Raw genomic sequence first — 56,797 nt, 5'->3', positions numbered from 1 at the left:
TTCGTGCTGTGGCCGTTGACGACCTATCGACCCGTTTTTGATGGGCTGTTTCTCTCGACGGATCGATGGCCGGTCGTCGTTGCTGCCGGCCTCGCGGCGTCGGCATGGTATCTGCGATATTATCGTGGTTCTCCCGACGCGTAGTGCGGTCAGTCGACCGGTTCGAAGCGTGCCTCGTCGGCCAACTGTTCGGTAACGATCCGCCGACCCTTCTCGACGTTGAGATCCCGGCCGCGGAGATGCCAGTAGGCGGTCAGCGCTGAGTACGCCGCTCGCTCGTGGTGGGCGGTCACGAGATAGCCATCGCCGTCCTCGCATTCGAAGACCGTCACGTGAGTCTGCCATGTTCGCAACTGGAGTTCGAGCACGCCGAGCAGCCCCGAACAGACCGGGCCGCCGACATCGACCCAGCTGCTGACCTCCCGCCGCCCATCGGGCAGCTCCTTGTGGGACGCCAACAGCCCGAAGTGATAGCCTTCCTCGCGGAGCGTCGCCTCAAGCTCGTCCAGCGAGCCATGCCAAACCCCGACGGCCTCGGCTTCCGGGCGGATCGTGTAGGTGGTGTAGAAGCCGCGATCGTTGGCCACGCTGTCAGCGTGTGGCAGCAGGCTTCGAACCCACCGAAAACAGTAGCTGTCGACGACGCTCTCTCCGGGTTTGAACACGGCTCCGATCGCGCCGAGCACGGCAACAACCGGCGCGAGGATCGTCACCGGCTCCTCGGGGTCGACGGTGTCGAGTGCGGTCGTCGTCACCACGATGTTGCGGGCTGAGGCGACCGCTGTGGCGACCGCCCGGAGGCTGACGGTCACCAAGGCACCGAAGATCATCCGGCGATCAGCGGCCGGCGGCGCGATGAGGCCGGGTCGCAGCCGGCGGGCGACGCGGCGCGGGCGAGCGTGTGCATACCCTATGTCGACTCGGGAATCAAATTAAGTGTTGTTCACTGTCCCGCCGCGGTCAGATCGACGATGGGACTCGCTGGCGGTCATCGACAGCGACAGGCTCGCCGCGATAGATCGCTTCCAGATCATCGATCGTCCGATCGACCGCGAACCGCTCGACGGCGGCCCGCGTCTGACGGTCGGTGGTGAGACAGTCCTCGATCGCTGCCTGCATCTTATCGAGCTCACCATACTCGAAGCGCGCGCCGTTGTCGGGGCCGATTGTCTCCCGGAACGGCTGGACGTTGGCGGCGGCCACAGGCGTTCCACAGGCGTTGGCTTCCAGCGTCGATAGCCCCAGCGTGTCACAGGTTGAGGCGGTCACGAAGACATCCAGCGAACTGTAGAAGGTCGGCAACTGCTCTCGGGGAGGAAGTCTCGGAACTCAACATTGTCCGGAGCCTGTTGTTCGAGCTGTGGTCGTGCCGGCCCCTCGCCGACCAACACGTAGCGGTAGTCAGGCGTTTCGGCGGCGACCCGAAGGATCTCGTCGATGTTTTTCTTTTCTGTCATCCGGCCGCTGTAGCCGATGATCGGCCGGGAATCGGTAAACAGCGATTCGGATTGCGGCGTAAACGTGTCCAACTCGATGCCGACCGGGAGCTTCTCGTGGTCGACATCGCGCCTGATCTTTGAGGTTGAGGCGGTGACACAGTCGAACGACCGGAGGAACCGGGTCTCGTAGGCAACGTACCCCTGGCCGACGACCTGTGCGAGCCCGTCGAACTTGAGCGCGCGGATCAGATACTCTTCGATCGGGGTGTGGTGAGTGTAGACGGAACGAAGATCGTGTTTTGCCGCATACCGACGGCCCAACAGCCCTGTCGTCGCCGGCCCGTGGCAGTGGACGACATCAAGATCGGGCAGCGTCGAGAGCCGCCGACCGATCGGCAGTCGGTAGGGGGCATAGAACGGGTTCGGCAGCGACGGCACCGGATACTCGTGTGGCCCCGGCTCGTGGCTGCTGTCGGGGTAGATGATCGAGACCTCGTGGCCGCGGGCCTCCAGCCGCTCGCGCCAGGTCTTGATCGTGTAGGTGACGCCATCGATCCCCGGAAAATAGCTGTCCGTAAAAAAGCCGATATGCATAGCGCGTTGTCGACTAATTAGTGTCATCCGGTTTCAATCTGCCGGCATTCGGCGGTATCCCCGCCGATCGACCGTGATAGACGGCGATCTGAGTTGGCGGTACCCGGAGAAAATCAGGCTCACGCCGCGTCGTCGACCCCGGCCAACACCGTGTCGACAAACGCGGGCGCACCGTTGTCGTAGTCGGGCGACACATCGCTGCCGACGTATTCCTCGACGCGGTCGATCACGCGGTCGACGGTCGTCGCCATCGAGATCCCGGTGAGATGCTTGGCCTCGGCGCGTTCCGCAAGGGCCTGTTGGAACGGCAGGAAGGGATAGATCACACACGGCGTGCCGGCGACGACTGTGTCGGCGATCGACGAAAAGCCGGTACAGACGACGACGTCGGCGGCGGCGGTGTACGGTGTCATCGTCGGTTTGGTCTCCCAGTCGTCGTCGCCGACGGTGCGAACGTCGTAGCCGTCTGCTTCCAGTCGGTCGCGGAGCGTTTCGAAGTTCTCGCCGTGACTCCCGGGGTTCAGCAACACGTCGTATGGCTCAACGGCTTCCTCGGGGTCGCCCTCCTGAGCCAGTGGGCCAACGCGGGTTGTCCCTTCGGGAGCGGGATCATCCGGCCACAGCGACGTGACGATGATCCCCTCGGCGAACCGAAGGGAGACCTGATTGTAAACCGCCAGTGGGATGCCCCAGACCGGCCCAAAGAGGTCGGTCGTCAGATGGTCGATCCGGTAGAAGTCGATATCGAGATGGGCTGCCGCCAGCCCCGCAAAGATGTCGTCGGTGATCACCACGTCGGGCTCCTCCTCGCGAAGCCACCCGGTGACCTCTCGGAGACGACGCACCGAGGATGGGGCGAGATCTAATAGCGTGTGTTCGAGGAACGCTCGTGGGCTGTTCCCTTCGACAGTAACGGTCGTGAGATCCGGCTGGTCGAAGCCGTTGAGATCGACGAACCGCTCGCCGGGGCCGCCGCCGCCGATCGCCACCTCGATCCCCCGCGACCGGAACTCCTTGGCGACCGGGATGCTCCGGGCCGCATGGCCCGCGCCGTCACACCAGTAGACGATTGCGACCTTCTCGATCATTCGCTGGCTGTGTCAATCCGCTCCGCCCATATAAGCCGCCCGTGAGAGCGATCGCCACGCGTCGTCGACGGTCGACCTCGGTGCCGCTGAGCCAGCAATCCGAGTTACTAATTACCCGCTGGCCATAGCCGGGCGTATGACCGAGATCACGGGGCCGAACAACGTCGTCTTCCTCGTGTTGGATTCCCTGCGAAAGGATCGGCTCTCCGTCTACAACGACGACATCGAGTTCACCGACAATCTCGGGGCCCTCGCCGACGACGCCGTCGTCTTCGATGACGCCGTCACCCAGGCCCCGTGGACGCTCCCCTCCCATGCCTCAATGTTCACCGGGCGCTACCCGTGGGAACACAGCACAACCCACGCCCGGAGCTACTTCGATGGAAGCCACGAGACGTTCATTTCGGAATTCGCCGACGCCGGCTACGACACCGCCGCGATCACCTCGAACATCTGGATCACCCCACATAAGGGGATGACCGACGACTTCGATTTCGTCGAAAACTTCCTCGGCACCGCCGACAACACCATCAGCCAGCGACTCTCAAAACTCTCGACGAAACTGTACGACTCGCTTGGGACGCTGCCGAAACGTGTGATCGGCCGGCAACTCGACCGCGCGTTCCGGCTGTTCGGCGTCGACGACTCCTGTAAATCCGAGGAGACGGTCGCCGCGGTTGAATCCTATCTTGACGCCCAACCCGCCGACGATCCCTTTTTCTGCTATGTCAATCTGATGGAGCCCCACGAACCGTACCACCCGCCAGCCGAGTATCTCGACACACACGGCGTGGGCGACACCGCTGACATTCCCCAGCGACAGAAGGATCTGTTCACGATGGACGACCCCGACTTCGATGCGCTCCGGCGGATCTACAATGCTTCTGTCGACTACACCGACGACCTGATTGGCCGAATCACCGACAGCCTTGCGGCCAATGGCGTTGCTGACGACACCGTCGTCGTCGTCCTCTCTGATCACGGCCAAGCCCTCGGCGAGGACGACGGCTTGTTCGGCCACCAGTTCACGACGATCGATCCCGTTATCGAGACGGTTCTCTTCGTCGACCATCCCGACCTTGCGGGCGCCCGTCACGACCAGCTGTTTGAACTCCGGCGGCTCAACGAGCTTGTGCCGTACTACGCCGGCCTTGCGCCGGAACCCGACGAGATATTCGCCGACACGGCTCGCGGCGGCTGTCAGTTCCCGGAGAATTTCACGGGCTTCATTCCAAGTGACGCGTGGGACGAATACTATCGAAAACACCGGTATCTCATCCGCGGTGGCATCACCGTCCGCAAATCGGTCAGCGAGCACGGCGACGTCCGGTATCAGGCCCTCGACCGCGAGACGGGTGCGGCCGTGGCGATCCCCGATACACTGCGGGCAGCTATCGACGACATCGACGCCGGAGCCGACACAGGAGCCGACAGCACAGCCGAGGGGAGCCCGCCTGATGACCCAGACTCTGAGGCCGACGAGGAGATCCAACAGCGACTCGAAGCCTTAGGCTATCGGTGATGTCCGTCTAATCTAAGTGGCTCCCCTGTGTTTGCCCAGCCACCGAATGCTTGCCACCGCCCTCCACACTGTGGTCGCCACGCCAACCCCTCTGGGGAGGTCGCCTGATCGATGTCGCTCCCGGGCCGTCCCGACTGGTCGTGGCAGGAACTCGGCTGGTATGCTGTCACCCTGCTGTTGTTTGCCGGGCTGTTGTATTTCGCTGACACCCGCGAGTTCCTACGCGCAATCGCTCGTGTCGACCGCTCGACCTTTGGGGTCGCTGTCGCGGTTGGCCTCTCGTCGCTGTTCGTCTGGGCGTGGGTCTGGCACCGATTTTTCGGCCAACTGGGGATCACCGCCACCGCCTCGAAAACGGTTCGGCTGTTTTTCAGCGGCCACTTCCTCAACTCGATTACGCCGCTGGGGCAGTTCGGCGGCGAGCCGGTGATGGCCTACATCATCGCCGATACGACCGACACGGAGTACGAGGGCGCGCTGGCGGCGGTCGTCTCCTCGGATATGGTGAACGCGGTGCCGTTTTTCACGTTCACCATCGGCGGGGTCGCCTACCTCTATCTGTTTGGCTCCCTGCATGGCTTTCTGTTCGATGTTGGCTGGATCGCCCTGCTGATTCTGCTGGTTGGCGGTGGTCTGGCCTACCTTCTGTGGTCGCCTGATGGGACACTCGGTCGGGCAGCGTTGGGCCTCCTTTCGGCGATCGAACGCCGGGTGAGTTGGGGCGAAGGCGTCTTGCAGTCGTTGCAGGATCGGGTGCGCCGAACCGAAGCGCTCTTCGAGCGGGCTGGCCGGGATTCCTCGTTTCTGTTGACGACGATCCTCGGCTCGCATCTTGCGATCGTCGCCCAGATCATCTCGCTGTATGTCGTCTTTCTCGCGATGGATCTTGAGCCAACCTTCGTCCCGCTGTATTTCATCGTCAACCTCTCGACGATCGCCACGCTGTCGCCGACGCCCGGCGGGAGCGGCACCTACGAGGCCGCCTTCTCGTGGCTCATGACGCTGTTTTACTCGGTTGACTTGGCGACGGCGTTGACGGCGGCGGTGTTGTTCCGGCTGACGACCTACTGGCCGGGACTGCTTGTCGGCTTTCTGACGCTGCTCACGCTCGATCGCGAGGGTGATGTCGAGCCACCACAGGACGCCGAGTTGTAGACTGGATTTCTCTGGTCGATTACAGCCATTCCGCAAACGAGTCGGTGCTGCGGCTTCGCCGGATGTACTCGTGTTGCATGCCTCCGATTGCGTTCTCGAAGCCATCGCCGTCTGCGAGTCGCTCCCGAACCTGCTGTTTCTTCCACGCACTCGGCGTCAGACCAGCATCCACCCGCGCTTCGATCGGCGCGAGGTAGTCGTCGATCGCCTCGCTGGATAGCCCGCTGATCTCCAAGCCGTGGCGGGCGTACTCGAACAGCTCCGCGAAAATTTCACCGCTGTCTGCGGTCTGCTCGCCGTCGGCGGTCACCCACGCCAACTCGGCGTCGATCCCGTCGGCCATCGCCGCATAGAAGCTCTCCTCGGCGGCCGCCCAGGGTAGTGTCGTCAGCGGGTGATCGGCGGCGACGAGGCCGCGAACCCCGCCGACGACAAGCGCCTGTAGCCCGACGATGTCGGTCACCGTCGGCTGGGTTGGGATCGGACGGTACTCGATCCGCAGCGAGTGGGTGTCGTTGGCGTCGTCGATGTGGTCGCCGCCGACCACACAGCGCAGCCACCGCCAGTAGGTACCGCGTTTGTGGGTGAACTCCCAGAGTCGATCCGCGAGCGTTTCGCGGTCGTCGTCGGCTAGCCACTCCCGGAGGAACGGTGCGTAGGGGTCGTCTGCCAGGACGCGGTCGACGATATCGGTTGTGGCGTCGATATCTTGCGGCACCCTGACTTTCGCGTGAGCGGTCTGATTGACCGACTGCTCGAAGACCGCGATCCGGAGTTCGTGTGGTGTCTCGTCGATGACGGCTGCCGGATCGCTCCCATCGTAGAACTCGGCCGGCAAAAACGGCGAGTTTGTCGACAACGCAAGCACCGGCCCGAGCGTTCGGATCGCGGTGTTGTAGTAGGCCGGGAACTCCTCGGCCGAGGGAATCTGCAGGTGTGGCTGGATCGAGGTTGCCAGCGATTCGAAGAGAATTGAGGGAAAGGTGGCCTCGACGCCGGGGGCCGAAAACGGGATCTCGCCGTCAGCGTGGGCGAGGGCATCGTTGTCGATGGCGACATAGCGGGGGTACTGCCGCATGTTGTCGGCAAACACGACGCTATCGCACTCCTCGGTCGCCGAGAGGTAGGCGGCAGCCCCTCCGCCGGCGGGATCGTCCACATCGCATCGAGAACGATCTCTTTCTTGTGGTCGTCTGCGGCCGCCCGCGCCGCTGCGGTTCGCTCGCGGATCTCATCGGCTTGGGCAGCGAGGCCGGCCTCGCTGAGTAGCGTTGGATCGGTGTTGATTTCGATATTATGGAGGCCGAGTTCTTTGTTGGCTGCTGGTTCCTCGAAGACGGTCGCCGGGAGGCGAGCAAGGTGCGGGTGGGTGGTGTCGCCGGCACCCACGTCATCGACGGCTGTGGGCTGTCCGCCGTCACTGACAGCGTCGTCGCCGGTCACCGCGTAGGCTTCCAGTTCAAGCCCGACCGCGAAGTCGGCGTTGTCAAACTGCCCGTCGTTGATGGCGGTGCGAAGCCACTCGGCTTGTTCCTCAAGTCGCTCGCGGAACGCTGCCGCTGTCTCCGGGCTGAGCGACTGAGTGACCAATTCGACGGTGCGTGCCTGCTTGTCGGTCATCGCATGCTGCTCCTCTTGAGGGTCGCCACGACGCAGGTGGCAGATGGTCGCTGTGAGACGTCCGTCATTGGCTACTATGGCAAGCGAACGGCAGGTCGTGGCATAATTCTTGCTGCATTGATGGTCGATCTCGTTCGGTTTCCCACCTGGTGGCGTTGTATCCGATGGCTGCGAACACCTGGTGTCGAGTCGTTTCACGCTGATCGAGACTGGTTGCACACCACCACGGTGTCGATATCGGCGCGATGACACGCTGTTTATGTAGGATCACCGATAGCACCCAGATATGAATGAGAAACGCGCCGTGGTCGCCGCCTTCGGGATCGGGGTGGCCGCGATCATCGGCTATCTCATCTCTCGGTTCATTGCCGCCTTCACGATCGCCGTGTTTCTGTACTACTCCTCGCGCGGGTTCTATCACAAGCTCAGTCGCGTACAGCTCTTGAATCGGTTCGGGATGCCGCGACAGCTTCGGGCGCTCACGACGATCTCACTGCTCGTTGTACCCTTCGTGTTGTTGATCAGTTATACGATCGTCCTGCTCGTCTTGGAGGTGCGGAACTTCGTCCAAACCTACCCCGTGATTGAATCGGTGCCCGACAGCGTGGCGTGGTTTGAGGGCGTCAACGAACTTCCTGCCCTGACGTTCAACGGGCTCATCAGTGCGTATCAAGCGGGGCAACTGGAGCCGTTCATCCAGTTCGGCGTCGACCACGCGTCGTTCGCGACGAGCCTCGTCAGCGGGCTGCTGTTGAACCTCTTTATCATCGCTGTCGTCACCTACTATCTGCTCATCGAGGGGTCGACGTTTCGGGCGTGGCTGCTCCGGTTCGATGACGACGATCTTGCCCGCGAGTTTTTCGAGGCCGCTGATGACGAGTTGGAGGCGGTGTTGTTCGGCAACCTGCTGAACGTGATCGTGATCTCGCTGATCGGGGCTATCGTCTTCATGGGATACAACGCCGTGGCACCCAGTGCGGTCGAGGTGCCCTACCCTGTCTTATCCGGCGCGCTGACGGGGATTGCGAGTCTGATTCCGGTGATTGGGATGAAGATCGTCTACATCCCGCTGACGCTCTTCGCGGCTGTCCCGGTTGTCCTCGATGGACAGTACCCGCTGTTGGCGTATCTCGTCGGCTTCCTCCTGCTTGCAGTCGTTGTCGTCGATACGATCCCGGATATCGTCCTCCGACCGTATCTGAGCGGCGACCGAACGCATGTCGGATTGCTCATGCTGGCGTATATCTTCGGCCCGGTCGTGTTGGGATTTTATGGCCTGTTTTTCGCCCCGATGGTGTTGGTGATCGCGCTCACGTTTGCCGATACGGCACTGCCGCGGCTGCTCGGTGCTGATCCAAGTTAACACGCGACCACCCCGTTTTGGTGTCGACGCCCCACTACGTGCTGTGGTGTCGACGCGAGGTTTTTGTTCCGCTCGCACCACCGTCACCTGTGGCACCGTTTGACGCGGTCTGCTTCGATCTTGACGGCACGCTGTGTCAGCACACACAGGATACCCATGCGATGTACGAGCAGGCCTTCGACCGGGCTGGCGAACCGCTCGTCGGCGAGCCAGCAGCCCTCTGGGCCGCACTATCCGGCCCGCCGGATCACGACGATCCGGTCGGCTACTTCGCGGCAGGGGTTGCTCGTGTGGCCGCCCAACACGGCCGTCCCGATCTCGACACGCTCGCTGTCGCCCGCGCGCTCCGCTCGGTGATCGACGACTGCGCCGTCGGGCTCCGCCCAGGTGCGACCGATGCACTCGATGCGGCATCGGCTGTTGGGCCGATCGGCGTTATCACCAATGGGCCGAAAGCTCGCCAGCAGACAAAACTCGATGCGTTGGGGATCGTCGATCGCTTCGAGACAGCCGTTTACGCGGCGGAGCTTGCTCGCTCGAAGCCCCACGCCGAGCCGTTTGAACAGGCTGTTTCCGACCTTGACGTTGCTGCGGAGCGAACGCTGTATGTCGGCAATTCGCTGGCCTACGATGTGGCTGGTGCCCAAAACGCCGGGCTGCCGGTCGCGTGGCTGTGCGGCGACGACGAGCGCGGCGACTACGACCCGGAGTATGTGATCGACTCGCTCGCGGAGTTGCCACCGATCCTGCGGGGTGAGTCGTGAGCGACCCGCTGGTGGCACAGGCGTTTGCCGATGACTCAGTTCGGGCCGCGGCCGAAGTCGCGCTCGGAGCACTCAGGGAGTCGCCGACAGCCCTCGAATTGATCACCCGTGGCAACCGCAAGGAGACGGCTGTCGCGCGATTTCCGACCCGCGGGCCGGTCGTCGTACAACTGTCGACAGAGCCGATGTGGCTCCGTACCGAGGCGGCACTACTCGAAGAGATCCGACAGCGTACGTTCGTGCCGGTGCCGCCCGTGTTGGCGGCGGGTAGCCACGAAGGGGTTGCCTATCTGCTCACCGCCTACGTTGCCGGCAGCGACCTCCACACGTCGTTTTCTGCGGTCGATTGTGCGACACGGCGCAGTCTCGCTCGCTGGTTCGGCCGCGCACTCGCCCGCCTGCATGAGGCCTTTCGATTCGATGCTTGCGGTCGGCTTGAACGCGGCGAGGCGGGGCTAACCGCGAGCCAGCAGGACTGTGCGGGGTGGGTTGCGGGCTACGGCAGCCGCGCTATCAGTCGGCTGCCGTCGGCGTTCGACGATCTCACCCCCGACCTTCGAGGGCTGCTTGCGTCATCGCCGTCGACCGACCGCACGCCCCTGCTGTTCCCGTGGGATTTTCGACCTGGCAACGCCTTAGTCGCCGACGGCTCAGTGACGGCTGTCGTCGACTGGGAGGCCCCACTGGCGGCCCCACCCGCGTTGTCGGTCGCCAAAGTTGAATACCTCGTCGCCGACTGGTACGTCGACGATCCCGAACCGCTGCGGGCGGCGTTCAGGGAGGGGTATGCGTCGGTTCGAGAGTACCCGTCGATTAGTCCCGCCCATCGCGCCGCCGCGATCGCCGCCAGTGCGGTCGACTCTAAGGGTCGGGTGACGAACCCACAGTATCCACCGGTTGACCGCGAGGCGGCGATCGCGTTCCACCGGGACGCGCTGCATTCGGTGTTGGCGACCGCCTAAGACGACGGTGAAAGCCGGATACAGGAGCGATTGTCTCCGGTGGATGTGGCCATCACCGCACCGTGTGGTTGCTGCGAGCAATCGGAAGACAGACTCAAGACTGGTCTCACCGTGGCTACTCTCCCACGATCGAAAACCCCCACGTCGCTGAGTCGTCGGCCTCGGCGTCGTCGCCGGTGAGCGAGATCGTCGTTTCGAAGCGGTGCTCACCGACCGGGAGACAGCCGTCGGCCTCGGTCGTCGCATACAGGTCGACGGGTCGGCTGCTCGAACCGCCGCCTGCGATCTCGATCGTGCGGTACTCGTCGGTCGTGGCGATCCCCTCGGTGAGCCGCCAGCAGTCGGCCTCGGCGGGGTAGCCGTCATCGCCCGCGGGTGGCAGGAGCGTCAGGAGCCCGCCGTCGGCGGTCACGTACTCGAAGTGGACGGCGCGGCCCTCGCCGACGCTGACAGCCGTATCGCTCGTGTTGGTGAGCGTCGTCCGGAGCCGCGGGGGATGGTCGGTCGTGGCAGCCTCGCGGACGACCGCGACGGCCGGCTGGATTGGGAGGTCGGGATCGTCGTCAGTCGCGCTGAGGGTGACCCCTGGCCCGCCCGTGCCTGTGGGACGGGTTTCGGTGCCGCCGTTGGTCGCGTTGTCCGGCCCGTCGTCGGGAACGGTGCCGACACAGCCAGCAAGCGAGGTGGGGATGGCGATCCCGCCGGTGTACTGGAGGTAGCGTCGTCGTGTCGTGGCCATAGGGTGACAGAGGCCGGCGAGCTATGTAACCGTATCTGCTGGCGTGGGGGTGACGACCGCGCGCGGCGAAACCGTTTAGCGTCCGTGTCGGCATGCAAAACCATGAACGATATTCCGGGGGACGCGCCCGCGCGGTGCCCGGCCTGTGGCCGCGCGTATGCGTCCGTGAGTGCCCACAGTGGTAGCCTGATGGTGAATCTGCTCGACAACGAGCGGTACCAGCGGGTCTGTTTCGAACCAACATCACAAGACGGCGATCCGTGTGTGTACTTTTATCACCACACCCACGAGCAGGCGACACTGTCGGAGAGCACCGAAACGGCGACGACGGGGTGAGCTGGTCGCTACCCACCTTTTCAACAGGAACTCCGTGAGTACGACGCGCTGTGCGTTTTATTTGATATAAGATAGAGCAACCCAAATCGCCCACCGTGCAGTGGCGGCGAGTGGTTTCAAGTTGCCACAGACGTAGGAGCGACCAATGGCCCTCCAAGACCGCTACGACATCAGTGGCATCGCGCTTGCGGACGACACCTACACCGTCATCCAGGGCGTGTTCCGGAACAAGTACAAAGCCGTCGACGCCGCCGGACAGACGGTTCTGCGCGGGAAACAGGAACTGTTCAAGCTGAAAGAGAAGTTTCCGTTTGTCGACGGCGACGGCACGGAGGTGTTCACCGTCACCGCCAGCGGCATCATCGACATCGCCGGCGACTACGTCCTCTCGGATGCTGCCACCGACGAGCCGGTTGTGATCCTCGACAACGATTTCTCGCTGCTCCAAGATACGTGGACGATCCGCGATCCCGACACGCGGGAGGCGTTAGCCGAGATCGACTCCCGCGGTGCAGGGGTGACGCTGGCCCGGAATCTGCTCCCGTTTGGTGAGTTGATCCCACACAAATACGAGATCACCGATCCACAGGGCGGTCACGTCGGCTCGATCGACGGCCAGTTCACGCTCCTCAAAGACACCTACGAGGTGACCATCGACGATGCCAGCCGCGTGCCGAAGGAGCCGATCCTCGCGGCGGCGATGGTGATCGACGCGATTCAGGGCAACTGACCACGATCACAGCACGACCGTCTCGATACCGTCGATCCCATCGATACCGCCAAAATCCGGATCACCGGTGTAGAGGGCGTCACAGTCATCGTGAACGATCGCGGTGGCGAGGTGGATCGCATCCGCGTACGACAGCTCTCGCTCGCCGGGATCGTAATACTCTGCCCGGAGCTCGGCGGCGTACTCCGCGATCTCGTCGACCAGCGGCAGACTTTCGATATACTCGAAATCGTGGATCGCCTGGACGGTCTCCGTGGCGGTTGCGTTGTCCTCGACGCGTCGAACACGATATGAGACCTCTGTGATGACCGTCGGGGCAATGAGCCCGCCGGTATCGGCCGTGTTCGCCCGCTGGATGACGGCTTCCGCCGCCTCGGTTTTCTCACCACTGAAGACGTATTCAAGCCAGACCCACGAATCCAGAAAGATCACGACTCCTCCTCGGTGAGCTGTGACTCCCAGGCCTGTTTCGATTCTCGGCGCAGCTGATCGATGTCGATCTCGTGAGTCGACAGCTGGTCTTGAATCGCACGCAACCGCTCCATCGGCGGCTCCTTCGGTTGGACGCGGAGTGACCCGTCGTCATCGAGGATGAACTCGACTTCTGTCCCCGCTTCAAGGCCGAGCTTTTCTCGAATCCGCTTTGGGATCGTCACCTGTCCTTTGCTCGTGAGGGTGGCGTTCTCTGAAACACTCATCTTACTGAATATATTGTCCTTACACACATAAATTTACATTACTCACGGGTGTGGATCAGCCCAATCCTTGTCGGCTCTCGACGATTCCGGCGACGACGAATCGTAGACGGCGGCGACCCGCGTTCGGGAAACAGTTGAACTCCTCCACACGAAGCGCACGCAGGATCGTGTGAAACAGTCGATTTCGGCGTTTTTAGAGCCTTACACAGAGTTCTCTATTCGGCTTGAAATCGAGTGAAAAAGGTATGGGCCGACACGGATTTGAACCGTGCACCTCCCGGTTATCAGCCGAGCGCTCAACCTGACTGAGCTATCGGCCCCAACGCAACTGCTCGTAGCGGGGGACTCTGTTTAACAGTTTCCTTTCGCCACCGCGGCTCCGTCAGTCGGTTTCGGAGAACACAGTTTGCGTCTCGGTGCGGGTCGGCTACGACTCTCGGCTGTTGTCGTCGTTGACCTCAAAGTCGACATCGACGTACTCCTCGTCGTCTGTCGCCGACCCGCTGGCACCCAGTGGATCGTCGCTACCGGTGTCACCTGCGTCGCCCGCTCCGGGGCCGGAGCCACCAACGTCGAACCCGCCGGAGCCGAACGGGTCGCTGTCACCGTCGCCGTCCGGAAAGCCGAACGTCCAGACGTTGCCGGTGGCGAAGCCGTCGGTCTTGTTGTCGATGTAGGGGACGACCACCCAGCGTTTGAGCGCGATCCGGATCGGGTACCGTGTCGGCGGCAACACGAGCAGAAACCCAATGAGGTCGGTGACCAGCCCCGGCGTGAGCAAAAACGCGCCTGCCGCGATCAACAGCCCGCCGTCGAGCAGTTCGTCGGTCGGTGCCGACCCGGCGGCGGCCTTCTGTTGGAACCGCACCAGCGTGTTGCGGCCCTCCGCGCGAACGAGGATCATGCCGATCAGCCCCGTCAGGACGACTAACGCGACCGTTTGGAGCGGCGTGAGCCACCCTGAGCCGACGATGGCGACGAGGACGAAGGCGTCGACCAGCGGGATCAACAGCAACAGCGCGAGCAGGGAGCGCGTGCGCATACCTCCAGTTGCGGGCCATCGGTGATAACGTCTTTCGTCGCGGACGAAGGCCTTAGGCAGCGGCCCACCCGAACACTGGTATGCATGATTCGACGGCGGCCGCGGCAGCCGCGGAGTCTACACGGGTTGAGTGGCGAGCGTGGGGTGCCGACGCGTTTGCCGAGGCGGACGCAACCGAGACCCCGATCCTGCTGTCGTTGTCGGCGACATGGTGTGGGGCTTGCCACGAGATGGACGCCCGCACCTACAGCGAGCCACGGATCGCCGCCAACATCAACGATAGCTTCGTGCCGATTCGGGTCGATGTCGACCGCAATCCACGCGTCCGGGAACGCTACAACATGGGCGGTTTCCCGACGACCGCCTTTCTCACCCCAACCGGCGAGCTCCTGACGGGCGCGACCTATCTCGGGCCCGATGGGATGCGGAGCATCGTCGACCGCATCCGCCAGGTGTGGGACGAGAAAGGCGCCGACGCGGGTCGGGTGCCGCGCGCCGTCGCCGACGAGCCGACACCAGCCGACGACCTCGATACCCGAATTGAGGAACATATCGCCGGCCAACTCACCGAACAGTTCGATCCACACCACGGCGGCTGGGGCACCGACGCCAAGTTTCCGCTCCCCGAACCATCGAGTTCGCACTCAAACGCGAACCCCAACAGGCTCGCCAGACCCTCGACGCTATCGCCCAACATCTCTATGACACCGTTGATGGCGGCTTCTTTCGGTTTGCCACCGAACGCGACTGGTCGGACGTTCGCCACGAGAAAGTCCTTGAGACAAACGCCGCCCTCATCCGGGCCTTCGCCAACGGCTATCTGTACACCGGCGAGGACGCCTACCGTGAACCCGCCGGGGCCACAATCGACTATCTCACCGATACGCTGTGGACGGGCGTCGCTGTCGGCGGCAGCCAAGGCCCCGGCCAAGGCGCAAGCTACTACAGCGCCGACGCCGACGAGCGTGCCGATCAGCCGGGCCCCCGAACCGACCTGACAGTCTTCGCTGGCGGCAACGCACTCGCCGCCGACGCCCTGCTGACCTACGCCGCCTACACCGATGACGACCACGCCCGCGAGTACGCCGAGCGTATTCTTGCCGCCGTTGAGTCCGATCTTATCGACACTGACAGCGGTGTCGTCACCCATTACCGCACCGATGATGCGGTCGGCGACACCGACCTGCTTGAGGATGCTGCTCGCGTTGTCACGGCGTGGAGCACCGCCCGGCAGGTGCTCGGTGACGACGACTACACCGCGGTCGCAACGGCTGTCGCCGACAACGCTCTCGAAACACTGGGTGACGGCGCGGCGTTCCGCGATGGCCCCGCCAGTGGCCACGGGCTCTGTGCCCGCCCGCTGCGACCCATCGACACGGGCATGGAGTTCGCCGAGGGGTTGTTGGATCTCGCGGCGATCACCGGCGAGGATCGCTACCGCGAGGCCGCAACCGACGCCGTTGAGGCCTTCGCCGGCGCGTGGGATCGCATCGGCGTGCAGGTTGCTCACTACGGTAGTGTCGCCGCCCGCCTCACCGGCGGCGATCTCGTTGTCGACGTTGGCGATCCAGCCGGCTCGGAGCTCCACCGTGCGGCGCTCCGGATCGCCGACCACGAAGCGGTGGTTGTCCCTGACGCTGCGGACGTAGAGCCCGGAACCGCACGTGTCCGCGGCAGCGACACGGCGGCGTCGACCCCCGAGGAACTGATGACACAGGTCAGCGAGTCCATCGAGCCGCCGGCAACATAGCCGCTTGGCTCCTGTCACGATACCGAAACCACCGAGCTGTATAGCGGTATATATCCTACATAGACAATCATTACTTTTATCCGAAAACCGTCGTGACTCTTTCCTATGGGAGTGGGTCACGACAGCACTCCCATGAGAGAACCTATGACTGACAACCACAACCGACGCACGTTTCTGAAGGTTGCGGGAGGGACAGGCGCACTGGGGCTCACTGGACTGGCCGGCTGTGCCGGCAACAGTTCTAACGGCGATGGTGGTGGCGACAGCGGCGGCAGCGGTGACACCATCACCCTCGGCGGCTCGATGAGCCTCACGGGCGACAACGCCGACCTCGGTCGGCTGTATAAGGACGCCTATCAGGAGACGATCGATCGGATCAACGAAAGCGGTGGCGTTGAAGCCGGCGACGGCAACACCTACGAACTTGAGATGGTGCTTCGGGACGACGGCACCGATGCCTCCACGTCGCGGAGCATCTATCAGGAGTTGATCGACCGCGAGGGGATCGACTACCTGCTTGGGCCGTACTCCAGTTCGGTGACGCTGCCGGCGAGTGCGGTGGCCGCCGAAAACGAGAAGCCGATGGTCGAGGGTGGCGGTGCGAGCCCCGAGATTTTCAGTCAGGGCAACGAGTGGATCTTCGGGCTGTTGCCGACGGCAAACAAGTACGCCAAGAGCTACATCGATATGGCGCTCGCCCAGAGCCCGACACCGGAGTCGATCGCAATCCTCGCTGAGGATGGCACCTTCAGCCAGTCGACCGCCGAGGGCGCGCGCAACAAGATCGAGCAGACAGATCTGGAGCTCGTCGTCGACCAGACGTTCCCCTCGGGAACCTCAGATCTCTCGACGAACCTCGGTCGCGTCCGCGATCAGGGTGCCGATGTGTTGCTGCTGTGTGCCCACCAAAAACACAACATCATCCTTGCCAACCAGATGGAGTCCCAAGGCGTCAATGTTGACGCCGCGATGGGGACGGTCGGCAGCCTCAACGACTCGTTCAAAGGCGAGGTCGGCGGTAACGGCGATTACATCTACGGGCCGACCTCCTGGGACATTAACGCCGACTTCGAGGATCCGGTCTACGGCGGCACACAGGACTTCGTGGCGGCCATCGAGGACAACTACGATTATACGCCGGACTACCACAGCGCGGCCGGTGAGGCGGTCATTCTGACGTTCGTCAACGCCTTCGAGTCGGTTGACGAACTCACCCCGACCGCCGTCCGCAACGCGATCCGGGATAGTGACCCGTTCTCGACGGTGTATGGCGACGTGAGCTTCGACGACAGCGGCGTCATCGCCAAGAACATGCTGATCCGGCAATGGCAGCCTGAGCCGGGCCTCCAGACGGTCTATCCGTCCTCGGTCGCACAGTCCGATCCCCTCTACCCGATGCCGGACTGGAGCGAGCGATAAGACAGATGGCCATCGCGCAGTTCGTGGTCAACGGCCTGCTCGTCGGCGCGTTGTTTGCGGCCGTAGCTGTCGGCTTCGCGCTCATCTGGGGCGTTGTCGACATCATCAATCTCGCACACGGCGAGATGGTGATGCTCGGCGGCTACACCGCCTACTGGTTGTTGAGCATCGCCACCGGCACCGCCGAGGGGTCGGTGCTGCTGTTTTTGGCGACGATCCCGGTTGTCGTCGGCGTCCTGTTTGTCGTCGGCTACGTGCTGCAGCGAACGCTGGTCTCGCGTGTGATCGGTACCGATATCTTCCTGACGCTGTTGGTCACCTTCGGGATCAGTATCGCTATCCAACAGCTGGCGATTCAGGCGTGGACGGCCAACCCCCGATCGATCCAGGTCGCCTTCGCCGATCCGTCGATGGTCGTCGGCGGACTCGTCGTCCCGAAGATGAAGGTTGTCGCCTTCGCTGGCGCGATCGTCCTGACGGCGATCCTGTACCTGTTCCTGCAGCGAACCAGAACCGGGCGGGCGATCCGCGCGGTCTCACAGAATCCCGAGGCCGCCGCGCTTGTCGGGATCGATGTCGAGCACACGCGTGCGGTGACGTTCGGTATCTCCTCGGCAGTTGCCGGCGGCGCCGGGGCGTTCATCGCGACGATCCTCAATATTCAGCCGCAGATGGGATTGATCTACACGCTGAAGAGCTTCGTCATCGTCGTCTTCGGCGGTGTCGGCTCGATCCCTGGCGCGCTTACTGGCGGGCTACTGCTCGGTGTCGTCGAAGAGTTGACCGCCGGGTTGGTCTCTTCGCAGTGGACGCTCGCGGTGAGCTTCACGCTGCTGATCGTCCTGCTTGTCGTCAAACCAAAGGGGCTGTTCGGCACGGGGGCTGACAATGAGCACTGATCCCGATACCAGCGGCCTGCTGCGGTCGATCCTGCCACCCAAGCGACTTGATCGCCTGTTCGATCTCTGCGGGGCCCACGGCTGGAAGCTTATCGGCGCCGGCGCGGTTGTCGGCGCGTTGCCGCCGGTGTTTGGGCTGCGCGAAGGCTATATGATGACCGTCCTCTCGGAGATGTTCCTGTTTGCGATCCTCGCGCTGTCGTGGGATATCGTCGGTGGACAAACCGGCTACCCCAGCTTCGGGAACATGGCCTTCTTCGGGATCGGCGGCTACGCGACGGCGATCTTGGTCAAGGATGCCGCCGTCTCGTTCCCGATCGCGATGGTCGGCGCCGTTGTGGCCGTTCTCGTCTTTGCGGCGATCAACGGGCTCATCGTGCTGCGACTGCGCGGCCACTACTTTGCGATCGCCACCCTCGGGATTCTGCTGGCGATCCAGCAGGTCACCCGCAATCTTGAGATCACCGGCGGTGCCAGCGGGAAGATCCTCTTCGACGTGCCGCCGGGGATCGTGTTCTACTACTTCTTCCTCGCCGTCCTCGTGGTGGAGATGGCGGTCGTCTACTATCTCACCCAGACCCGGTTTGGCTTCATCCTCAATGCGATCCGCGACGATGAGGGGAAGGCAACCGCGATGGGGTTCAACACCACCTACTACAAGACGGCGGCGTGGATGCTGGCCGCGCTGTTCACCGGCCTTGCCGGTGGTGCCTACGGGCTGTTCAACACGTTCCTTGATCCACAGACCGCCTACAACGGCGCGTGGAATGTCGAGTTGATCGCGATGGCGCTGATGGGTGGCACCGGCACCGTTGCCGGCCCGGTCATCGGGGCCTTCGGGCTGCATACGATCATCGAGTACGTCGAATCCAGCTTTGTCGGCTGGCAACTCGTCTTGCTCGGTGTCGCGATCATCGTGACTGTGATCCGCTTCCCGAAAGGGGTCGTTGGCACCCTCCGAGCGTATGCGAATGAGATGGACTACTACGAACGCGGCGGGATGGCCGCCACTGACGACGAGGAGGTGGCGACCGATGAGTAACACACCTGAGACCGACGACCACGCGGCGACAGCCACCGCTGACGACACTGTCCTCCGAACTGAGGGGATCACCAAGCGGTTCGGCGGCCTCACCGCTGTCAACGAGGTCAATGTTGAGGTACACGAAGGCGAGATCGTCGGACTCATCGGCCCCAACGGGGCCGGAAAATCGACGCTGTTCAACTGCATCACCGGCACGCTTACCGCTGATGAGGGTCGGGTCACCCTGCAGGGCGAGGATGTCACCGACTGGCCGGAGTACAAGATCGCTCGGGCCGGCCTCGGCCGGATGTTCCAGGAGACCCGGATCTTCGGCGGGATGAGCGTCCGGAAGAACCTGCTGTTGGCCGCCCAAGAGGGCGGCGCCGACATCGGCGGGCTCCTCCGGCGACCGGACGATTCGCTGATGGAGCGAACGAACGAACTGCTTGAGTACGTCGATCTCGCCGGGCTCGCTGACACACGGGCCGGTCGGTTGAGCTTCGGCCAACAGAAACTCATCGAGTTCGCCATGGAGTTGATGGCTGAACCCGATCTGTTGTTGATGGACGAGCCAGCCGGCGGGATCAACCCGACGATGCTGGAGAATCTCATCGACTACATCCGAACCGCCAACGACGAGGAGGAGGCGACGATCTTCCTCATCGAGCACAACATGGATTTCGTCATGGAGATCGCCGATCGGATCTACGTGTTGGCTCACGGCGAGCGGATCGCCACCGGCACACCGGACGAGATCCAAAATAACCAACACGTCATCGACGCCTATCTTGGGAGGGAATAAGCATGGCCGAACCCATCCTCGAAATGGAACACGTCGTTGCCGGCTACGGCAACACGACTGTCCTCCACGATGTCAACATCGAGATCGAGGACGGCCAGATCGCCTGTCTCATCGGCCCCAACGGGTCTGGGAAGTCGACGCTGATGAAGAGCATCTACGGCTTCGCCGACGTAATGGATGGGACAATCACGCTCCGTGATCGAGAGATCACCGGGCGATCCCCCCAGGAGAATCTCGCCAACGGAATGAGCTACGTCCTCCAGGACGCCAGCGTCTTCCCGGGATGAGTGTCCACGAAAACATGCTCATGGGTGGCTACGTTTTCGAGGACGACGACCGCGCGCTCGCCCGCGCCGAGGAGCTCTACGATGAGTTCCCGATCCTCGGCGACATCCGCGACCAGCAGGCGGGGACGCTGTCGGGTGGGCAGCGCCGACTTCTCGAACTCGCCCGGGCGTTGATGGTCGACCCCGAGGTCATGCTGCTTGATGAGCCATCGATTGGGCTCGAACCGAAGTTCATCGACGATGTCTTCGAGCGGATCGAACAGCTCAACGAGTTGGGCACGACGATCCTGCTGGTCGAACAGAACGCCCAAAAGGGGCTGTCGGTCGCTGATCGTGGCTTTGTGTTGGCCAGCGGTGAGATCAAATACACCGGCTCCGGCGAGGAACTGCTCAACGATGAGGAGGTCGGCCGACTCTACCTCGGCGGCTGACCTTCCATCTGCTCCGCACGACCCAAATAAACCGCCGGTGCGTTTTTATCACCACGCAACGACACCGATGTATGGCGAGTCTCCGCGATCTCGGGCTGTCGGAGTATGAAGCCCGAGCGTATCGTGCGCTGCTCCGGAGTGGCCCGACAACCGCAAAGGAGTTGTCACGCAAAAGCGAGGTGCCGATGGGCCGGATCTACGACGTGCTCAACGGGCTCGAACAGCACCGGTTGGTCAGAAGTCAGGACGCCAGCCGGCCGAAGAAGTACGTCGCCGTCGAACCCGAGGTCGGGCTGGATCGCTTACTTGAGGCCAAACAGCGCGAACTCGACGAACAGGCCGAACAGTACGCCGACACCGTCGACACGCTGATGGACGATCTCGAAGCCGCCGCGCCGGTCAACGGTCAGTTCTGGACCGCGGCGGTCGGCCCCGAGGAGACGATGGAGCTCATCTTAGAACGGATCGACGCCGCCGACGAGGAGTTGATTTTCGTCGGCGGTTCACCCGGCGTTGGGTTGGATCTCAAAACAGCCACTGGCCGCGTCGTTGAGCGTCTCGAATCAGCCCTCGAACGCGGTGTCGAGGTGGAACTGTTGCTCACTCCCGAAGTCCTCTGTGGTCTCCCGGAGGAAGTGAACGTCGAGTACAACGAGCGACTGAATAAATACGACAACTACAGCGTTCGTACCCACGAGGCCGTCGAGGGAACGTTCAACCTGATCGACGGTGTCGAAGTCTGTCTTGAGGTGCCGAACCCGCTGGACCCCGAGCAGGCGTTTGCGATGATTGATCTCAAGGATCGCAACTTTGCGGCCGACGTGCGGGAGGTTTTCCAGCCCCGGTGGGAGGACGCCGACCCGCTCAAACTACCGCAGCACCACTGAACCTATTGATCGCTTGTGCCGCTGAGCTCCGCCCGCAGCTGTCCGATTGTGACCTCGCGTTCGGCGTGGGCGTTGTGTTGGTGGATCGATTCATCGTTCGACTGGCGGATGTAGACGACAGCGTCGTCAGAGAGCTGGTCGAACTGCTCGACGGCGCCCTCCGCTAAGGAACGGACACAGTCTTCGACGAACTTGGCATCGGAGTGAGCGGCGAAGGTCATATGATCCTCGTCGGGCCGTTTCGCCATGTTGTAGATCCGCGCGCTCATCGCATCGCGGGCGATGTCGATGATGTCGCCGAGGTCGACGTCGGGGCTGCCCTCGCTGGTGATCGTCAGCGTCGCGTGGCCGCGCTGTGAGTGGCCGGGCTGGGGAACGGTATCGAGGAACTCGTCGATAACCTCGCGTTCGACATCGAGCTCTTGGAGCTTCTCGCGGGCGCGTGATTCGGACATCCCCTGTGAGCAGGGACAGACGGTCATCCCCGTAACCTCTGCGCCGATCTCCTCGTGTGTGCCGTCGTCGGTGGCGGTCGCACTGGCGATGATCGTCGCGGTGTTTTGGGTCGGTTTCCCGCTGGCCGGCGTTTCCTCTTTTGTCACGAGGTCGGCGGTCATCTCAACGGTCGCCGTCGAGGTGTAGTCGTGTTTCGACAGCAGGCGTTCGGCGGCCTCCCCACAGACATCCTCGACGCGGTAGGCCTCGGTTTCGGTTGTCTCCTCTAAGATCTCGTCGACGACCTCCATGTTGCGGCTCATATCGATTCCTTTGCGGCCGCCTGGCAGATCGACAAAGACCTCGAACTCGGCCATGAGGACGATCGGCCGTTTGTCCTCGCGTGCAAGTTTGACCAGTTTTTCGACACCTGTTACGCCAACCTGACTGAGCCCGACGGCCACATCCGGCTGGGTGGCCTGGACATCGGGCAGCTGGTGACTCATTAACCCTGATAGGCGTGTCGCCTGATTAGGACTTTCGGTGCCCTGAATGGGTCGGACACAACCGTCAGCGACGACCACAGTGTGCCGCCCACCGCCTACGTCGCCGCAACGAGGTTGATGACGCCGATGGTTTCGGCGATCACCCACACGACAAAGAGCCCATAGGCGACAAGCAGTGCGTACGCCTCCGGCGTTGTCAACGAGAGATCGGTGCGAAGGAATCCAAACAATAGCACGGTCGCCAGCGTGAGCACGCCAAACATCGGGACGGCGACGGCGAAGTTGATCGAGACGGTGCCGATGAGCAACACGCCGATCGGGATCGCCACCAGGAGATCAAACGTGTTTGAGCCCAAGACGTTGCCGAGGCTGGTCAGCCCTCTCCCCTCGCGGGCGGCCCGCACGCTGACCAGCGTATCCGGTAGGCTTGTCACCGCGGCGATGATCGTCACGCCGGCGAGAAACTCCGGGATCCCGAAGGTATGCGTAAGGATCTCAACAGCACTCACAAGCTGTTCGACGCCGACCAGAATCAACAGCAACCCACCGGCCAGCGTCGCCCACTGCCGACCGATCGCATCGCTGAGCTCGACGTCGCCGGTGTATTCGCTGACATCCTGCCACTGGATGAAGAGATACAGCCCATACAGCAACAGCGGCAGCATCGCCAGCGGGCGGGTGATCTGCCCGACAAGCGGCGGTGTCTCGGGGGCCGGAATGTAGATCACGCCAAGCGCAAAGGTGATCACCAACGCCGAGACGGCGATCATGTAGAATTGGGCCTCCTTGTAGACGAGTTCGCGGTTTGTTTCGAGGTTTCCGGTCGCCGCCAGTCCGGCTAACGCGGGGATCACAAGAATGTTGAAGATGGCCGAGCCGACGATCCCGCCGACGCCCATATCGAACACGCCAGCGAGTGCGGTGAAGACGACACTGGAGAGCTCCGGAAAGCTTGAACCGACGGCGACGACGATCGACCCCTGGATGACCGGCGGCAGCCCGTAGTGCGCCGACAGCTGTTCGGCGGATGATTCCAGCCAGCCGCTGCCGACCCAGATGACCGCGGTTGTGACGACGATCATCCCGACGGCGACGGCCGGCGACGCGGGCAACAGGCCACCGAGCATTACCCTCGGCTTCCGTGTCGGGGGTGTTAATACTGTTTACTCAGCGGGTGCGCCGCGTGCTGGATGGCTCCCTATACCCCAGTCGGGCGTGTTCCAAGTTCGATCTGCACGGTTTGTTCACGGCCATCCCGCAACACCGTCACATCGACCGTCTCACCGGGGTTGGTCTCCAAGGCGAGATAGCTCCCTAACGCCTCGCTCGTTTCGATTGTGGTGTCGTCGACCGCGCGGATCACGTCGCCGCCGACGGGGACACGCTCGCCGTCGACGATCGATATCTCGCTGCTTGGTTGCAGTCGACCGTCGCTTGGGCCGCCGGGTGCGACGCCAACGACGAGTAGCCCACGAGAGGCTGGCAGATCGTTGACCCGGGCGACCGTTGGCGTCACGTCCTCGAAGGAGACGCCCATGTAGGCGTGCTCGTAGTCGCCGGTGGTGAGCAACTCGGGGATGACACGCTGGGTGAGCGCGGCCGAGATGCCGAAGCCGATGTTGTCGCCGCCACCGGAGTTGATGACGGCGACGACATCGCCGTCGAGATTGACCAGCGGGCCGCCGCTGTTGCCCGGATTGACCGGGGCGTCGGTTTGGATCGCATCCGGGATGTCGAAGCCGGCCGGCGAGGGGATCGAGCGGTCGATCCCGCTGATAATCCCGCTTGTCATCGTCCCGTTGAGGTTGTATGGGTTGCCGATCGCCAGCACCCGTTGGCCCACCTCGGGGTCATCGTCGGCAAACGACAGCGGGCTTGCTGCCTCGGGCACATCGTCGACAGCGAGAACCGCAAGATCGCTGTGGGGGTCGCTGCCGACGACTCTGGCGGTGCTCCACCGGCCTTCAGTAAATCTAACCCTCGCCGACTGTGCGGTGCCGACGACGTGGGCGTTGGTGATGACGTGCTGGTCGTCGTACATGAACCCGGTTCCCTGCCCGTCGGTCTCAACGAGAACAACCGAGTCGATCGTCGCCTCATAGATTTCGGTGTAGTCATCGGGCTGTGCGTCCGGTTGTGTCCCGTCGCTGTCGTCCGTCTCTGGTTCCGGTGATGACGTTGACAGTGGTGAGCTACAGCCAGCGAGCCCGACGAGCGCTGCGGTTCCGCCCGTGAGAATGATCTCTCTCCGGGTTGGCTGAGAACTCATACTGGATTGAAATCGGCTGGTGGTATGTGAATATCTTCTGGTCGTGCCGATCGGCTGCCCGTTGCTGTCGACCGTTAGGGCCAGTCGTCTCGCGTCTCGCCCTCGAAGTGATCCTCGTCAGCTGACTCCGCGGCGAGTTCCCACTCGGCGGCCTCGGCGGCCTCCTCTAAGGGCAGGTACTCCCAGCCAGCCTCCTCGGCGATGGCTGCGTCGTCTTCGTCTGTCCCGACGAAGACGTGCCGAGGGGTCTCGAACTGCTCGGCGACGTTTTCAAGACTTTCACCGACACCGCGGGGCCCCGAAAAGAAGTCCTGTCGTACCCGGTGTTTCCGGGTAAAATTCGTCACGACGTAGGTCGGCTTCTCGCTGACGACGCCGACGTACTCTGTCCACTGTCGGGCATCAGTCACCACAACCCCTGGATCCGCCAGCGATTGTAGGGCCGCAAGCTCGAATGCGAGGGTCATCTCGCCGCTGCCTCCGTCCATACCTGCGGTAACCTACGGGTGCCGAAAACCGCTTCGTTTCACTGACTGTCGCTGCTGGCCCGGCCTCGCCGGCGCGGTCGCTACTGCTGTTGTTCCTGTACCGGCGCGATGTCGTCGGCCTCGAACTCCTCGTTGAGCAGCGTTTCCGTCTGGTCGCCGACCGGGATCTCCTCGCGCATGAGCTCCTTGTAGCCGCTCTGGGGGCGAGATCGCCGATCAACACGCCGCCGACGACCTTGCCGTCCTTGATGGCGACGCGCCGCCACTCATTGTCGCCGTAGGACTGCGACACATACTCGTCGCCGATCGTCGGGTGGCCAAACGAGAGGAAGGGGAAATCGAAGTGTGTGATCGAATACGAGGACACCCAGCGGAAGGCGTCGCTTTCGGGCTCGATCATGTTTTTCGCGGCGATGGTGCCCTGCTCCTTGGCCGACCCCCACGAGCCATTCTGTGCGTACTCGCCGAGGATCGTATCGTAGTACCGTGTCAGGTCGCCAGCGGCGAACACGTCGTCGAGACTGGTGCGCATATACTCGTCGACGACGACACCGTCGTCCTGTTCGATATCAAGATCCTGCAACAGCTCGATGTTGAAGTTCAGCCCGATGGCGATGCCGACGAAATCGGAGTCGAACCGCTCGCCGTTGGGGTCGATCGTCGCCTCGACGTGGCCGTCATCGTCGGTTTCGAAGTGATCGACGCCGCTCTGGAAGACGGGTGTGACGCCGCGTTCCCGCATCGCGTCGTGCATGATCTCCGCGCCCTCCTCGGTGAGGGCGTACCGCCACCAACAGTCACCGCGCATGAGGTAGTTGGCTTCGACCTCCTGTTCGCCACAGATCGCCGCAAGGTCGACGCCGAGCAGCCCCGCACCGACGATGGTCGCCGAGTCGGCGTCCTCGATATGCTCACGGATGTTCCGGGCGTCTTGGAACGTCCAGAAGTGATGAATCCCGTCGGCGTCGCTGTTGTCGACCGGGAGTTGGGTTGGGGTGCCGCCGGTGGCGACCAGCAGCTTGTCATAGTCGATCGTCTCGCCCTCGTGGGTCGAGACGGTGTGGCCGTCGGGATCGATGTTGGTGACGACGGTGTTGAGCCGGAGGTCGATATCGCGGTCGACATACCAGCTCTCGTCGTGGATCGAAATGGGGGCCTCGGGGAGTTTGCCCTTGGCGTACTCCTTGATGAGGATCCGGTTGTAGAGGGCCTCGCCCTCTTCGGTGATGACGGTGATCTCGGCGTCCGGGGCCTCTTCCCGGAGTGTCTCCGCGGCGGAGCTGCCCGCGATCCCGTCACCGATAACGACGTACGATGCTGTCATATCCCCGCGTTCGTGATCCGGGGTAAAGGAGGTTGCTATCGACGCGGAACCGTTGACAACCGTCCATACCGGGGGCTGCGACCGGACAAACCCGTGTTTTTCGTCGCTCCTGTCGGTGGGTTTTCGCCCGATTTTATCCAATCGTCGTCGCCGTCGATCGGCGTTCACTGTCGACGCTGACGGAGTTCCGGTGTCGACACTGACGATTTTCCCGCCGTGCCGTGGCCTTCAAACCTATCCATCCCCAACAAAGCGTACGATGAAAATCCGCCAAAACCTCCGTCACTGGGCCGCAAAAAACGCCCTGACCGCACCCGTGATCGGCGATATCGCCAACGACAAGCTCGTCGATATGCACACGGACATCTTCCTCGGAAAAGCCGACGAAGCGGCCCGCGAGGCCCGCCGTGACCACCTCGATGGCTTCTTTGATGCGACGATGGACACCTACGTCGCCGCGCTCGAAGCCGGGCTCTCGGAGGCCAAGGCCCGTGAGATCACCCACATTCAGGCCAACTTCGATTTCTTCAACCACGGCTGGACGGAGATGATGGAGATCCCCGCCGAGGAGTTTGAACAGCACTTCCGGCGGTACGAGGAGTTTTTCAAACGCTACGGGATCAGCGTCGACGACCCACTCGGTGAGTTCCGGCCAGCCGGCGGGATTCCCGACGCCCCTGAAACGCCAGAGAAACGCGACCAGCCGGCCTACGAGAACGCCATCGCCGGCTTCGCCGACGACGTATACGTCGAGGACGGTGACGGCGAACTCCACGTCGGCCATGGCACCGCTGAGCCTGCCGACGCCGATCCGAGCAACGCCCCCGGACTGAGCGACGCTGTCGACGACGCCGAGCGCGCCGACAGCTAAGGCGATCAGTCGATAACACGGGATTTAATCACTCCTCACCCGAACACCATCCATGGCTACCCCACGCGTCCCGGGCGACCGCGGCGAGCAGCTCGACCTCCCCTGCGGTGAGTCGGTTGCCGTCACCGATCTCGATCTCGGGATGCGCGAGTACGACTGTGACTGTGGCGCAACCCATGCTGTGGTGATGGACGTTCATCCGCCGGATCGGTTCCTCCCGGAGTTTCTGGTCGCGGTACTCCAGGAGGCGATCGAAACCACCAGCGAGGAGATGCCGGAGTTTGGAACCCCACACCTGCTTGGGATTGTCCTTGAGGAGTTCCCCGAACAGGTCGTCTCCTACGACGCCACCGAGGAGCCGGATGTCGGCTTCGCGCTGCTGTGGATCACCGACTTTGACTCCCGAACCCTCCATGAACGCATCGTCGAACTCGTCATCGAGTTGATGGAGCATGCGGTCAGCCACGCCGACGACACCAGCGCGCTCACCGAGTTTGAGGCGAAGATGCACGAGTTTGACGTGGCCGAGTTTGTCGAGCAGTACCGCGAGGAACGAAACCTCGAAGAGGAGACGTTCACCCCGTAGTCGCTCGCTCGACGGTCACACGTCGCCTATTGGTTTGTTCCTTGTCACGAACTTATTTCGTCGAAACAGCCAGCTTGGCGCTCTTATCGGCCATCCAGCCGGATGTCTGACAGTCGTCACACACAGATTGAAACCGATCGCGCTGCAAGTGTGTGTATGCAGACCACACCGAGCGATTTCGACCGTGTTGAAGGTGTGCTTGCGGCCGCCGATGAGCCGTTGACGGCGCGTGAGATTCTTGCGGCCCTCGAAGCTGATGACGGTGAGACAACGTTTGAGAGCCCACACCAGCTGGCGACAGTGCTTGGCCGCCGGGCGAAAACCGGTGAAGTCACGGTGATCGCTCAACAGCCCTACCGGTATACGATCAGCGAGGACTGACCGCTGGCTCCGCGAACGGGTCAGTTTCGTGGGACAGCGATGTTTCTGACGGTTGCCCCACAGGTTGGACACCGTCGGCTGCCGTCCGTTTCTTCGAGCCGCGTGCCGCAGTCTGTGCATTCAAATCGGCTCCCGGTATCTGCTGCCGAGTGGAGCGTGGGGAAGTGGAGTGCCATACAGTCACAATGGCGATTGTGTATATAACACTCACGGCGGGTTTGTGGGGATGACTAGCCATACTTTAGGGTATATTAATTCTATTTTGTCTGATTTTAACCCAATAAATTTGAATATCTCATTTCTTATTTGAGCATTTACACCGATAGCCGGCTGGAGACTCGCTGTCGACGTGGCTGTCGCCGACTGAGAAAGCGTTAACTCGGTGGACGACTCCCCGTTAGGTATGTCGATTAGTCTCCGCCACCCCACGGAGCGCGTTTGTGAACGGTGTGGGCGGACAGAACAGTGGGATGCCGACACCGAATCGTGGCAGGTCGCCACCGACAGCGTCGGGAGCATCTACTGCATCCACGAATGGGACATCAACGGCTCGTTTGTCCCGTTTGCGGAGTCAGAGTAATCACGCGCTGCCGCCACCCTGTGTGCCGCGGTCGGACGCGACCAGCCTACGCCTCTGCTTGAAGCGACTCAAGGACGCCAAGCGTTCCGTCGAAGTATTCGCTGTCGATCACCGTCTCGGCGGCCCCTTTCGCGCGCTTGTCGGCGTTGCCAACCGCATAGGAGTCGCCGGCGGCCCCAAACAGCGAGACATCGTTTTCGCTGTCGCCGATCGCCACGAACGACCCGGCGTCCAGCCCGAGTATATCGGCGACAGCAGCCAAGCCATCGCCTTTCTCAACTCCTGGCGTCTTCAGATGATAGGCGTAGCCGGTATCGACGACCTCCAGCCCAAACTCCTCGGCGACCGCCCGGAGCAACTCCTCGTCGGCGTCGATGTGGGCGGCGAGTTCGCTCTCCCGCCACCGGTTTGTTGTATCAGCGGCGTCCCAGCCAAGGTCGCCGCCGCGGTCTCGAAACGCGTCGATCGCCTGTTCGGCGCGGTCGCGGTCGCCCTGAAACGAGACCTGCCCGTCGGCACACACAACGCCGCCGTTTTCGGCGACGACTTGTTCCGGAATCCCCAAAAAGTGACAGAGTGCAACCGGGTAGGGAAATGATTTGCCGGTTGCCACCACGATCGGTGCCTCCCACGCCGGCAACACCTCAAAGACCCGTGGGTCGATCTGGTCGTGACGCGTCGTCAGTGTGCCGTCGATATCGAGTGCCAGCGGCGGTACCATACCGCCTCTCGGCGACCCGGATAAAAAACCGCTCCGCCGTCCCCGTTTTACCTGCGTGGGCTCACATTCGCTCACGCGGTGGCATCGCCGGCAAGATCGGATTCACCCGCTGGCGTCGTGATAACGTTTTCCAGCGCGTCGAGTGCGGGTTCGGCCTCCGGCCCTTCGGCGTGCAGCGTTACGTCGTCGCCGCGGCGGACGCCAAGCCCGGTGACACCGAGAATACTGTCGGCGGCGACGGGTGGTCGGGTGTCAGCGGCCGCTTCGACCGTGATCTCGGCGTCGAAGTTGCCTGCGGCTTCGACGAACGTGGTTGCCGGTCGTGCGTGCAGTCCATCCTCCGGGACAACCGTTACTGTTCGTTCCATACGTTTCCTGCGGCTGCCTGTGGCTTAGTAGTGGGTGGTCGCCGCCGTTACCGACCTTGCTCGGCGGCGTAGTTTGCAAGCTGTTGTTCGACCGTATTGCTGAGGGTGGCGAGCTCTTCTTCGGTATCGCCGTTCTTGATATCCTCGTAGGCCTCGGCGACAAGCGTCCGCACCGTATCGAACGGCCCGATCCGCGCGCCGTTGGTCGCTGGCGTGTCGGGGCTGCCGAGCAGCTCTTGGATCCCGACCTCGTGGCCCGGATTCTCGCGGAACCAGCCGTCGTTGCGCAGCTTCTCGACGCCCTGCTCGTGTACCGGCAAGTAGCCGGTTTCCTGGTGCCAGCGTGCCTGCTGTTCCGGCGCGGTCATCCACGCAAGGAATTCGCCGGCGGCCTCCTGTTGGTCGCGGGTTGCATCCTCGGAGACCCACAGCGACGCGCCGCCAACGATGAGCCCGACGCGCTCGCCCGCGGCGGGCATTCCGCTGACATTCGTCTCGAACTCCGCGCCCTCGATGATCGAGCCACACGACGAGGAGGAACCAACCAACATCGCCGCGGTGCCATCATGGAAGGCCTCCTTGGCCTTTCCGCGGGCCTCGATTCCGGGGTTATGATAGAGCCCACGCTCGTCGAGGCCTGTCCACCAGTCGTAGAGTTCGACGCCGGCCTCGCTGTCGTAGAAGGCTGTATCAGGCGTCCCCGCGCGGCCGTTCTGTTTGTTGACGATCTCTTGGCCCGCGCTGGCAAACCACTGCTCGACGAACCAGCCGTAGTTGGCGAAGGTGATCCCGGTGTCGGTGACGCCGGCGTTGACCAGTTCCTCGGCGGCCGCGGTGACCTCCGCGAAGGTTTCGGGTGGGTTGTTCGGGTCGAGTCCGGCGGCCTCGAAGGCATCTTGATTGATCGCCAAGATCGGTACCGAGGAGTTGAACGGCATCGAGTACAGTGTGCCGTCGGTGCGGTAGTAGCTCAAGACCGGATCGAGGTAGTTGCGGAGCTGTGTTCGGCTTGGCAACACGTTTTCGACCGGCTCGAAGGCACCGCTGTCGACGGCTTTTGCGGTGCCGATCTCGTAGATCTGTGACAGTGTCGGCGTGTCGCCGCGCTCGGCGGCGTTCAGCGTCGACTCCAAGTTGCCACGGTAGCTGCCCTTGTTGGTCGCCTCGATCCGGATCCCGTCGGCCTGTTCCTCGAACTCCCGGATCAGGTTCTCCAACAGCAGCCCCTTGTCGCCGCCCATCGCGTGCCAGAACTCGAAGACGGTCACGTCGCTGTCGGCGGCCAGCTGCGAGCTCACGCCGCCGAACTCGTAGTTGGTTGTGAGCTGGTTGAGCGAACTACTGCGTTCATCCAGCGTCGTCGCCGCGGTTGACACCTCAGCTAAGGCTGTCGTCTGCTGTTGGGCGGCTGAGGCGGCGTTTTCGGTTCGACTGGCCGTATCGTCGGCGATCGCACTCACGTCGTCGACCATCGCCGCCGCCTCCTGCAGTGAGTTGGCCTGCTGGTCGGTCGCCTCACTGATCTCTTGGACGCCGACGTTTGTCTCCTCGACGTCGTCGGCGATCTGTTGGAAGTTTTCGACCGCGCCTTCGATCGTATCGACACCCGAATCGATCCGCTCGCGGGTTTCGTGCATCTCCTCGACGGTGGTATCGGCCTGTTCGCGGATCGTACTCACCGAGCTCTCGATGTCGCCGGCGGCCTCCTCGGCGTCCTCGGCGAGACTTTTGACCTCGTCGGCGACGACAGCGAACCCTTCGCCGGCCTCGCCCGCGCGGGCGGCCTCGATTGAGGCGTTGAGCGCGAGGATGTTCGTCTGGCTGGCGACATCGCCGATGAATTCCGCGATCTCCTCGATCTCGTCGATCCGGCTGTCGAGCTCTTGGGTGGCCTCCAACATCCGGGTCGTTCGGGTGTCGATATCGTCGAGTTCGGCCAGCGCGTCCGTTGCCAGCTCCCGACCCTTCTCGCCGCGTTCGGCGGCCTGTTCGGACGCTTCGGCGACCTCGCTGGCTGAGGAGGCAACCTCCTGGGTGGCTGCTGACAGCGATCGGATCTCATCGGAAAGCTCCTCCAGTTGGGTGTTCTGCTTGCTGGCGTCGTCTGCGATCGCGTTGACCTCACCGCTCATATCCTTGCTGGCGGATTTGACCTCCTCAACCCGCCCGGTGACGCGATTTGTCGCGCCGGTCACCTGATCGCTGAAGTCATCGACCGTCTGTACCGTTTCGCTGAACTCACTGACCAACTCGTTGAACATTTCGGCGGTTTCGGTCGCCTCCGCCGGTGCGTCGTCCGGATCGACCCGGACGGTCAGATCCCCATCAGCACCCTCGGCCATCGCGTCGGTCAGCTGTTCGCAAAATGACTTCCACTCGTCGACTGACTCGCTGTCGTCGCCTTGATTCGGCACAACCTCGCCGCCGTCGGTGGTCACGCCCGGCGGCTGTCCCTCGATTGTGACGCCGGTGTCGGTGGTCGATGCCGCCGTTGTGGCTGTCGCTGTGTCCTCGGCAGCCGTTCGCTCCGTCTCAGCGGTCGAGCCCGATTGTTCGTCGGTCGTCGCGTTCTCGTCGGCTGTCTCATCGTGTTCAGATCGCCAAAACGCCGGAATAAAACTGAACAGGCCGGCAGTCGCGAGGCCGGCTGTCGGGTCGCGCGCGAGCCACGCGAGCCCGAGTGCGGCCGCACAGAGGCCGATACGCACCCCGTTTCCGGCTCGTATGCCGGTGTCGACCCTCCGACCCCGACGAGACGTGATCCACCGTAGACTCATACTTACGACCATTACAGTATGGGCCACATAAATGTGTGTATCGGATTATTATGTCCAATCGCCCGACTCATCTCGACCGATGTGCCACCCGCACCGACTGCGACAGTCGTCTCGGCGTGTCGCCTGCGGGCCGGGATTAGACTGTCTCGGTCAACTGCTCGAAGACGAGCGTCGGGAACCGCGGCTCTAAGCGCGACGGCGGGCGGCCGGTCTCGGAGGGCTGTTCGGCTTTCACTCGGCGGATGATCCCGGCCTCCGCAAGCTCATACAGCACGCGTTCGATCGTCGCCCGCGAGAGATCAAGTCCGTCGCTGCTGATCGCTTCGGCGGCTGCCTTCACCGAGCTACGAGCGGCCTCCGGCAGCCCGATCAACCGCCCGACGATGCGTTGCCGACTCGTCGGCAGCGACATGACTCGGCCGAGTGCGACACACGGCTGGGGCACCGCCGCCATCCCGGTCGCCAACGCCTCGTCGTCGATCCGGGTGTCGGTATCCGCACCGGCGGTCACCGCCGCGCCGAACAACGCCGCAAGCGCGTCGTGGGCATCGCCGTTGGCCCATGTCGCCACCTCGGTGAGCATTTCGGTCGTCGTCGCCGCTCGCAGTTGAGCGTCGGTGACCCGGCTGGTCAACACCTCGATCAGCGTGTGTTGGGTGTAGGGCTCGACGTGGACTCGCTTGATCGTCGATCGGTCGCTGATCGCGGTAGCCCCCGGCTTCTCGCGGCCGATCGCCAGACAGCTCACCGACGATCGAAACGGCGCGAACTGCTCGAAGACTGTCTCACAGTCGAGTGTCTCGGGGTCGCCGACGTGATCGACGGCGACGACAACCTGTCGATCTCGCTGTGTCAGTTGGGTCGCAAGGCGGTCACGCATCGCCGCGCTGCCGACCCCCTGTTTTGGCACCGTTTTCGCGGAGAGTGCCGCAACGACCGTGTGTAAGAGCGCGAATGTCGATTGGGCCCGTCGGCTGTCAACATACAGGAATCGGAGTTCGGTTGTCGGGGCTGCCCGCGTCGAGGTGTACATCTGTGTCGACCGCTCGCCGTGCTGGCGGCTACACTCGGCAAACAGCGCGCGGACGACCGCGGATTTGCCCGCGCCTTTCGGCCCCCAGATGTAGCTGTCGGCCGGGCGGTCGGCCTCGAAGATGGGGCTGAGGATGTCCAGTAGCTGCTCGATGACGGCGCCCCGGCCGACCGGCTCGCTGGGATGGCCCAGCGGGCTGATCGCGTCGTACTCCGGGTCGGCGTCGTCGGCACGCTGTCGACGGGCGATTCGGTCGTGTAGTTCCATGGTGTGCTCCCGGCGTGGTCAGTGCTCGGTGTGGTTCGTGGTCAGTACTACAGTGTGGATGATCCGTGCGTTGGAATGAGTGAAAAAGCGAAAACCGCATCACCAAACAGCCGTCGTCGAGCGACGGGTGTCAGCGACTCCGGCTCACCAACGGGGTGAGCAAGGAGTGGTTGGCGGATGCCGGCTTAGAGTCCGATGCCGCCGAGACCGCCCCAGAAGGTGTCTCCGAGGAGGCCCGCAGCGGTCAGGACTGCCGACAGCAGACCGGAGGCCGCGATTGCGAACGCCGGCGGGTCAACGTGGGTCTTGCCGTGCATGTAGAAGACACGGTTACAGACCTCGCCCATCAGGGCACCGAAGACGCCGAAGAGTCCACCGAAGATCAGCACGACCGTCGGACTGTAGCCAGCGGCATTGGCACCCAGAGCCCCGACTGCGCCGGGGAGGGTGATGTGGTGGGTGACCGGGATGTTGTCGACGCCGCACTGCAGGAACACGAGGCTCGCTGCACTGATACCGAAGCCGATAAGCGGGCTACCGGTACCTTGGTAGGCGGCTGTCCCGAGGAGACCACCGATGAGACCGATCATGGCGACACCGCTCCATTTGTACTGCCACGGCAGCCAGATGCCGGGTGCTTCGTCTTCGTCGCGCTCCCACGGACCAACATCGAAGAGGCCGTCACCGGTGACCTCGCCGATGATGCTGTAGCCGAAGGCAACGCGGTGGATCAGCGCGGAGACGAAGACCATCAGCGCGATGTTGTCAGTCGGGATGCCGACCGTTCGACCGAGGCCGGTGCCGACCATCCCGAGGATGCCGAAGATCCCACCGACGAGCAGCACGTCGATCTTCTGGGTACCGGCAGCCCACAGGATGTTCTTTCCATCGTCGATGTAGCCTTGCTTGGCTGCGTATGCGGCTGCGGCCGCACCAGCGGCGAAGCTGATGTGCGGGCCGAAGACCGGACCGAAGCCGAGGAAGCCAGTGAACCCACTGGCGGTCAGTGAAGCACCTTCTCCTGCACCGTCGACACCGATCGCATTTGCTGCCTCACCGGCGATCACCATGAAGCCGGTGAAGATGAATGCCGGGAGTGCACCGATTGCGGCACCGAAGGCACCACCAGCGAACGCAGAGATGTACCACGTCGGGTCAACAAGCGTTGGATTCAGTACCATCGTTAGTCACCACCCTCGTCTCGGGCCCAGTCTTCAGACCGTTCGACGGCGTCCTTCCAGCGTCCGTAGTTGACCTCGATGTCTGCGTCGGGGTCTTGTGGGAAGCGTCGGTCGACCTGCCAGTTGTCGCGGAGTTCGTCAACCGTGTCCCAGTAGCCGACGGCGAGGCCGGCGGCGTAGGCGGCACCGAGGGCGGTCGTCTCGTCGACGACCGGGCGGACGATCTCCGTGCCGATGATGTTGGCCTGGAGCTGACAGAGGAAGTTGTTTTTGACCGCACCGCCGTCGACGCGGAGGCTCGACAGGTCGATGTCGGCGTCGGAGACCATCGCTTCGGCGACGTCTTTGGTCTGGTAGGCGATGGATTCGAGCGTGGCGCGAACGATGTGTTCGCGTCGGGTACCACGGGTCATGCCGACGATCGTCCCGCGTGCGCGCTGATCCCAGTGTGGAGCACCGAGACCAGTGAAGGCAGGAACGACATAGACGCCATCCGTTGAATCAACGCTGCGTGCGAGTTCTTCGGATTCGGCAGCGTCTTCGATGAGCGTCATGTCTTCGAGCCACTCGATCGCGGCACCGGTAATGAAGATCGAGCCTTCGAGGGCGTACTGCACGTCGCCACCGGATTTCTGGAAGCCGATGGTGGTAAGGAGGCCGTGATCGGAGCTGACGGCCTCGTTGCCGGTGTTCATGAGCATGAACGAGCCGGTACCGTAGGTATTCTTGGCGTCACCGGCGTCGAAGCAGGTCTGGCCGAACAGGGCGGCCTGCTGGTCGCCGAGGGCACCCGCGACTGGCACTTCGGCGCCGAGGAAGCCGTCGGCGTCCGTGGAACCGTAGGTCTCGTCGTCCGAAGACGGACGAACCTCGGGCAGAATCTCTCGGGGCACGTTGAACTCATCGAGGAGTTCGTCGTCCCATTCGAGCTCGTTGATGTCGTAGAGCATCGTGCGGGATGCGTTGGACACGTCGGTGATGTGGTTGCCAGTAAGGTTGTAGATGACCCACGTGTCCGGGGTACCCATCATGAGCTCGCCGTCTTCGGCGCGGTCGCGGACGTCTTCCGGTCGCGATCGCTGAAGCTTAATCGGGTCGGCGTTGTCGAGGATCCACTCGGTCTTCGTTGCCGAGAAGTAGGCGTCACATTCGAGGCCGGTCTTCGCGCGGATCTCCTCGACGGTCAGCGTGTCGGTGCTCTCGTCTTGGATCTCTTCGACGCGATCCGTCGTACGTCGATCCTGCCAGACGAGGGCGTTGTGTACTGGTTTGCCGGTTTCGGCATCCCAGATAATCGTGGTCTCGCGCTGGTTGGTAATCCCGATCGATTCGAGCTGCTCGGCATCAAGACCCTCTTTGTCGAGGGCCTCGTTGATGACGAGCTTGGTGTTCTCCCAGATTTCCATCGGGTCGTGTTCGACCCAGCCGGGCTCCGGATAGATCTGTTCGTGTTTTTCGTAGGCTTGCGATACGACGTTCCCGTCATGGTCAAAGACCATGAAACGAGTTCCAGTCGTCCCTTGGTCAATTGAACCAACGTATGTTTCTGACATGTGTATTCACCACACTCCTTGTGGGGGCCACTCCCCCGCTGGCGGCGAACCGTTCTTTACGACCGGTTCCACCACCACGGGTAAACACTATAGAAGAACGTGATAAATGTTACTCCTGTGCCCAAACTTGACTGTATCTCCCCGCCGCTTCGGGTAGTTTGCGAGACAGTCACACCCATGAATAGAACGTCAGACATGCTGGTATCGTGACTGGTTGGTGAACCGTCTCGTCGTTAGGGGGTAAACTAAAGTCATTATAGTTCAAACGGGAATTGAACGGATGAGTAGCCAACCACACGTTCTCGTGATCGGCGGCGGTTCGACCGGGTGCGGCATCGCGCGCGACCTCGCGATGCGCGGACTCGACGTGACGCTCGTCGAACAGGGGAACCTCACCCACGGAACGACAGGGCGGATGCACGGCCTCCTCCACAGCGGTGGCCGGTATGCGGTTGCCGACCAAGCCAGCGCAAAGGAGTGTATGATCGAAAACCGAATCCTGCGGGATATCGCCAGCCACTGTGTCGAAGAAACCGGCGGGCTCTTCGTCAAACGACCGGAGGACTCCGAGGAGTACTTCCAGAAGAAACTGGAGGGCTGCAAGGAGTGTGACATCCCGGTTGAGGTGCTGTCGGGCGAGGAAGCACGGAAAGAAGAGCCATACCTCGCGAAAGATGTCGAGAAGGCGATCCGCGTCCCTGACGGCGCGGTCGACCCCTTCCGGCTCTGTGTGGCGAACGCCGCCAGCGCGGAGGAACACGGCGCGCGCATCGAGACACACGCGCCCGTCGTCGATGTTCTCAAAGAGGGCGACGAGGTCGTCGGCGTCGAGGTTGAACACGAATCGGGGCCGGGCAAACGCGTTCACCGCGAACCGGGCACCCGCGAGGAGATCCGCGCCGACTACGTCGTCAACGCCACCGGGGCGTGGGCCGGCCAGATCGGTGAGATGGCTGGCCTCGAACAGGAGATCGAGGTTCGACCCGGCAAGGGCGTCATGACGATCATGAACACCCGCCAGGTCGATACCGTCATCAACCGCTGTAAGCCGAAGGGCGACGCCGACATCGTCGTCCCTCACGAGACGACGGCGATTCTCGGCACGACAGACGTCGAGGTCGACGATCCCGAGGACTACCCCGAAGAGCAGTGGGAGGTCGACCTGATGATCGACACGCTCAAAGAGCTGGTGCCGATCATCGAAGAGGCCCGCACGATCCGCTCCTTCTGGGGTGTCCGGCCGCTGTACGAGCCGCCGGGAACCGGCACGAGCGATTCGACGGATATCACCCGAGACTTCTTTCTGCTCGATCACTCCGAGCGTGACGGCGTCGAGAACTTCACCTCGATCGTCGGCGGGAAGTTCACCACCTACCGCATGATGGGTGAGGATATCTCCGACCACGTCTGTGACAAACTCGGCGTCGACGCCGAGTGTCGCACCGACGAGGTGCCGCTGCCCGGCAGCGAGGATTTCTCGGTGCTGCGAGACTATATGGACGAGTTCGGCATCCGCTCGCCGATCGGCCGGCGGAGCGCCCAGCGGCTTGGCTCCCGCACCGACGAGGTGCTGGATGTCGACGGCCCGAACCCGACGGTCTGTGAGTGTGAAGCGGTCACGCGCGCGGAGGTACAAGATGGCATCGAGGGCTCGGGCTCGGATCTCAACGCTGTGCGGCTTCGCACGCGTGCGTCAATGGGCAACTGTCAGGGCGCGTTCTGTTGTCACCGGATGGCCTCGGAGCTCTACGACGAGTACGACGAGGAGACGGCCTACGACGCGTGGGACGAACTCTACCAGGAACGCTGGAAGGGTGAACGCCACGCGATGTGGGGTCGACAGCTCTCACAGGCCGCGCTCAAATACTCGCTGCACGGCACGACCATGAACCGTGATAAGGACGCCGCGACGACCGATACCGTCATCAGCGACTTCACCGCCTTCGACACCGGGGCCGGGGCATCACCGAGCGACGGAACGGCTGGGACGGCGGCAACCGACGGCGGCCGGCGGGGAGGCGACTGATGGCTATCCGCGAGGATGTGATCGTCATCGGTGGCGGGCTTGCCGGCTCGATGGCCGCGCTCGAAGCGGCCGACGGCGACGCCTCAGTCCGACTGATCACCCACAAAAAGAGCACGCTGCGACACGCCAGCGGGCTGATCGACGTGCTGGGCTATCTCGACGAAGCAGAGCCGGTCGCCGATCCCTTTGCGGCGATCAGCGAACTGCCGGATGACCACCCCTACTCGATCGCCGGCGAGGCCGCGATCCGCGATGGGCTCGCCCGCTTCGACGAGGCGGTTGGCGACACCTATCAGGTGGCCACACCGACAGCAACGCGTTGCTGCCGACGTTCGGCGGCGCGGTCAAACCGACCGCCCGGTATCCGGCCGCGGCCGCGGCCGGGCTTGCCAGCGACAGCCGCGATATGCTGATTGTCGGCTTTGAGGAACTCACCGAGTACAACGCCGGCATGCTGGCCGACCATCTCGACGCTGCCGACGTGCCGTTCGATGTCGAGGGCGTCGAACTCAATTTCCCCGGCGAGTACGCCCACGACTCCCGGGTGACGCGATTCGCTAAACGCTTGGATATCAACGAGGATGTCGACCACGAGGGCCAAACGATGGGCGCTCGCCAGGCCCTCGCCGACGCGGTCAAACCCCACGTCGGCGACGCCGAGCGCGTCGGCTTCCCGGCCTTCCTCGGTGACGACCACACGGCCGACGTGCGGGCCGATCTCGAACGCGAACTCGGGGTCGATGTCTTCGAGATCCCGATGGGCCCGCCGAGCTTCCCCGGGATGCGGCTGGCCGACCAGTTGAAAGACGCTCTCGACGACGCCGGTGTCCACATCTCCGCCGGCAACCCAGTCATCAACTACGAGGCCGACGGCGACGAGATCGAGGCAGTCATCGTCGACAGCAAGGGCCGAGAGGTGCCGTACCACGCCGAGGAGTTCATTCTCGCCACTGGCGGGCTCGTCGGCAAGGGGATTGACTCCGACCGCGATGGCACCGTCGAGGAACCGGTCTTCGACTGCCACATCCCGCATTCTGACGACCGCTACGACTGGTTCGACGAGGAGGCCTTCGGCAACCAACCGTTCGCCCACTTTGGCGTCCGAATCGACGAAGGGATGCGCCCGCTGGATGCCGACGGCGAGCCGGAGTTCGCCAATCTCCGTGCCGCCGGCGGCGTCGTCGGCGGGACAGATCCGGTCACCGAGAAATCCCAGAGCGGCATCTCGCTGACGACCGCCGCGGTCGCGGGGCAACGCGCGCGTGAACGAGCTGCGAAACGAGAGGTGAGTCAATGAGCGACGCACAACAACCTGGTGAGTTTGATGCCACGACAGCAGTAGATGAGTACGAGCCGGTCGATGTCTTCCCGTCCAGTGAGGATATGGATCTCCGGCCGGGTGCCGACAACTGTTATAAATGCACCAGCTGTGACACCTCGTGTCCGGTCGCCGAGGTCAACGAGGACTTCCCGGGGCCGAAGTTCCAAGGGCCCGAACAGTGGCGGCTCAAACGCCACGAGGACGTCGACATCGACGACTCGATCATGTCGTGTTCGAACTGCATGCGGTGTGACGACGCCTGTCCGTCGAGCGTCCCGCTGAGCCAGATGCACAACACCGCTCGCGGTGAGTACGTCGAAGAGCATCTGGACAAACGCTCGATGGAGTATCTCCGCAACCGGATGCTCTCGAACTATCGGACGCTTGCCTCCATCGGGAGCAAGGTGCCGCGGCTGGCCAACTTCGTGATGGGACTGGGCGTCACGAGCTATCTTGGCGAGAAGATCATGGGCATCCCCAGCGAGCGTGACGTGCCCGAATTCGCCACCGAAACCTTCCGGCAGTGGTGGAAAAAGCGGGGCGGCTCGAAAGTCTCGAACCCGGACAAACAGGTTGCGTACTTCCATGGCTGTTACTCCAACTACAACACCGTCGAGGTCGGTAAGGCGATGGTGCGTGTCTTCGAGGAGTTCGGCTACGAAGTGCTCGTCCCGAAACAGCAGTGTTCCGGGACGCCGATGTTCGCCAACGGCATGCTGAAAGACGCCCGCCGTGAGGCCGAGGTCAACGTCCGCGAACTCGGCGAGGCCATCGACAACGGCGCGGAGGTCATCGCCTCCTGTACGTCCTGTTCGATGGCACTCCGCCAGGAGTACCCTGAGCTGTTCGATATCGACGGCGTTGAGGAACTCTCCGAGCACACGTGGGAAGCCCTTGAGTTCCTGCGCGTTAATGAGGATCTTGGCCGAGCGATCCAGGAAAGCGAGGTTGACCCGCAGGCCTTCGCCTACCACGCACCGTGTCACGCCCGCAATCAGGGCCTCGACCGTCAGGCGGTCGAGCTCTTCCGTGATCTCGACGGCGTCACCATCGAGGATGTCGGTGACTCCTGCTCGGGGATCTCGGGCACCTACGGCTGGAAGTCCGAGAAGTACGAGACCTCGATGAAGATCGGCGCGGAGATGTTCGACCACATGGAACACGCGGAAGGCGACGTGGGAATGACCGAATGTCCGACCTGTGCGATGCAGATGAACCACGGGACGGGCTACGAGATCCGCCACCCCCTGGAACTGCTCGAAAGAGCCCTCGTATAAGCGCTGTTTCTCCCCGCTTCTGTTGGCCGTCGGTCACGCAGTCACCAGCAACGCACGCGTCGATAACTGATGCTGGGGTTTTTGCCTGTGGGAACCATACACATGTTGCTCCCGGTTCGCGCACGCGAAACTAACACCCACCGGAAGCTGTATCCATGACTCAGACAACAACCGTACTCGTAATCGGCGGTGGCGGCACCGGTGTTGGAACAGCACGTGATCTCGCACTTCGCGGCGTCGATGTGACGCTCGTTGAACGCGGTGGGCTCGCCAGCGGTACCTCAGGCAGCTCACATGGGCTGCTGCACAGCGGCGCCCGATACGCCGAATCGGATCCCGAGGGTGCCGTCGAGTGTATCGACGAAAACGAAACGCTTCGGGATATCGCCGGCCACTGTATCAACGACACCGGTGGCTTGTTCGTCCAACTGGAACAGGATGATCCCGACTACTTCGAGGAAAAACTCGATGCCTGCCACGAACACGGCATCGATGCGGAACTGATCGACGGCGACGAGGCACGCGACCGTGTCCCTGACCTCAGCGAGGGCGTCGAACGGGCGATGGTCGTCCCCGACGCGGCGATCTATCCGTCCCGCCTTACCGCGGCCAACGCCGAAAGCGCAGCCAACCACGGCGCGACGATCCACACCAACGCGCCGGTGACCGATATCACCGTCAGCGACGGCCGCATCGAGCGGGTCGAGATCGGCGGCGAGACGAACACCACTATCGAGCCGGAGTACGTCGTCAACGCGACCGGCGCGTGGGCCGACAAGATCGGCGCGATGGCCGGCGTTGACTTTGAGATGAAGCCAACCAAGGGTGTCATGATCAGCGTCGAATACGAGGGCCTTGAGCCGGTGCTCAACCGCTGTCGGGAGCCCTCCGACGGCGATATCATCATCCCACACGAGGGTGAGGCCGTCCTCGGCACGACAAGCATCGAGGTTGATGACCCCGATGACTACCCCAAAGAGGAGTGGGAGGTCGAGCGGATGTTCGAGGAGTGCGGCGCGATGGTACCCGGCATCGAGTCCCACGAGATCCGTCGCAAATGGTGGGCCTGCCGCCCGCTGTATGCCCCCGACGAGAGCAACCGATCAGACTCCGGTACCGGTGACGAACGCGGCATCTCGCGGGATTTCACCCTACTGGATCACGCTGACGACGGCGTCGAGAACTTCGCCAGTGTTGTCGGTGGGAAGCTGACGACCTACCGAATGATGGCTGAGGCAACCGCCGATCACGTCGCCGCGGAGCTGGGTGTTGCTGCGTCCTCGACGACAGCCACGGAGCAACTCCCCGGGGCTGCTGACCCTGCCGAACTCGATCGCTTGGTCGCCAAGTACAGCGAACCACAGCCCACTGACGCTGGTGTTGTTGCCGATCTGTCTGGGTCGACCGCTGCCGGCGACTGAGGCGGCTTGCTGGTGTGACCGCTTGCAGCGGCTCGGGTACGGTCGCCTCCGTCTGGCTGCCCGCTGGTTTATACACTTCAGTTCTCTACGGCAGCTATGCCATCCGATTCCGACGCCGATGCGGTGCGGGATCGGTTATTTGAGCAGCCAACAGACGGTACTGAGGCCGCGCTTACTGACGCTCCGGTTGGGGTGCGACACCCGGCTCGTCGTGGTGGCCGCGTCACCGACGTGCCCGCGGTCGCCGCGCGGCTGACGCTGGCCGATGAGACGATTCGTCTCCACGACGCGCCGGACGAGCGGGTCACGATCACGCTTCGGTTTGCTGATATCGTCTACGTCCGCGAGGGCCGCCAGGAGATCAACGGCACCCCCGTCGAGAGCCTGGTGATCCGGCATATCGATCCACCCGCAAGCGCCGTGACAACGACTCTTAGCCTCTGGGATGACGCGGCGCATGCCCGTCTTACCGAGATCGTCACCACCTACTACCGACAGCAGCGATCGGCCATCGAGCAACTACGTCTGTCGACTACTCAGTTAGAGATCCTTGTCGCCGCCTACTCCGCCGGCCGCGAGTTCGACCCCGCAAGCGTCCTCCCGAAGTCGGCCGACGACATCGCCGCACTCTTCGAGCCGCTTCGCGACGCTGACCTGCTCCGGGAGGGTGATACCGGCGTCTTTCTCACCGGCCGCGGCCACATGGTTGTCAACGAAACACTTGACGACGAAACGATGTAAGCATCGACGGTTGCAGCCGCCGGTGTGTGTTGACAGCGGTGGTTGCGCGGCTGAGCTGGTCGATCCGAGCGTTCTTATTCCCCCACCGACTCCCTCCGGCCATGTTCCGGGATCGGTCGGCCGCGATCGCCGACAATCAGCCAGTCACCGGTGCCGGCGCGGCGGTCACGCCCGGCTCTGCGGGGCCGATCATCCTGGTCACCGGCGTCGGCTGCCCAAACCAACTCCGCTCGTGGGTCGACGGCCACCTCCAAGACCGCGCCTGTGGGATCATCGCCGACGCAAACCGACAGGCCATCGGCGTCGCGGCGGCCGATCTCGACGCCGACGGCGAGGAGGAACTGTACGTTCACAACACCGACACCGACGGCGGCGCGTGTGCGACGACCGATCTCTTACTCGACCGGATCGACCACAACGGCCGGACGGTCTGGTGTGATGCCTTCGCCAACGCGGTCAACGCCGACCGCGGGAACTTCACCGCCGGCCGGTCGGTCGCCGCCGTCGATCGCTTCGGCACCGGTCGCTACGGCATGGTCGTCGCCGGCTCCGGGGCAGCTACCCGGTGTTATGAGCTCGGCGACGACGGCGAGATCACCGATATGGCTGACGCGATCGGGCTGGATGCCACCTGTGGGGCGCGCTCGCTGCTCGCCGCCCCGCTTGTTACCGAGCGGATGGATCTGTTCGTCGGCGTCGACGACGGCCCCAACCGCCTGTTCCGAAACGACGACGGCCATTTCGTCGATGTCGCTGATACAGTTGGTGTCGACGCCCCCGAGGCCGATGCCCGCGGTGCGACCCTCGTTGACGCCGGCGACGGCACTGTCGCTGTCGCGGTCGGCAGTTGGGACGGCGCGAACCACCTCTTCGTGCCGACTGACACCGGCTTCAGGGACGCGTCGCCACCGGGCTTTGCCGATCCGGCGCGCGTTCGAACGGTTCTTGCGGCGGATTTTGACAACGACGGCCGCCAAGAGCTCTTCGTCAATGTGTGTGGCGGCCCCAACCGCCTGTTTGCGCCGGTCGTCGACGAGGCGGCAGTCGACGATGCAGCAGTCGACGACGTGTCGGCCGCAGATGGAGCGGCCACCGCCACAGCGACCGAGTGGGAACCTCGCCCGCTTGATGCGGCGGCCGAACCTGCGGGACGTGGCACGGGTGCGGTCGTCGTCGACCTCGATGGCGATGGCCGGTTGGAACTGCTGATCGTCCATGGTGATTGCGACGCCCAACCCTTGTCATTGTACGACGCCCCGACCGACAACGACTGGCTCCGCGTGCGGCCAACAACCCAGTACGGCGCGGCAGCCCGCGGCGCGGTCGTCACCCTCGATACCGACCGTGGTCGCCAGCGACGCGTGATCGACGCCGGCAGCGGCTATCTCTGCCAATCCGAGCCGGTCGCCCACTTCGGTCTCGGCGGTGCGACCACACCCAAACAGACACCACGCCGGCTCACGGTTCGGTGGCTCGATGGCCGCGAGCGGACGATCGAGAACCCAGCCCCGAAGACGACCCATGAGATCGCTCATCCGGCCAGCGAGTAGCGGGCGCGGCGGTCGCCCTGAGCTTTTTGCGTCCGTCTGACACAGTAGTGAGACAGTGATCCGGAACCGCGATCAACTGTCAGCTACCCCCGCCCACAAGGTTGCCCTTGACTGTCTCACCGCCGGGATCAAGGCCGCCGATCCCGCGCGACTGACTCGTGAGGCGGTGTCACTGGCTGACGGGACGCTGACCGTCGGCGATGCGAGTTACAATCTCGCTGACTACGACGAGGTGACCGTCCTCGGCGGCGGAAAGGCCGCGGCTGTCGTCGCCGCGGAGCTGGAAGCGATCCTCTGTGACGCCCTCGATGGCGGCCTTGTTATCACCGACTCACCGGACGCCTCGCCTGCGGGTGTCGATCCCACACCCGTCGACCCCGACCGCGTCGAGGTGCTCGCTGGCGACCACCCGATCCCCAGCGAACCCGGCGTCGAGAGTACCCGCCGGCTGTTGGAGGCCGCCGAGGCAGCCGACGAATCCACGCTGATACTCGGTGTCATCACCGGTGGCGGCAGCGCGCTCATGGCCGCTCCTGCGGCAGGGCTCTCGCTGGCTGACCTGCAGGCGACGACCGACGCGCTGTTGGCCTCGGGCGCAACGATCGACGAGATCAACGCCGTCCGCAAACACTGCTCGGCGATCAAGGGTGGTCGGCTCGCCGCGGCGACACAGCCAGCCGATGTGTGTTCGCTCGTTGTCAGCGATGTCGTCGGCAACGATCTTGCGACGATCGCCAGCGGCCCGCTCGTCGCTGATCCGACGACCTACGCTGACGCCCGGGCGGTACTCGACCGCTACGACTGCGACGTGCCGGCCGCGGTCGCCGACCATCTCGAAGGCGGTGCAGCCGGCAAGATCGCCGAAACACCATCACCCGGCGACCCGGTCTTTGCGTCGGTAACGACGACGATCATCGGTGATGGGCGAACCGCCGTTGAGGCTGCCGCCGACCGCGCACGCGAGGCCGGCTTTGACCCACTGGTTCTCTCCTCGCAGATCCGTGGCGAAGCGCGCGAGGCGGCGAAAACACAGGTCGCGATCGCCGAGGAGATACAGGCCAGCGGCCAGCCGATCGCCCCGCCAGCGGTTGTCGTCTCCGGCGGGGAGACGACTGTCACCGTCGACGGCGACGGCGTTGGCGGCCCGAACCAGGAATTCGCGCTGTCGGCCGCGGTCGAACTCGGCGTCGCCGCTGGCGACAGCGATGCGGGTAACGACACAGTCGTTGCCGCTGTCGACACCGACGGGATCGACGGGCCGACCGACGCTGCCGGCGGGATCGTCGACAGCGAGACGATCGCTCCCGGGGTCGGGCGGAACGCACTCGCCGCCAACGACGCGACCGCGGCTCTCGATGCGGCCGACGCGCTCATCGAGACCGGCCCGACCGGAACGAACGTCAACGATCTACGGGTCGTTGTGGTCGATGTGCCGTGACGAAGCGGCAACATCCGTCACGACGAGTAGACAGCTTAACATACCGAGGCCAACCTGTTCCGATATGGTCGATCCGACATCCGATATCGGGGAGGACGTCGACGAAGCTGACGCCCCCGACTGTGCGGTCTGCGGCGAACGTATCGTCGAACTCCCGACTCATCGCGTCATCGCCACTGTCGAGGACGGACAGATCGAACACACCCACTTTTGCTCCGACGACTGCCGGGCGAGCTATCTGGAGTAGGGCGGCCGACCCGCGGGGAGCGTTTTTATGATCCGCGGTGTAACGCTCTGGTATGATCTCCCTTGAGGATGCAGTCACCGCGCGGCTGGAATCCCACGGCGCGCGCTTTGAGGTACTGATCGATCCCGACGCCGCCCTCGAAATCAAACGCGATGAGTTCGACGGCGAGCTTGAGGACGTGATCGCCGCCGAGGACGTCTTCGAGGACGCCTCTCGCGGCGATCGCCCAGCCGAAACCGATCTGGAGGACGTTTTTGACACCACTGAGCCACTGGAGATCATCCCCGAGGTGATCACACGCGGCGAGATTCAGATCACCGCCGAGCAGCGCCGCGAGATGCAGGAACAGAAGCGCAAACAGCTCATCAACACCATCGCGCGCAACGCGGTCAACCCACAGATGGACGACGCCCCACATCCGCCGGAACGGATCGAACGCGCCCTTGAGGAGGCCGGCTTCCGGATCGATCCGATGGAGCCCGTCTCCGAGCAGGTCGACGAGGCCTTGGAGGATCTCCGTCCGGTCATCCCGATCCGGTTTGATGAGGTGACCATGGCGGTACAGCTTCCGGCCGACCACGCCGGCAGCGGGCAGGCCGAGGTGCGGCAGTACGGCGAACTGGAGCGCGAGGAGTGGCAAAGCGACGGCTCGTGGGTCGGCGTCGTCACGTTCCCAGCAGGGCTGCAAAACGATTTCTACGATATGGTCAACGAGCTCACCAGCGGCGAGGCCGAAACACGGGTGATCAAAGACGAAGACGATATCAAAACTCGGTGAGTTCGCCGAGAGATTCTTGATGTTCCCGGCCCACTCTCTGGTATGGACGTGGTTTGGACTGTCCGTGCGTAACCACGGCTTTGACCGACCGGGGCGGCCGCCCGGCGTGGAGGCCACCGATGAAGGCGTTACTCGCCAAGCGCGTCGACAGTGGCACCGCTGATCTGTCTGAGCTCCGCGACCTTGCGGCAGCGGCCGGCTACGAGGTTGTCGGCGAACTCACCCAGACCAGAAAAGAGGATACGGCCCACCACTTCGGACAGGGGAAGGTGACCGAACTCGCCGAGTTGGTCGCCCGCACCGACGCCGGGACGGTCATCATCGACAACGAGGTCGGCCCCTACCAGATGTTCAACATCGGCCGTATCCTCCCCGGTGAAACTGAGGTACTTGATCGGTTTACGCTCATCCTCACGATCTTCGGGCAGCGCGCCCAGACCCGGAAAGCCCAACTGCAGGTCGAACTCGCCGAGCTTCGCTATGAGCTCCCGCGGGCGTCGGCGAAAACGAGTCTTGCCAAACGCGATGAACGACCCGGATTCATGGGGCTCGGCGAGTACGACGAGAGCCGCGAGCAGGATATCAAAGCCCAGATCGCCTCGATCAAACGCGAGTTGGATTCGATCGCCGAGAAGGAAGCCCAGCGACGCGCCGAACGCCGCGACTCCGGGTTTGACCTGGTCGCCCTCGCGGGGTACACCAATGCCGGCAAGTCGACACTGCTCCGGCAGTTAGCGGCCGAACTCGATGTCGACGAAAACGCCGAGAAACATCCCGATCTTGATGAGGTCGCCGAATCCCAGGATATGTTGTTTACCACCCTCGGGACGACAACCCGGCGGGCGGAGTTGGAGCGACGGGAGGTGTTGTTGACCGACACCGTCGGCTTTATCGCTGATCTCCCACACTGGCTTGTCGAATCCTTCGAGTCGACGTTGGATTCGGTCTACCGGGCGGATCTGGTGTTACTCGTCGTCGACGCCAGCGAGCCGGTCGCCGAGATGCGCGAGAAGCTTGTCACCTCCCACGATACCCTCCATGAGCGCAACGAGGCTCCGATCCTCACCGTCTTCAACAAGACCGATCTGCTCTCGGCGGCGGAACTGGCTGAGAAACAGGCCGCGCTGTCGACGCTTGCGCCGAACCCGATCGCCGTCTCGGGAAAAACCGGCGATAATATCGAGGCACTTCGCGCGCGCGTCGAAGCCGAACTCCCCGATTGGGAACACGAACGCCTGCTGGTGCCGATGGCCGACGACACAATGAGCTTTGTTTCGTGGCTCTACGATCACGCTCACGTCGAGACCGAATCCTACGAGGGCGATCAGGTGCTGTTGGAGTTTGACGCGCGACCGGCGATCGTTGAGCAGGCCCGCGCGAAAGCCGCCGCGCTCACCCCCGTCGAATCAGCCTGATCGTCGCTACTATCGACCGACCCCCTTCACAGCGGGAGAAACGACCGCCCGATCGTGTAGGCGGCGACGATATCGAGGCCGAACAGCACGAAGATGCCGGCGGCCACCCGGTGAAACCACGTCTGGTCGAGCCGGTGGGCTGTTTTGCTGAAAAACAGCGCGGTCGCCAGACTTACGGGGATGATCGCCAACATCTCGCCGATCCAGATCGCCGGCGTCGCCCCGTACTGGACGGCCAACCCAATCGTGACTAGCTGTGTTTTATCGCCGAACTCGCCGAAGACCATGAACCAAAACGAGGGCAGAAATCCATGAAGCCGCTCCGGGAGCCGTGACTGGATCGCAGCCAGCCGACTGCCTTCGGGGGCGACTTCCGGGGTGTCGACGCTGTCAACGGTTGTGTACAACAGCCAGGCCCCAAAGATGAAAAACAGCCCTGCGGTGATGCCATCGAGATACACCGCCGGTAGCGCGCCCTTCAGCGCGTTGCCCAGCAGGATCTCGATGACCGTCCAGCCGCCGAAGGCTGTTGAGGCCCCGGCAACGACCATATAGGGGTTGTACCGCGTCGCCAACCCGGCGATCACGAGCTGTCCTTTCTCGCCGGGGAGGGCGGTCAGTTGGAGAATAAATGCGGTGCCGACAATACTGATAAACGACTCCATTCAGTGTATGAAAATTAGATGGATCTAAGTATTATATTTATTGATCCGAACTACCGATCGTCGCGGCGGTACCGCTCGGGCACGTATTCGACGACTGGGTCGGGAACGAACTCGGCGAGCACCGGTGCGAGTGCGGCGAGCCACCGCCGAAGCAGCCCGTAGCTGATAGCGGTGATGAGTGCGGCGACAACAAGCCAGCGGAACAGTGGCGGCACCACGGCGACAAGCGGGAGGCCGACCAGCAGTGACAGCCCCACATCCTCGGGCGCGCCATCGTAGCGCACCCACCGCTTGGGCGCGCGCCACTCGCCGGCAACGTGATCGTAGACCGCCCGTTCGGACGTGTTCTCCCATGGCCGGAGTTCGAGGCCGCCACCGAAGCGATCCATCTGACAGTGAGCGGCGGCGGCAACGAGGGCGACACCGAGGCCGATCGCAAGCGGCGACCCAACAACGGCCGCGACGATCACCGCCGGGATCGCTGCCAGCGAGTAGCCCGTCGGGTAGTGGAGTGTCCGCCGATGGCCGACGTACAGATCCAGATCCGGCCAGATCCCTCCGAGTAGCCCGCCGGCCAGGGCGGCGGTCGCCGACTCAGGGGCCAGCCACAGCAGCGGCGCGCCGATCGCAAGCCCGACCAGCGCGTGGGTTGGCAGCATCATACCGTTCGGGAGGTGGTGGGTCGGAATAAACACGTCGCTGACGTGTTGTCCCCGCGTCGCTGGCTTTATCGCCATCTCGCGGCTTTGATCGGGTATGCCCTCACCCCCATCTACGCCACCGGGTGCCGACGCGATCCCTGACGCGCTCGAACGGCTGTTCCGTGACGGTCGCTACAACGCTGGCCTGGCGTGGCTGCTGATCGCCGTTCTTGTTGGCGTGTTCGTTGAGAGTCTGTTGGGACTTGATTATCGGTGGATCCTGTTTGTTGCCGTTGTCGGTGCGGTTGTCTGTCTCCCGCCGATCGCCTATCGGGAATGGCGCGTGATGCTGCCCTGGGAGTTGCTTGTCGTCGCGTTGCTGCCGATTCTCGTGCGTGGCTTGGTTGGTGGCACTGTTGGCACGGTTGCGACCTACATCTCCTTGGCGGCTCTCGCGTTGCTCGTCGTTGTCGAACTGCATATGTTCACGTCGCTGACGGTGACCCACTGGTTTGCGGTCGTCCTTGTCGTGTTGACAACGCTTGCGGTCGTCGGCGTCTGGACGATCTTCCGGTGGAGTGCCGACCAGTATCTCGGCACCGCCTTCCTCGTTGATAATGAGACGCTGATGATCGAGTGGCTCTACGTAACCCTCGCCGGCATCGTCGCCGGCGTGTTGTTTGATGGCTACTTCAGCCGTCGTGATCGCCAGCTGTGGCGTGTGCTTCGGCGGGTGATCGGCCGATGATGTTGCCCCGACCATCGCCGTCGACGCAGCGACGACTCACGCTTGTGATGCAACTCCTGTTATTTGCTATCGTTGTATATGGTTTATATGCTGGTCAGCCGAAGGCGATCACCAACGGAGGAATCGGGCTGGGAGTGACGCTGTTGCCCGCGATCGTCCGGCGTAACTACCAGTTTTCACTCGATCCGTGGCTTGGGCTGTGGATCACGACGGCGGTCTTTCTGCACACCCTGGGGTCGGCCGGGCTCTACGTGCAGTTCTCGTGGTGGGATAGCGTGACCCACGCGCTGTCGGCGTCGCTGGTCGCCGGCGTCGGCTACACCGCCGCGCGCGTGATCGACTTGCACAATGAGGAGATCCACATCCCCACGCAGTTCGTCTTCGTCTACCTGTTTATCGTCGTGTTGGCCTTCGGCGTGATCTGGGAGCTCTTCGAGTTTGCGCTCGATCTGATCAGCGCTGAAACGGGACTGACCATGCCGCTGGCCCAACACGGGCTGGACGATACGGTCGTCGATATGCTCTACAACTCCCTTGGTGCGCTCCTCGTCGCGCTGTTCGGCCAGGTGCATCTTACTGGGGTCGCCGAGTCGCTGCGTGATCGGCTGTTGACCCCTGGGTCGTAATCGACAGCATTGCCGCAGTCGTGTGGTTAGTGCGTGTGGATTGACTCACCTTGCGCGTCGGCTGCGGCCTCCATGACCGCTTCTGAGAGCGTCGGATGTGGGTGGATGGTTTGGGTGATCGCCGAGAGATCCAACCCCGCGTTGATGGCGACGGTGAGTTCGCCGATCAACTCAGAGGCGTTCGGCGCGACCATCTGTGCGCCAAGCAGTCGGCCGGTCGGCTCGTCGGCGACGACCCGGACAAAGCCATCCGTTGCGGCCGTCGTCCGCGCTCGCCCGTTGGCGGCCAGCGGAATCTTCCCGACGACCGGTGTGTAACCGGCTGCCTCGGCGTCCGCTTCGGTCTGTCCAACGGTGGTGATCTCGGGATCGGTGAAGACGGCCGCCGGCACCGCGGTGGTGTCGATGGCTGCGGGGTCGCCGGCGATCGCGGCCGCGGCGATCGCGCCCTCGTACATGGCTGTGTGGGCTAACATCGGCTCGCTGGCCACGTCGCCGACCGCGAAGATGTGGTCGTGGGGTGTTCGGCCCTGGGCATCCGTCGGAATGAAGCCGTCGTCGGTGGGGTCGATGTCGACCGCCGAGAGATTGACCGTATCAGGGGCTGGCTGCCGGCCGGCGACGACCAACGCCGCGTCGGCCGCATACTCACTCGTCTCTCCGTCTTCCGTCTCCGTAGTAACAACAACGCCGTCGTCGACTTGCTCCCACTCGGTCGCTGCCTCGCCGAACTGGAAGTCAACCCCGAGATCGGTCGCCTGCTGGCGGACGACCGCTGAGATCTCATCGTCGTACATCGGGAGCACGTCGTCGAACATCTCGACGACCGTCACATCGGTGCCGAGTTTGGTGAGCGCCGTCGAAAGTTCCATCCCGATGTAGCCGGCCCCGACGACGAGCAGTTCGTCGGGCATCGACGACCGCGAGAGGATGTCGGTCGAGCTCAGGATGTATTCGCCGTCGGGCGCAAAGCCGGGAAGCTCGATCGGCCGGCTCCCGGTTGCAATGATGGCGTACTCGAAGTCGACCGTGTGATCACCATCGTCGGTGCTGACCCGTGCTTGGTGGTCGTCGACGAATTCTGCTGTGCCATCGACCACGGTGACACCGTTGGCCTGGCAGATCTGCTCGACGCCGCCGGTCAACTGGGCAACGACGCTGTCTTTCCAGTCGATCAGCCCTTCCATGTCGACATCGACTGACGCCGAAATGCCGAGTTCCTCGGCAGTGGTCGCCTCATGGGCGATATCCGCGCCGTGGATCACGGCTTTCGAGGGGATACACCCCGTGTTGAGGCAGGTGCCACCGAGGGCATCTCGCTCGACGAGCGTGACATCGAGCCCGCGTTGGGCCGCCTTGATCGCCGCCACATAGCCGCCGGCCCCGCCGCCAAGTATCAGTACCTCTGTCGTGTCGGGAATGTCGCCAGCGGTGGAGTCAGCAGCCGTTGGCTCACCCTCACCGGCTTCGGTGTCGGTTGAATCAGTTGTCATCGTCTCAAGATACACACCTGCCACTAATATTGTTTGTGATGCACAATACAAAAGTTTGGGATGGTGGTGTCTTAATCTGAGATCTGATTTTACCGTGAAAACCCGAAATAGAAGTCGAACTCAGCAACACGAGGATGGCTGTGGGATATAGTATTGTTCTAAACAATCACTATATCTGCTGTAAAACGAATCTCTACCCTGCTGATCACGTCGCGATAAACTATTCAGTGCTATACTGAATTTTTCCTTGCTGCTGACTTGCACCTCGTCGATCCGGGTGTCGGGATACCCCCGTCAGCATCTTTTTCGGCGGCCTTACACATATCCCAGATGACGTTCAGCCCGGTCGTTACGCCCTCCAGCGCTTCCATCTCACAGCCAGTCTTTCCCGTCGTCTCGACGGCGATGGTAAGTTCGATCCGGTCGTCGTCGACCGAAAACTCGGTGTCGACGTTCGTGATCGGGATCTGGTGGCACATCGGAATCGACTCCCAGGTGTGTTTGACCGCCTGAATCGCGCCGATCCGGGCGGTGGCGAGCACATCGCCTTTCGCTACGTCGTTGGCTTCGATCGCCTCGATTGTCGACGCCTGGAGGTGGATGCTGCCTTTAGCGACGGCCCGGCGCTTGCTATCGGGTTTGTCGCCGACATCGACCATCTGGGCAGTTCCCGAGTCGTCGGTGTGGGTCAGTTCGTCGGTCACATCGGTCGTCGATTGTGTCGGCTCGTCGGTTGGCTCACTCATCAGTTACAAACGCCTCCGGGAGTCGGTCGAGTAGATCTGTCGCCACGAGGCTGTCGCCGACGGCGTCGGCTGCCAGATCGCCGGCGCGGCCGGTCACGTAGGCCCCGACCGCCGCGGCCGCCCGCGGCTCCTCGGTTGCCAGAAGCGCGCCGACGACCCCCGCCAGCACGTCGCCGGTGCCGCCGACGGTCATCCCGGGGTTGCCGGTACGATTCTGCCGTGTCGTCTCGCCGTCGCTGATGATGTCGTGGGCTCCCTTCACCAGCAGCGTGTGGCCAAGTTCGGCCGCGAAATCGGCAACGCGGTCGGCCAACTGCTCGCGGTCATCGGTGCTCGGCCCGCCCATTCCGACCAACTCGCCTTGGTGGGGCGTGCAGATCAGCGTCGCGTCGGTGTCAACCTCGGGGACGACGCTCAGCGCGTCGGCGTCGATGACGGCCCGCCCGTCGTAGCCATTCAGCAACGCGCGCACAGCCGCCCGGGTCGATTCGCTATCGCCGAGCCCTGGGCCACAGACAACGGCGTCGACCCCGGCAGCCCGTGTCAACAGGTCGTCGACAACACTTCGTGTCACCAACTCACCAGCGAGGGGTGGACGATCAGGTTCTCGCTGTACCCCTGCACCTGCGGGGCGACCGACTCGGGGCAGGCGACATGGACGAGGTCGGCACCCGCTCGGAGAGCAGCCTGGCCGGCCAACGCTGGCGCGCCGGTGTAGGGGCCGCCACCGATCACGAGTAGTTCGCCGTGGTCGCCCTTGTGGCTCTCGGCGGCCCGCTCGCGGCCCAGCAGATCACCGGGGCCGACGAACCGCTCGGCGGCTGACGGGATCCCGATATCGGCGACGGTCACCGCGGCATCGAGGGAATCGAGTCCGGGCTTGGTGTCGTGGAAGGTAACAACGTGATCGGCCTCGACAGCGTCGCCGGCAGCCTCCCCGGTGGCGGCATCGACACCAGAGGGTACATCGACGGCGACAACCGCCGTGTCGGCGTCGGTGATCGCGCTGGCCGCTGTCGCCGCCGGCTCTCTGAGCGCGCCGGTGACGCCGGTGCCGAGCATCGCGTCGACGATGCAGTCGGCCCCGGCGAGATCGAGGTCATCGATGGCGGTCGAATCGGTGATCGTCGTCGTCGGGATCTCGGCTGTCTGGAGGGCCGCCCAGTTTTCGCGGGCGATGTCGGTGCCGATGCGATCGGAGTGACCGAGCAGGGCGACTTCGACATCGTAGTCTTTGAGGAACCGGGCGGCGACGAAGGCGTCGCCCCCGTTGTTGCCGCGGCCACAGACGAGGATCACGCGGTCGTTGGGATCAACGTACTCTTGGACGACGCGGGCGACGGCGTTGCCGCTTGACTCCATCAACTGTTTGCGTGGGACACCGAGGGCCGCCGCGTTCGCGTCGACGGCTGCCATGCGGTCGGCGGTGAGCATACGCTTGCTGGGTGGTCGAGGAGTTAATCGTCGGGGTCAGTTACTAGATTATGCTCAGATACGGTGTTGTGTACGACGAATAGATATTGAAAGCCCTCGACCCGCTCGGCTCCCGGGCCTCGCTGCGCGCTTCGTCGCTCACTGCGTTCACTCCTGCAGTGCTTACGTCGGTCGGGTTCGCCGAGCGCGCCTCGCCCTTTCAGTCCACCAAGTAAGCGGTTGATCGGCCAGTCTGCTCACCTGTTTGGCTGTTCGTCTCTAAAACCGGATTACTGGTTAGCGTCAGAGGAACGATTCCTGCAAGAACCCGATGTAGTCCCGCACCGACAGCGCGAGCGTGATCGCAAGCACGATCGGCACCACGTAGCGCAGTGTGGTCACCCAGATGGCTTCGATCCGGCCATCGCTGGCTCGTCCCTTGCCGAGTTCTTCGACTGCCTCGCCGGCGTACACCCAGCCGATGAAGATCGACAACAGCAGCCCACTAAGAATCAGGAGGATGTTGTTAGCAAAGAGGTCGTAGGCATCGAGATAGGTCAGATCGAGGGCGGTCGGGATCCCAACGACGAACAGTATCGCCGCCATCCCAATGGCCGTCGGCACGCGGTCGACATCGAAGGTGTCGGTGACGTAGGAGACGACGACCTCGAAGATGCTGAACGCGCTGGTCAACGCGGCGACCAACAGCATGAGGAAGAAGACGCCACCGATGATCTCACCGCCGGGTAGCTGTTGGAACGCGCCCGCGAGGCTGATGAAGATCGAGCCAGCTCCACCCTCGCCGGGTTCGATCCCCTGGGTGAAGAGGAACGGAAAGACGACCAATCCAGCCAACAGCGCGATCACCGTATCGAGGACGACGATGACGCCCGCGTCCTGCAGGAGATTGCGATCCTCGCCGATGTAGGAGGCGTAGGTGATCATGATCCCCATCCCCAGCGACAGCGTGTAGAACGCTTGGCCGGCCGCCGCTGGGAGGATCGAGACGGCGTCGCCGACGATCGTACTGAGATCCGGTGCGAGATAGTAGCTGTAGGCGGCTCCCGCGCCGTCGAGCGTTGCTCCGTAGCCGGCCAGCCCGACGAGCAAGACGACGACCGTCGGCACCATCACCGTGGCAGCCTTTTCGAGTCCGTTGCGAATCCCAAGCGCAACGATGCCGGCGACCGTCGCCATGAACAGCCCGTGGTAGGCGATGGCGTTGGTGCCCGACGCCGTACTCAGGAAGAACGCCTCAGCGTCAGCGCCGTAGCCACCGGTGAAGCTGGCGACGACGTACTGGATCACCCAGCCGCCGACGACGCTGTAGTACGAGAAGATGATGAACGCGGCGATCGCG

Annotated in this window: 49 protein-coding genes, 1 tRNA gene and 8 pseudogenes (2 of these 58 running past the window's edge); 31 read left to right on the top strand and 27 right to left on the bottom strand. The window is 63.2% G+C overall.

Annotated elements, in window-relative coordinates; all coding sequences use genetic code 11:
* On the top strand, positions 1–144 hold the end of the coding sequence (locus ACFQJB_RS08740) for a metal-dependent hydrolase (protein ID WP_379726271.1). 354 nt of this gene lie to the left of the window's left edge; 144 of the gene's 498 nt are visible here — the last part of the coding sequence; its start codon lies beyond the left edge, outside the window; it ends in the stop codon at positions 142–144.
* Between the two features lie 5 nt (positions 145–149).
* On the opposite strand, the gene ACFQJB_RS08735 is transcribed toward ACFQJB_RS08740, so the two are convergent.
* The 3 genes and pseudogenes from ACFQJB_RS08735 to ACFQJB_RS08725 all read right to left on the bottom strand — a co-directional run bounded on the left by ACFQJB_RS08735 (position 150) and on the right by ACFQJB_RS08725 (position 3,121).
* On the bottom strand, positions 150–830 hold the full coding sequence (locus tag ACFQJB_RS08735) for a hypothetical protein (protein ID WP_379726268.1): 681 nt from the start codon (positions 828–830) through the stop codon (positions 150–152).
* A gap of 130 nt (positions 831–960) precedes the next feature.
* A pseudogene (locus tag ACFQJB_RS08730) lies at positions 961–2,033 on the bottom strand (glycosyltransferase).
* 119 nt (positions 2,034–2,152) lie between these two features.
* Complete coding sequence (locus ACFQJB_RS08725) at positions 2,153–3,121, bottom strand: glycosyltransferase (protein WP_379726265.1); 969 nt, start codon at positions 3,119–3,121, stop codon at positions 2,153–2,155.
* Between the two features lie 136 nt (positions 3,122–3,257).
* Here ACFQJB_RS08725 and ACFQJB_RS08720 point away from each other — a divergent pair, with 136 nt between their 5' ends.
* Complete coding sequence (locus tag ACFQJB_RS08720; protein WP_379726262.1) at positions 3,258–4,643, top strand: sulfatase; 1,386 nt, start codon at positions 3,258–3,260, stop codon at positions 4,641–4,643.
* Positions 4,644–4,754: 111 nt separating this feature from the next.
* Positions 4,755–5,798 (top strand): lysylphosphatidylglycerol synthase transmembrane domain-containing protein, encoded by a 1,044-nt coding sequence (locus ACFQJB_RS08715; RefSeq protein WP_379726259.1) that lies wholly within the window; start codon positions 4,755–4,757, stop codon positions 5,796–5,798.
* Between the two features lie 19 nt (positions 5,799–5,817).
* On the opposite strand, the pseudogene ACFQJB_RS08710 reads toward ACFQJB_RS08715, so the two are convergent.
* A pseudogene (locus tag ACFQJB_RS08710) lies at positions 5,818–7,418 on the bottom strand (hypothetical protein).
* 286 nt (positions 7,419–7,704) lie between these two features.
* On the opposite strand from ACFQJB_RS08710, the gene ACFQJB_RS08705 reads away from it, so the two are divergent.
* The 3 genes from ACFQJB_RS08705 (at position 7,705) to ACFQJB_RS08695 (ending at position 10,507) form a co-directional block, all read left to right on the top strand.
* Positions 7,705–8,781, top strand: coding sequence for an AI-2E family transporter (locus ACFQJB_RS08705; protein ID WP_379726256.1), 1,077 nt, complete (start codon positions 7,705–7,707; stop codon positions 8,779–8,781).
* An 89-nt stretch (positions 8,782–8,870) separates the two neighbouring features.
* A complete protein-coding gene (locus tag ACFQJB_RS08700) occupies positions 8,871–9,545 on the top strand; it encodes an HAD family hydrolase (protein ID WP_379726253.1) in 675 nt (224 codons plus the stop codon).
* The gene (locus ACFQJB_RS08695; RefSeq protein ID WP_379726250.1) at positions 9,542–10,507 is read left to right on the top strand and encodes a phosphotransferase family protein; all 966 of its coding nucleotides are present in this window, start codon (positions 9,542–9,544) and stop codon (positions 10,505–10,507) included. The genes ACFQJB_RS08700 and ACFQJB_RS08695 overlap by 4 nt, the downstream gene beginning before the upstream one ends.
* 115 nt (positions 10,508–10,622) lie before the next feature.
* Here the strand turns inward: ACFQJB_RS08695 and ACFQJB_RS08690 are convergent, their stop codons facing one another.
* Entirely contained in the window at positions 10,623–11,246 is a 624-nt protein-coding gene (locus ACFQJB_RS08690) for a hypothetical protein (protein ID WP_379726247.1), read from the bottom strand.
* A 102-nt stretch (positions 11,247–11,348) separates the two neighbouring features.
* Between ACFQJB_RS08690 and ACFQJB_RS08685 the strand changes: the two genes are divergently transcribed.
* Together ACFQJB_RS08685 and ACFQJB_RS08680 are read left to right on the top strand one after the other, a co-directional pair.
* The gene (locus ACFQJB_RS08685) at positions 11,349–11,582 is read left to right on the top strand and encodes a hypothetical protein (RefSeq protein WP_379726244.1); all 234 of its coding nucleotides are present in this window, start codon (positions 11,349–11,351) and stop codon (positions 11,580–11,582) included.
* Positions 11,583–11,727: 145 nt separating this feature from the next.
* Positions 11,728–12,312, top strand: coding sequence for an LURP-one-related/scramblase family protein (locus ACFQJB_RS08680; protein WP_379726242.1), 585 nt, complete (start codon positions 11,728–11,730; stop codon positions 12,310–12,312).
* 6 nt (positions 12,313–12,318) lie between these two features.
* Here ACFQJB_RS08680 and ACFQJB_RS08675 read toward each other — a convergent pair whose 3' ends face one another.
* The 4 genes from ACFQJB_RS08675 to ACFQJB_RS08660 form a co-directional block, all read right to left on the bottom strand.
* Positions 12,319–12,744, bottom strand: a complete 426-nt coding sequence (locus ACFQJB_RS08675; protein ID WP_379726239.1) for a type II toxin-antitoxin system VapC family toxin — start codon at positions 12,742–12,744, stop codon at positions 12,319–12,321.
* Complete coding sequence (locus ACFQJB_RS08670) at positions 12,741–13,010, bottom strand: AbrB/MazE/SpoVT family DNA-binding domain-containing protein (protein ID WP_379726236.1); 270 nt, start codon at positions 13,008–13,010, stop codon at positions 12,741–12,743. The genes ACFQJB_RS08675 and ACFQJB_RS08670 overlap by 4 nt, the downstream gene beginning before the upstream one ends.
* 246 nt (positions 13,011–13,256) lie before the next feature.
* Positions 13,257–13,330, bottom strand: a tRNA-Ile gene (locus ACFQJB_RS08665).
* A 107-nt stretch (positions 13,331–13,437) separates the two neighbouring features.
* On the bottom strand, positions 13,438–14,052 hold the full coding sequence (locus tag ACFQJB_RS08660; RefSeq protein WP_379726233.1) for an FxsA family protein: 615 nt from the start codon (positions 14,050–14,052) through the stop codon (positions 13,438–13,440).
* Positions 14,053–14,132: 80 nt separating this feature from the next.
* On the opposite strand from ACFQJB_RS08660, the pseudogene ACFQJB_RS08655 reads away from it, so the two are divergent.
* From ACFQJB_RS08655 to ACFQJB_RS08625, 7 genes and pseudogenes are all read left to right on the top strand, one after another.
* Positions 14,133–15,802: pseudogene (locus ACFQJB_RS08655) on the top strand (DUF255 domain-containing protein).
* Between the two features lie 144 nt (positions 15,803–15,946).
* Positions 15,947–17,221 carry an amino acid ABC transporter substrate-binding protein gene (locus ACFQJB_RS08650; protein ID WP_379726230.1) on the top strand — a complete coding sequence of 425 codons (1,275 nt, stop codon included), beginning with the start codon at positions 15,947–15,949 and terminating at the stop codon, positions 17,219–17,221.
* A gap of 5 nt (positions 17,222–17,226) precedes the next feature.
* Positions 17,227–18,120, top strand: coding sequence for a branched-chain amino acid ABC transporter permease (locus tag ACFQJB_RS08645; RefSeq protein WP_379726227.1), 894 nt, complete (start codon positions 17,227–17,229; stop codon positions 18,118–18,120).
* A complete protein-coding gene (locus ACFQJB_RS08640; RefSeq protein ID WP_379726224.1) occupies positions 18,110–19,162 on the top strand; it encodes a branched-chain amino acid ABC transporter permease in 1,053 nt (350 codons plus the stop codon). Before ACFQJB_RS08645 ends, ACFQJB_RS08640 begins: the two co-directional genes overlap by 11 nt.
* On the top strand, positions 19,155–19,946 hold the full coding sequence (locus tag ACFQJB_RS08635; protein WP_379726221.1) for an ABC transporter ATP-binding protein: 792 nt from the start codon (positions 19,155–19,157) through the stop codon (positions 19,944–19,946). The genes ACFQJB_RS08640 and ACFQJB_RS08635 overlap by 8 nt, the downstream gene beginning before the upstream one ends.
* A 2-nt stretch (positions 19,947–19,948) precedes the next feature.
* Positions 19,949–20,664, top strand: a pseudogene (locus ACFQJB_RS08630) (ABC transporter ATP-binding protein).
* A gap of 71 nt (positions 20,665–20,735) precedes the next feature.
* Positions 20,736–21,551, top strand: a complete 816-nt coding sequence (locus tag ACFQJB_RS08625; protein ID WP_379726218.1) for a TrmB family transcriptional regulator — start codon at positions 20,736–20,738, stop codon at positions 21,549–21,551.
* 2 nt (positions 21,552–21,553) lie between these two features.
* Here ACFQJB_RS08625 and mptA read toward each other — a convergent pair whose 3' ends face one another.
* The 5 genes and pseudogenes from mptA to ACFQJB_RS08600 form a co-directional block, all read right to left on the bottom strand.
* Complete coding sequence (gene mptA / locus ACFQJB_RS08620) at positions 21,554–22,492, bottom strand: GTP cyclohydrolase MptA (RefSeq protein ID WP_379726215.1); 939 nt, start codon at positions 22,490–22,492, stop codon at positions 21,554–21,556.
* Positions 22,493–22,587: 95 nt separating this feature from the next.
* Positions 22,588–23,619: a sodium:calcium antiporter gene (locus ACFQJB_RS08615; protein ID WP_379726212.1), complete on the bottom strand. Its 1,032-nt coding sequence runs from the start codon at positions 23,617–23,619 to the stop codon at positions 22,588–22,590.
* 71 nt (positions 23,620–23,690) lie between these two features.
* Positions 23,691–24,761 (bottom strand): S1C family serine protease, encoded by a 1,071-nt coding sequence (locus ACFQJB_RS08610; RefSeq protein ID WP_379726209.1) that lies wholly within the window; start codon positions 24,759–24,761, stop codon positions 23,691–23,693.
* A 74-nt stretch (positions 24,762–24,835) separates the two neighbouring features.
* Entirely contained in the window at positions 24,836–25,249 is a 414-nt protein-coding gene (locus ACFQJB_RS08605) for a DUF7124 domain-containing protein (protein ID WP_379726206.1), read from the bottom strand.
* Positions 25,250–25,329: 80 nt separating this feature from the next.
* A pseudogene (locus ACFQJB_RS08600) lies at positions 25,330–26,573 on the bottom strand (NAD(P)/FAD-dependent oxidoreductase).
* A 259-nt stretch (positions 26,574–26,832) separates the two neighbouring features.
* Here ACFQJB_RS08600 and ACFQJB_RS08595 point away from each other — a divergent pair.
* From ACFQJB_RS08595 to ACFQJB_RS08585, 3 genes are all read left to right on the top strand, one after another.
* Positions 26,833–27,444 carry a DUF6149 family protein gene (locus ACFQJB_RS08595; protein WP_120103172.1) on the top strand — a complete coding sequence of 204 codons (612 nt, stop codon included), beginning with the start codon at positions 26,833–26,835 and terminating at the stop codon, positions 27,442–27,444.
* Positions 27,445–27,496: 52 nt separating this feature from the next.
* Entirely contained in the window at positions 27,497–28,030 is a 534-nt protein-coding gene (locus ACFQJB_RS08590; RefSeq protein WP_120103171.1) for a DUF5815 family protein, read from the top strand.
* 156 nt (positions 28,031–28,186) lie between these two features.
* Positions 28,187–28,411 carry a hypothetical protein gene (locus tag ACFQJB_RS08585; protein ID WP_120103170.1) on the top strand — a complete coding sequence of 75 codons (225 nt, stop codon included), beginning with the start codon at positions 28,187–28,189 and terminating at the stop codon, positions 28,409–28,411.
* Positions 28,412–28,431: 20 nt separating this feature from the next.
* Here ACFQJB_RS08585 and ACFQJB_RS08580 read toward each other — a convergent pair whose 3' ends face one another.
* On the bottom strand, positions 28,432–28,587 hold the full coding sequence (locus ACFQJB_RS08580) for a rubrerythrin-like domain-containing protein (protein WP_120103169.1): 156 nt from the start codon (positions 28,585–28,587) through the stop codon (positions 28,432–28,434).
* Positions 28,588–28,814: 227 nt separating this feature from the next.
* On the opposite strand from ACFQJB_RS08580, the gene ACFQJB_RS08575 reads away from it, so the two are divergent.
* The gene (locus tag ACFQJB_RS08575) at positions 28,815–28,991 is read left to right on the top strand and encodes an HEWD family protein (RefSeq protein WP_165853296.1); all 177 of its coding nucleotides are present in this window, start codon (positions 28,815–28,817) and stop codon (positions 28,989–28,991) included.
* Positions 28,992–29,037: 46 nt separating this feature from the next.
* Here the strand turns inward: ACFQJB_RS08575 and ACFQJB_RS08570 are convergent, their stop codons facing one another.
* From ACFQJB_RS08570 to glpK, 6 genes are all read right to left on the bottom strand, one after another.
* On the bottom strand, positions 29,038–29,712 hold the full coding sequence (locus ACFQJB_RS08570) for a phosphoglycolate phosphatase (protein WP_379726201.1): 675 nt from the start codon (positions 29,710–29,712) through the stop codon (positions 29,038–29,040).
* 71 nt (positions 29,713–29,783) lie between these two features.
* Positions 29,784–30,080 (bottom strand): HPr family phosphocarrier protein, encoded by a 297-nt coding sequence (locus tag ACFQJB_RS08565; RefSeq protein WP_379726198.1) that lies wholly within the window; start codon positions 30,078–30,080, stop codon positions 29,784–29,786.
* 47 nt (positions 30,081–30,127) lie between these two features.
* A complete protein-coding gene (locus ACFQJB_RS08560; protein ID WP_379726195.1) occupies positions 30,128–32,857 on the bottom strand; it encodes an extracellular solute-binding protein in 2,730 nt (909 codons plus the stop codon).
* A 136-nt stretch (positions 32,858–32,993) separates the two neighbouring features.
* Positions 32,994–34,157, bottom strand: coding sequence for a Cdc6/Cdc18 family protein (locus tag ACFQJB_RS08555; protein WP_379726192.1), 1,164 nt, complete (start codon positions 34,155–34,157; stop codon positions 32,994–32,996).
* Between the two features lie 185 nt (positions 34,158–34,342).
* Positions 34,343–35,338, bottom strand: a complete 996-nt coding sequence (locus ACFQJB_RS08550) for a hypothetical protein (RefSeq protein ID WP_142443176.1) — start codon at positions 35,336–35,338, stop codon at positions 34,343–34,345.
* Between the two features lie 2 nt (positions 35,339–35,340).
* Positions 35,341–36,891 (bottom strand): glycerol kinase GlpK, encoded by a 1,551-nt coding sequence (gene glpK, locus ACFQJB_RS08545; RefSeq protein WP_379726188.1) that lies wholly within the window; start codon positions 36,889–36,891, stop codon positions 35,341–35,343.
* A 280-nt stretch (positions 36,892–37,171) separates the two neighbouring features.
* Here glpK and glpA point away from each other — a divergent pair, with 280 nt between their 5' ends.
* The 10 genes and pseudogenes from glpA to hflX all read left to right on the top strand — a co-directional run bounded on the left by glpA (position 37,172) and on the right by hflX (position 49,105).
* Positions 37,172–38,917, top strand: coding sequence for an anaerobic glycerol-3-phosphate dehydrogenase subunit GlpA (gene glpA / locus ACFQJB_RS08540; RefSeq protein WP_379726185.1), 1,746 nt, complete (start codon positions 37,172–37,174; stop codon positions 38,915–38,917).
* Positions 38,917–40,214: pseudogene (gene glpB, locus ACFQJB_RS08535) on the top strand (glycerol-3-phosphate dehydrogenase subunit GlpB). Before glpA ends, glpB begins: the two are co-directional and overlap by 1 nt.
* Positions 40,211–41,515 (top strand): anaerobic glycerol-3-phosphate dehydrogenase subunit C, encoded by a 1,305-nt coding sequence (locus ACFQJB_RS08530; RefSeq protein WP_379726182.1) that lies wholly within the window; start codon positions 40,211–40,213, stop codon positions 41,513–41,515. The pseudogene glpB and the gene ACFQJB_RS08530 overlap by 4 nt, the downstream one beginning before the upstream one ends.
* Before the next feature lie 155 nt (positions 41,516–41,670).
* Entirely contained in the window at positions 41,671–42,936 is a 1,266-nt protein-coding gene (locus tag ACFQJB_RS08525; protein ID WP_379726178.1) for an FAD-dependent oxidoreductase, read from the top strand.
* A 96-nt stretch (positions 42,937–43,032) separates the two neighbouring features.
* The gene (locus tag ACFQJB_RS08520) at positions 43,033–43,677 is read left to right on the top strand and encodes a CheF family chemotaxis protein (protein ID WP_379726175.1); all 645 of its coding nucleotides are present in this window, start codon (positions 43,033–43,035) and stop codon (positions 43,675–43,677) included.
* Positions 43,678–43,778: 101 nt separating this feature from the next.
* On the top strand, positions 43,779–45,227 hold the full coding sequence (locus ACFQJB_RS08515; RefSeq protein ID WP_379726172.1) for a CRTAC1 family protein: 1,449 nt from the start codon (positions 43,779–43,781) through the stop codon (positions 45,225–45,227).
* A 55-nt stretch (positions 45,228–45,282) separates the two neighbouring features.
* A complete protein-coding gene (locus ACFQJB_RS08510) occupies positions 45,283–46,665 on the top strand; it encodes a glycerate kinase type-2 family protein (protein WP_379726169.1) in 1,383 nt (460 codons plus the stop codon).
* A 64-nt stretch (positions 46,666–46,729) separates the two neighbouring features.
* Positions 46,730–46,912, top strand: a complete 183-nt coding sequence (locus ACFQJB_RS08505; protein WP_120102079.1) for a DUF7576 family protein — start codon at positions 46,730–46,732, stop codon at positions 46,910–46,912.
* Positions 46,913–46,964: 52 nt separating this feature from the next.
* On the top strand, positions 46,965–47,690 hold the full coding sequence (locus ACFQJB_RS08500; protein WP_379726165.1) for a ribosome assembly factor SBDS: 726 nt from the start codon (positions 46,965–46,967) through the stop codon (positions 47,688–47,690).
* A 119-nt stretch (positions 47,691–47,809) separates the two neighbouring features.
* The gene (hflX, locus tag ACFQJB_RS08495) at positions 47,810–49,105 is read left to right on the top strand and encodes a GTPase HflX (RefSeq protein ID WP_379726162.1); all 1,296 of its coding nucleotides are present in this window, start codon (positions 47,810–47,812) and stop codon (positions 49,103–49,105) included.
* A 26-nt stretch (positions 49,106–49,131) separates the two neighbouring features.
* Here the strand turns inward: hflX and ACFQJB_RS08490 are convergent, their stop codons facing one another.
* Complete coding sequence (locus tag ACFQJB_RS08490; protein WP_379726159.1) at positions 49,132–49,770, bottom strand: TMEM165/GDT1 family protein; 639 nt, start codon at positions 49,768–49,770, stop codon at positions 49,132–49,134.
* A gap of 50 nt (positions 49,771–49,820) precedes the next feature.
* A complete protein-coding gene (locus tag ACFQJB_RS08485) occupies positions 49,821–50,432 on the bottom strand; it encodes a metal-dependent hydrolase (RefSeq protein ID WP_379726156.1) in 612 nt (203 codons plus the stop codon).
* A gap of 94 nt (positions 50,433–50,526) precedes the next feature.
* Between ACFQJB_RS08485 and ACFQJB_RS08480 the strand changes: the two genes are divergently transcribed.
* On the top strand, positions 50,527–51,159 hold the full coding sequence (locus ACFQJB_RS08480) for a hypothetical protein (RefSeq protein WP_379726153.1): 633 nt from the start codon (positions 50,527–50,529) through the stop codon (positions 51,157–51,159).
* Entirely contained in the window at positions 51,156–51,785 is a 630-nt protein-coding gene (locus tag ACFQJB_RS08475; RefSeq protein ID WP_379726151.1) for a hypothetical protein, read from the top strand. Before ACFQJB_RS08480 ends, ACFQJB_RS08475 begins: the two co-directional genes overlap by 4 nt.
* Positions 51,786–51,811: 26 nt before the next feature.
* Here the strand turns inward: ACFQJB_RS08475 and lpdA are convergent, their stop codons facing one another.
* The 4 genes and pseudogenes from lpdA to ACFQJB_RS08455 all read right to left on the bottom strand — a co-directional run.
* The gene (gene lpdA, locus ACFQJB_RS08470) at positions 51,812–53,278 is read right to left on the bottom strand and encodes a dihydrolipoyl dehydrogenase (protein ID WP_379726148.1); all 1,467 of its coding nucleotides are present in this window, start codon (positions 53,276–53,278) and stop codon (positions 51,812–51,814) included.
* A gap of 240 nt (positions 53,279–53,518) precedes the next feature.
* Positions 53,519–54,024 (bottom strand): annotated as a pseudogene (gene moaC, locus ACFQJB_RS08465) (cyclic pyranopterin monophosphate synthase MoaC); the annotation flags it as partial.
* A pseudogene (locus tag ACFQJB_RS08460) lies at positions 54,017–55,458 on the bottom strand (NAD(P)H-hydrate dehydratase). The pseudogenes ACFQJB_RS08460 and moaC, both read right to left, overlap by 8 nt.
* Before the next feature lie 282 nt (positions 55,459–55,740).
* Positions 55,741–56,797, bottom strand: the 3' portion of a protein-coding gene (locus ACFQJB_RS08455) for a sodium-dependent transporter (protein ID WP_379726145.1). Its footprint extends 272 nt past the window's final position; the window shows 1,057 of its 1,329 coding nt (coding positions 273–1,329); its start codon lies beyond the right edge, outside the window; the stop codon is at positions 55,741–55,743.

Origin of the sequence: Halonotius sp. GCM10025705 (assembly GCF_042662885.1) — an archaeon.
GTDB classification, from domain to species: Archaea; Halobacteriota; Halobacteria; order Halobacteriales; family Haloferacaceae; genus Halonotius; species Halonotius aquaticus.
The sequence above is the reverse complement of the archived record's forward strand: the minus strand, read 5'-3'. Positions and strand labels throughout refer to the sequence as shown.

Excerpts from the sequence above, each read along its gene's own strand:
- ACFQJB_RS08735 (WP_379726268.1), bottom strand. The coding sequence starts at position 830 with ATGATCTTCGGTGCCTTGGTGACCGTCAGCCTCCGGGCGGTCGCCACA.
- ACFQJB_RS08725 (WP_379726265.1), bottom strand. The coding sequence starts at position 3,121 with ATGATCGAGAAGGTCGCAATCGTCTACTGGTGTGACGGCGCGGGCCAT.
- ACFQJB_RS08720 (WP_379726262.1), top strand. The coding sequence starts at position 3,258 with ATGACCGAGATCACGGGGCCGAACAACGTCGTCTTCCTCGTGTTGGAT.
- ACFQJB_RS08715 (WP_379726259.1), top strand. The coding sequence starts at position 4,755 with ATGTCGCTCCCGGGCCGTCCCGACTGGTCGTGGCAGGAACTCGGCTGG.
- ACFQJB_RS08705 (WP_379726256.1), top strand. The coding sequence starts at position 7,705 with ATGAATGAGAAACGCGCCGTGGTCGCCGCCTTCGGGATCGGGGTGGCC.
- ACFQJB_RS08690 (WP_379726247.1), bottom strand. The coding sequence starts at position 11,246 with ATGGCCACGACACGACGACGCTACCTCCAGTACACCGGCGGGATCGCC.
- ACFQJB_RS08685 (WP_379726244.1), top strand. The coding sequence starts at position 11,349 with ATGAACGATATTCCGGGGGACGCGCCCGCGCGGTGCCCGGCCTGTGGC.
- ACFQJB_RS08680 (WP_379726242.1), top strand. The coding sequence starts at position 11,728 with ATGGCCCTCCAAGACCGCTACGACATCAGTGGCATCGCGCTTGCGGAC.
- ACFQJB_RS08670 (WP_379726236.1), bottom strand. The coding sequence starts at position 13,010 with ATGAGTGTTTCAGAGAACGCCACCCTCACGAGCAAAGGACAGGTGACG.
- ACFQJB_RS08660 (WP_379726233.1), bottom strand. The coding sequence starts at position 14,052 with ATGCGCACGCGCTCCCTGCTCGCGCTGTTGCTGTTGATCCCGCTGGTC.
- ACFQJB_RS08650 (WP_379726230.1), top strand. The coding sequence starts at position 15,947 with ATGACTGACAACCACAACCGACGCACGTTTCTGAAGGTTGCGGGAGGG.
- ACFQJB_RS08645 (WP_379726227.1), top strand. The coding sequence starts at position 17,227 with ATGGCCATCGCGCAGTTCGTGGTCAACGGCCTGCTCGTCGGCGCGTTG.
- ACFQJB_RS08640 (WP_379726224.1), top strand. The coding sequence starts at position 18,110 with ATGAGCACTGATCCCGATACCAGCGGCCTGCTGCGGTCGATCCTGCCA.
- ACFQJB_RS08635 (WP_379726221.1), top strand. The coding sequence starts at position 19,155 with ATGAGTAACACACCTGAGACCGACGACCACGCGGCGACAGCCACCGCT.
- ACFQJB_RS08625 (WP_379726218.1), top strand. The coding sequence starts at position 20,736 with ATGGCGAGTCTCCGCGATCTCGGGCTGTCGGAGTATGAAGCCCGAGCG.
- mptA (WP_379726215.1), bottom strand. The coding sequence starts at position 22,492 with ATGAGTCACCAGCTGCCCGATGTCCAGGCCACCCAGCCGGATGTGGCC.
- ACFQJB_RS08615 (WP_379726212.1), bottom strand. The coding sequence starts at position 23,619 with ATGCTCGGTGGCCTGTTGCCCGCGTCGCCGGCCGTCGCCGTCGGGATG.
- ACFQJB_RS08610 (WP_379726209.1), bottom strand. The coding sequence starts at position 24,761 with ATGAGTTCTCAGCCAACCCGGAGAGAGATCATTCTCACGGGCGGAACC.
- ACFQJB_RS08605 (WP_379726206.1), bottom strand. The coding sequence starts at position 25,249 with ATGGACGGAGGCAGCGGCGAGATGACCCTCGCATTCGAGCTTGCGGCC.
- ACFQJB_RS08595 (WP_120103172.1), top strand. The coding sequence starts at position 26,833 with ATGAAAATCCGCCAAAACCTCCGTCACTGGGCCGCAAAAAACGCCCTG.
- ACFQJB_RS08590 (WP_120103171.1), top strand. The coding sequence starts at position 27,497 with ATGGCTACCCCACGCGTCCCGGGCGACCGCGGCGAGCAGCTCGACCTC.
- ACFQJB_RS08585 (WP_120103170.1), top strand. The coding sequence starts at position 28,187 with ATGCAGACCACACCGAGCGATTTCGACCGTGTTGAAGGTGTGCTTGCG.
- ACFQJB_RS08580 (WP_120103169.1), bottom strand. The coding sequence starts at position 28,587 with ATGGCACTCCACTTCCCCACGCTCCACTCGGCAGCAGATACCGGGAGC.
- ACFQJB_RS08575 (WP_165853296.1), top strand. The coding sequence starts at position 28,815 with ATGTCGATTAGTCTCCGCCACCCCACGGAGCGCGTTTGTGAACGGTGT.
- ACFQJB_RS08570 (WP_379726201.1), bottom strand. The coding sequence starts at position 29,712 with ATGGTACCGCCGCTGGCACTCGATATCGACGGCACACTGACGACGCGT.
- ACFQJB_RS08565 (WP_379726198.1), bottom strand. The coding sequence starts at position 30,080 with ATGGAACGAACAGTAACGGTTGTCCCGGAGGATGGACTGCACGCACGA.
- ACFQJB_RS08560 (WP_379726195.1), bottom strand. The coding sequence starts at position 32,857 with ATGAGTCTACGGTGGATCACGTCTCGTCGGGGTCGGAGGGTCGACACC.
- ACFQJB_RS08555 (WP_379726192.1), bottom strand. The coding sequence starts at position 34,157 with ATGGAACTACACGACCGAATCGCCCGTCGACAGCGTGCCGACGACGCC.
- ACFQJB_RS08550 (WP_142443176.1), bottom strand. The coding sequence starts at position 35,338 with ATGGTACTGAATCCAACGCTTGTTGACCCGACGTGGTACATCTCTGCG.
- glpK (WP_379726188.1), bottom strand. The coding sequence starts at position 36,891 with ATGTCAGAAACATACGTTGGTTCAATTGACCAAGGGACGACTGGAACT.
- glpA (WP_379726185.1), top strand. The coding sequence starts at position 37,172 with ATGAGTAGCCAACCACACGTTCTCGTGATCGGCGGCGGTTCGACCGGG.
- ACFQJB_RS08530 (WP_379726182.1), top strand. The coding sequence starts at position 40,211 with ATGAGCGACGCACAACAACCTGGTGAGTTTGATGCCACGACAGCAGTA.
- ACFQJB_RS08525 (WP_379726178.1), top strand. The coding sequence starts at position 41,671 with ATGACTCAGACAACAACCGTACTCGTAATCGGCGGTGGCGGCACCGGT.
- ACFQJB_RS08520 (WP_379726175.1), top strand. The coding sequence starts at position 43,033 with ATGCCATCCGATTCCGACGCCGATGCGGTGCGGGATCGGTTATTTGAG.
- ACFQJB_RS08515 (WP_379726172.1), top strand. The coding sequence starts at position 43,779 with ATGTTCCGGGATCGGTCGGCCGCGATCGCCGACAATCAGCCAGTCACC.
- ACFQJB_RS08505 (WP_120102079.1), top strand. The coding sequence starts at position 46,730 with ATGGTCGATCCGACATCCGATATCGGGGAGGACGTCGACGAAGCTGAC.
- ACFQJB_RS08500 (WP_379726165.1), top strand. The coding sequence starts at position 46,965 with ATGATCTCCCTTGAGGATGCAGTCACCGCGCGGCTGGAATCCCACGGC.
- hflX (WP_379726162.1), top strand. The coding sequence starts at position 47,810 with ATGAAGGCGTTACTCGCCAAGCGCGTCGACAGTGGCACCGCTGATCTG.
- ACFQJB_RS08490 (WP_379726159.1), bottom strand. The coding sequence starts at position 49,770 with ATGGAGTCGTTTATCAGTATTGTCGGCACCGCATTTATTCTCCAACTG.
- ACFQJB_RS08485 (WP_379726156.1), bottom strand. The coding sequence starts at position 50,432 with ATGATGCTGCCAACCCACGCGCTGGTCGGGCTTGCGATCGGCGCGCCG.
- ACFQJB_RS08480 (WP_379726153.1), top strand. The coding sequence starts at position 50,527 with ATGCCCTCACCCCCATCTACGCCACCGGGTGCCGACGCGATCCCTGAC.
- ACFQJB_RS08475 (WP_379726151.1), top strand. The coding sequence starts at position 51,156 with ATGATGTTGCCCCGACCATCGCCGTCGACGCAGCGACGACTCACGCTT.
- lpdA (WP_379726148.1), bottom strand. The coding sequence starts at position 53,278 with ATGACAACTGATTCAACCGACACCGAAGCCGGTGAGGGTGAGCCAACG.